Raw genomic sequence first — 57,671 nt, 5'->3', positions numbered from 1 at the left:
GGCGGCTTTGGAGGTGGAAGTTTTGGTGGTGGAGGTGCCTCTGGTGGATGGTAAAGCAGATTGTCCATTGGCCATTTCCAAAAAGCGGAAAGTAAAAACCAACAAATTTTAGACGCTAGTTAAAAAAGAAAAAGCCGTCGTCATTATTTTCACCTTTCTTACCTAAACTATTGAACTTATAGCTAAAGCTAAGCATAAAGTATTGCTGTAATACAGTACTTTCTCTATCTTCAATAAAATCTTGATTTGCGATTCGCCTGGCATTGGTATTCTGGTTTAATAGATCATACACCTTCAAGGTAATCAAACCTTTATCCTTAAAAACAGAATAAGCTAAAGTCGAATTCCAAAACCAAGCACTTTTTTGAAAACCATCGGCAACATTAGGATTATAGTTAAAACTAATATCATTGCGCCATTCTAGTTGTTTGGGCAGAAATGTGGCAGTTCTTAAGCCCGCCGTATGTGTCGTAAACTGAATATCCTCAAAAGCATCAATATCAAAAGCATTGTTCGTAAAAGTAGGTCTGTAATACGGTTTAAACTCTAACACTTTTTCCCATAAAAATTCCAGACCTAAGTTGGGCGAAAATGTAGATACTTTACTCGAATATTGCACGTCATTGTTAAAATTAATTCTATTGTTAAAGTTATATCGAGAACCAATCCTAAACTTAAAAGTACGCAAAGAATCTATTTTAAAATCCTTACTGTAATTAGCAGAAACACTATACGAGTAATTGCCATCAACATTATCATAAGTTGTGGTTCGTCTTAAAGTTTCAGGATCTACAGATGTTCTCGCAATAACTTGGTTATTGGTTATACTTCCATTAAAATTGGCATAAAATCCAGTACGCTTTTGCCAGTCAAAACCACTATAACCACCATAAAAATTATGCCTATTTGATGGCGCTAGGTTTGGATTACCCTCTACTATATTCAGCGGATTGGACACATCTGTAAAGGCTTGCAATTGACGAATTCCAGGAGGGCTATTTGTTAACCTATGCCCCATATAAATTGAAGATTTTGGACTAAATCGATAATTAAAATTATATATAGTCTGAAAATTTCTAAACGTGCGTGCTACGTTAAACTGCGGTCGGAGCAAGTCTGAATTCTCAAGTGTTCTTATATTATACCCTACTCTTAGTCCTACTGACCATTTTTCACCTCTGTAGGTGACTCCAACCTCAGGTATGGATTGGGTATCTCCATATTCAAAATCAGTACTTAATTCCGTATTAAAATCCGTAAAGTCTTGATCAGTCGCGTTAAAATCAAAAGTGCTCTGTCTATTTTTAGACTTGTTTAAATCGTAGCGATAACGAATATCTGTAAAGAATTTTTTGGCAATGATAGCATAGCGATATCTAAACTGGGCATTAACTCCATAGCTGTTGTTTTCACCATCAGTAAACTGATCTCTTACAATAGTTTCTGGATTATCACCAAAAATCTCTGTAACAGAATTTATAAAATCGTCACTATCTTGTTGGCTCACACTATTCTCTAATTGAATTCTAACAAAAGCACCTCGACTTCCAAATCGTTTAGTAGCAGTTATGTCGTTATTAAACTCTCTTGCAAAACTTTCAACATTAGAACTAACATCAGACTGATTTGTGAGTACTAAATCGTCATCGAATGTTTCATCTTGGCTATTAAAAGCCGTTCTATTTTGAGAATAACTGAATGAGGGCTCAATATTAATTTGAAATGTAGAATCTGTCTCAATCTCCAATTCTAGATTGTAATTATGACTATCGTTATCGTTTATACTTCTTGATGTAGAATTGCTAAAAAAACGTGAGTCGGATAAAATCGTTTCTCGCTCTGAAGATGATTCATTCTCAGAACTGCTCGAAGCATAAAAATAGTCACTAGAAATTTCGGTATTGTTCCCTATTTGATCTGCATAATTTACACCAACATTTTGCGATGTGGTAATACCTTGTCCACCACCAAAAGAGCGACCACCAACTGCAAAGGATCCATTGCTATTAAAACTGATGCCGCCGCCTCGACCAAACATTTTACTTATTTCACCAAAACTAAATCCTGGTGAGTTGGTATTGTTTCCACCTGCTAAAACACTAATCCGTCTTTCATTATCAAAAAAATTAATCATACCAGCAAATTCATAACGCTTATCTGTACCAGCTCCAGCAGCGACACGCCCAAAAACACCTCTATTGTTTTCCTCCTTAATGGTGAGATTGATGGTCTTATTTTCTTTATCACCTTCTTCTCCAGTAAAGGCTTCAGCATTAGTTTTAGTATCTACAACTTGAATTTTCTCAATAATATCCTTAGTCAGATTCTTTGTGGTTATCGTGGGGTCATTACCAAAAAAGGGTTTCCCATTCACCAATATCTTATTGACGCTCTTTCCATTAACCGTAATATTACCCTCATCATCAACCTCAACACCTGGTAGCACCTTTAGTAAGTCTTCAACCGTTGCATCTTTTTTGGTCTTAAATGATTTTACATTAAACTCTAAGGTATCTTTTTTAATGGTAATTGGAGCAGTTGATTTTACGAGAACCTCATCTAGTTTATTATCTACTTGCATCAAAACCGTTTTTAAGTAGATTTTTTCCCTGTCAATGTTTAGTTTCTTAAGATAAGTAGCATAACCGACAAAGGAAACATAGAAGTTTAAGCTATCGTCATAGGTAGTCCCTTTAAGCTGAAACTTTCCTTCTTTGTCTGAGATCGTATAAGAAACAACACTGCTATCTTTAGTCCGTTCAACATATACAGTTGCGGACTCCAAAGGGAGTTTGGTATCCTCTGCTTGGATGTTTCCAGTAATTTCAAATGATTTCTCTTGGGAATAAGAAAATAGTGTAAATAGAAACGTAAAAACTAAAGCTAGTTTTTTCATTAAGATTGATTGATGGTCGGTTGATTTTTAATTGTCATTTTCTAGAACGCAAGAAAAATAGAATTCCTATGAATTTTCTTAAAAGAATTATAAATTTCATTTATCGCTTTAAAGTGAAGTGCCCCCTAAATGTTCTGCCGTCAAGAAGTTTGGCTACAAACCAATAGTCATCTGTTGGCAACAATATTCCATTGTAAGTACCATTCCATTTTGGGTTATTTTCATTTAGGACAGTAATCATCTTACCATAACGATTAAATATCTCGATGCTACCAGTTGCAGGAAACTGCGATGAAACGCCTTTAATTTGCCAAGTATCATTTTCACCATCACCATTTGGTGTGAAAAATTTTGGAAACCCTAATACCGAAATGTCTTCGGAAACTATACCACAGTTAGCTTTAACATCCTTAACATAAACTGTATGAATGCCAGGAGGTACATTTTCAAAAACATTCGACTCTTGATATATTCCATTTTCATTATCCAAGGCATATAAATAATCACCCTCACCCGAAACCAATATAGTAATGGTATTGTTTTCCGAAAGATCGGTGATATCAACAGTTTCAATTATAGCTGCACTAGATGGCCTCACAACAATAGTTCTTCTGTTGGTGCATCCAGCAGGTTTGGTAACAAAAACTTCATAAGTCCCTACTTCATTAATATCTACACTGATCGTAGTCTCTCCTGTTGACCACTCATAGGCATAATTATTTGGAATATCATCTATGATACCTCCATCCAGAGCCATCGTTTGAGGATAGGTATTTAAACAATAATAAACTTCTTCGTATTGGGTTATATTAGGCAAGTCCTTTACAGTTAAGTTCACCTGATTTATGGCATAACATGTAGTATCGATATCAACTCTGGCATAAACTGTCTGAAAATAGGCAACCTCGTTAAAGTAATCTTCAGTGATTTCGTTAATTTTCAGCAAGGCTTCATTATAGGTCACATAATAACCAATATTGGCATTAACTGGAGCGTTTTCCAGTATTTGAGCGTCTGCTTCTGTTAGGTCGAAAAAAGCAAAGCCATCGACTATAAAATCGTCACAAACTTCAAGACTAGCCGTGGTATCATTAGAAGAATTCACCTGCAATGTTACTTCGGAACTACTATAACAACCAGAAAACTCATCAAATACTTTAGCATAAACTATCTGATAATTATTGGTGTTTATATAATCATCACCATCAATTTGATTGATTAAATTTTCGTCCTCGTAAAAAGTGATATCCCAAATAGGCACGACTTGTCCCTCCTCATTCCTAACAATATCGTCCGTATAATTGTTTAGGTTAAAACTAGAGACGCCATCTAACGTTTCATCGTCACATTGCACTATAGTGATGTCATTAGCTATCGGAGATGCATATACATTCACAGTAACTGGAATCCTATTGCCATCAGTACAACCATCAAACAAAGGTAAAATATAATATGTAGTTGTAGTATCAATGTAACTTTCATATGATAAGCCCGTGTTTATGACATCGACAGAGCTTGGCGCATCATACCACAACACCTGGTTCGTATTTGTTTCCAGATTAACTTGGGCGACGCCTTCATCACATAAGCTATTTGTGGATATGTCAGTTTTGGGCATAACAATAATTGTACTTGCTGAAACATTAATCGTAGGATCTCCATCCATCCCACCAAATTCTACGATGTAACCTTTTGGATGATATGGGCTAGCTGGATCCGTTGAACCTGTTACAGTTAAATCATTCCATGAACCTAAAACACCAATATTCGGGTCTGTAATATGTGCATAATCTTCATCTCCAAGATTGTTAGGTTCACCATTATTCCAAAATTCAAACATACCATCAGGTGCACTTCCACTAACAGTTCCATTCCAAAAAACTTGTCCTGCTTCTGGTCCTGATTCCCATCGCCAAACGCCCTCACTTAACTGATCTGAACCTCCTATCCAACCCGTACCTTGCGCCTGTTCTCCTGTTAACTGTACCTCTTCCGCCGTGGTAATTGTAGCCAAATAGCCTTGCAAACCAAAATAGGTCTGTTGTGAAGCTGCTTCCAAAGCCTCAGCCCAGCTAATACCAATGTCAGAAACATAAATATAATAATGACCTGTTGCAGGTAGAAAATTAGCTTGACCAAGATTAATGGAAAAAAACTTATCCTGAGTGAAATTACTTTCAGACGTTTGAAAACGCACATCTGCGATGGCATTTTCGAATTCTGCAAAAGTAGCTGGACCAGATAAAGTTAACAAACCTTCACCCGTAGACCAAGATGCCGAAATATTAGGGTGTGAACCCTCTAAGAACATTACATCGCTGCCCAAAGTGTATCCAGTAGCAATCTGTACAAAAATCTCGTCCAACATACTTTCCCCAGAAGTATCGGAAATAGATACTTGCGTCACAATAGGCATTGGATCATCTCCACAGAAAAATTGATTACCTGTAGCAGTTATATTTGGTGGATTTTGCGCCAACGCATATTGGCATAGCACCGCAAAGACCAGATAAAAGATATGAAGCCTTATTCTTAACATAGCATTGTAAAAATACTATTTTTTACGCATGTACACACTAACGGGAACACCAGTAAAATCAAAATGATCTCGCAACTGATTTTCCAAAAATCGTTTATAAGGCTCTTTTACATATTGTGGTAAATTACAGAAAAACGCAAATTGTGGTTGTGGCGTCGGCAATTGCATGATATATTTTATTTTAACATACTTGCCCTTATACGCAGGTGGGGGATTACTTTCAATAATTGGTAATAGCACATCATTGAGAACACTTGTTTTAATGCGCTTTGTTCTGTTTTTATAAACTTCTACAGCGGTTTCAATAGCCTTAAAAATTCGCTGCTTGTTGAGTACGGAAATGAATACAATGGGCACGTCTGTAAATGGAGCTATTTCCTTTCTAATATGTTGCTCAAATTCCTTAGCTGTTTTGGTTTCCTTTTCTACCAAATCCCATTTGTTCACAAGAATTACAATGCCTTTCCTATTGCGTTCTGCCAACCAAAAAATATTCTGTACCTGTCCATCGAATCCTCGAGTAGCGTCAACCACCAAAAGACAAACATCACTATGTTCGATAGCTCTTACACTTCGCATTACAGAGTAGAATTCCAAATCCTCCTTAACTTTTGATTTTCTGCGAATCCCGGCAGTATCCACCAAGTTAAACTCAAAACCAAAACGATTGTATTTAGTATCAATAGAATCTCTTGTTGTACCAGCAATATCTGTCACTATGTATCGCTCCTCACCTATTAATGCATTTATAAAAGATGACTTGCCAGCATTCGGTCTTCCTACTACCGCAAAACGAGGTAACTGTTCTTCTTCCAGCTCCTCTTTTTCTGGTAAAGCTTCAACAACAGCATCTAATAAATCTCCCGTGCCGCTTCCATTGATACTAGCGATGGTAAAATATTCCCCTAAACCAAGTGCATAAAATTCTACTGCATCTTCCGCTCTCTTATTGTTATCCACCTTATTTACGACCAAAAACACAGGCTTATCTACTTTTCTAAGCAAATTTGCTACATCTTCATCCATACCAGTTACGCCAGCTTCTACATCTACCATAAAAATGATAGCATCAGCTTCATCAATGGCCAATTCTACTTGCTTATCAATTTCTGCTTCAAACACATCATCACTGCCAACGACATATCCACCTGTATCAATTAAGGAAAACTCCTTTCCGTTCCAATCGGTTTTACCGTAATGACGATCTCTGGTCACACCACTAACCGCATCAACAATAGCCTCTCGTCTTTTAATCAAACGATTAAAAAATGTGGACTTTCCAACATTTGGACGACCTACTACGGCTACAATATTTCCCATCGAATTTTATTTAGGGCACAAAGATAGTATATACTTTATAGTTTTACTGGACTAAAGGCCACTTTTCAATGAAATTATTGGCTACATTTTTTTCAGAAGAAATTGATCTTTAAACTGTTAATATCATGTTGATAACAAGTATTGGTTTAAAATCTACAGCCCATATTTTTAGTAATTTTAACCTACATTAAACATAAGTAATTATTTACACAATTACACTTTAAGAAATAGGCATCTACAAGACAATAGCCCCTTGTTGAATAGGTGCATTTGCTTATATAAGTGTTTACGTATTTTTCTTGCTACGATAAATACCGATTGGTAAAAATAAATTTTAGAATAAGGATGGGGAGACTTTTTACGCTTATCATAATTTTCATTTTAAGCTCAAAATTTACTATAGCTCAAGAGAACATTATTGATCATCCCATAAAAAAAGGCGAAAGTGTTTATGTAATCTCCAAAAAATATGGCGTTAGTATGAATGCCATCTTCCAACTGAATCCTGGTTCTGAAGATGTGATTTATGCAGGTAGAACCCTAAAGATACCAATGCCCAATTCATCCAATAGTAATACTGTCACCTCAGAAAATAAAATCACCAACTACGAAGTAAAACGCGGTGAAACTAAATCTGGCCTCTCTAAACGATTTGGAGTTAGCATAGCGATGCTAGAGCAACAAAATCCTCACATTATTAGAATGTTACAGGCTGGACATATTATTAATGTCGATAAAACCATAAGGGAAGAAGAACGAGTTAATGAGGGCGAACATCGTGTTGTAAAAGGTGAAACACTCTGGGGAATTTCGAGGAGATATGGTGTTAGTGTTGAACAACTTACTGACGTCAATGCAAGTCAACTTTCAGAATTTTTACAGATAGGGCAAGTTTTGACTATTCCAGATAAAAACAACGTCTATCAAAATCCAGGTGAATACTTAGTAAAGCGAGGAGATACAAAATTTGAGTTGGCCAAACGATTCAATATGACCATTGACCAACTAGAGGAACAAAACCCTCACATTATAGATATGCTAATGGCTGGCCATTTAATAGATATCGAAAAGCCAATTAACAACAATGAGGATACTCTGGCGGAAGTTGAAGCCAACGAAAACAGTACAGACCAACCATTAACAGAAAATAATCGTGATGAAGACGGGTTAAATTCAGCAGATGTTGTGGCCGAAACTACCGATTCAAATACTACGAAAGTAGATTCAACGAATACACAATATGTGGACTATATCATAAAACCAAAAGAAACCCTCTTTAGTCTATCCAGAAAAGCCGACATGACGATAGATCAGTTAACAACATTAAATCCAAAATTATCAACAGCTGTAAATGCCGGTGACATTATAAAAATGCCACGTGAAGCTACAAGTGATTCAGTTGTTACTAATGATAATTCTGAGTCTACAAAAGAAGATGTAGTTGCGTCGACTAATACAGAAACTAACAAAAATGACGCACTATATTCTAGTTTAAATATCGACAAAGCTAATGGCCTCTACTTCTATACACCTTTCTCTAGCGAGGAACTTCGATCTTCTGAATTGAGAGAAGAAATGGTGAATAGCAATAGTGACTACCAAAGGTTTATAGACTTTTTCCAAGGTGCGCAAATTGCTATTGATTCTGCTAAAGCCTTAAATTTAAATTTTGAAATTACCTTAATTAAAAATAATAATCTAAAGCAAGGATTAAATATTGAAAGTGATTACGAAAAAAATGCTGTTCTAGTTCCTTTTTTAGAAAATGGCAACAACTATCCTGAAATAATTTCTAACCAGTCGCTTTCTATAATCGATATAGAATCAAATATTAATTCAGCTGGTAACAATACACTTCTTAAGGCGATGCCTCCTTATGATATTCAAAAGCGAAAAACACTTGATTATATTTCTAATCAAGATGCGCAAGTCATCGTTGTTAGTGACTTGGAAGAAGCTCAAAACAAAGGCTTAATTCAACAAGCTATTCCTAATGCGAAGTTCTTAAAAGTAGATAATGCCGGTTTTTTTGAAACTAACGCATTGCAAGATGCTCTAGATAGCAATAAACTTAACTATGTCATATTGGACAGTGAAAAAACCATAGTTTTCCTTAATACAACGACGGCTTTAATGAATCAGCTTGCCGATTATGACATTCAACTGGTCTTAATGGAAACTTCACTTCTGCCTAAACAAAATGAAGTTTCTAAAATGCGCTACCGTATTCTAAAGTTGATTTTCCCATCAATAATGTATCCAGAAATTAATAATGCTAAAACTGATTTTGAAATAACATATAGAGACATATATGATGTCGCTCCCACGCGATCAGCAGTATTAGGCTTTAACGTCACCTTAGATATACTGTTGAGAATATCTCAAAACACATCTTTTGAGAATACCTTTGAAACCATTACATCAGAGCATTCTCATCTTAAGTTTGAATACAAAAAAACCAATAAAAATATCTACTCAAATACTAGTTTATATCTAATGCAGTATGATTCAAATGAGGGTATAACGGTACTTAAAAATAGATAAAATACATGAAAAAGTAAGAAATTACATTCAAAATTAAAGTTTTATTTTGTTAAGTCAACGCTATTTATATATATTTGTTTCCCCTCTATTATGCGATTTAGCAAGAAAACATAATAATAATTGAACTTGCTGTTACTAATCCATAGCATCGATTTCAGCATAAAAAAATAGTTTAAATTTTCAATGAAAGTTAAACGATACAGTATAGAGTCAAATTCTACTTTTATAGTATTCCTTATCTCATTAATGACTTTAGGACTGACTTCAGTTTATGGCCAGTGCCCAACTGTAACTAATCCAAACCAGTCATTTTGTGATCTTGAGTCGTTACTAGTTAGTGATTTGCAGGCAATTGATAATGGCGGAGGTATAACATGGTACGACACTGCTACATCTACAACACCTTTGTCTCCATCAGATGGTCTTGTGGACGGCCAAGATTATTATGCAGATGACAACACAGGAACCTGTGGAGCAAGAGCGAGAGTTGATGTTATTATATATGGACCACCAGTTGGTCAAAATTTTCAAGGTGTTTGTTTTGATGATCCATCGCTTGCTACTGTTGCAGATTTAGTTGCGTTAGGTAATGATGTACAATGGTATTTAACCGCTTCTGGTGGAACTCCACTAAATGGTAGTGATATTTTAATAGACGATACTATTTATTACGCAGATCAAGCTAATCCTGATTCAGGTTGCAGAACATCACGACTTTCGGTTTTGGTAAATGTTGGGCTTACACCTATTCCAACGGGAGATGCCATACAGGAGTTTTGTTTTAATTCCCAAATAACACCAACAATAGCCGATTTAGTCGCAAGCGGCATGAATAACTGGTATATATCTTTGGCTTCGGCCTTACCTTTATCAGAAACAACACCATTGGTCAATGGCCAAACCTACTACGCCTCCACTCTAGATCCACCATGTGAAAGCTCAGGACGATTAGCAGTTACGGTAACCTTAACAGCTGGTCCGGACCCAGGAGCAAGTGGAACTTTAGATTTGTGCGACAACGACACTATGACTTTCGATTTGTTTGATAGTCTAGGAGGTATGCCAGAAACAGGCGGAACATGGTCTCCAACTCTTGACAGCGGCACTGGTGTGTTTGACCCAAGCATTGATCCACCAGGAACTTATACATATACAGTGAGTTCAGTAAATACTTGTCCTGACGCATCTTCTACTGTTATCGTGACCATTTCACCTCAACCAGACGCAGGTACCAGTAGCACACTTGATCTTTGCAGTGATAGTGGTCCTATAGATTTATTTGCCAGTTTAGGCGGCACTCCAGAAGCTGGAGGAACCTGGTCTCCGTTGCTTGCAAGTGGAACAGGTATTTTTGATCCATCCTTAGATTCAGAAGGCATTTACACCTATACCATCTTAGGAACACCACCTTGTACTGCGTCCTCAGCAACAGTAACGGTATCTGTAGAACTTTTTAAAGATGCAGGTGAAGATGGAGCTGTAGATATATGTAATGATGGTAGCACTATTGATTTATTTAATAGCCTAGGAGGAACGCCAGATACAGGTGGTATTTGGTCACCTACACTTGCTAGTGGTACTGGAATTTTTGATCCCTCAGTTGATGCCGAAGGTATTTACACCTATTCATTTTCTGGCAACGCTCCTTGTCCCGATGATTCAGCGACAGTGACAGTAACTGTAAATGAAATACCAAATGCTGGTACAAGCGCATCACTTGATTTGTGTAGTAATAACACATCAACTATAGATCTGTTTGATAGCTTGGGAGGTACACCAGAAACAGGTGGAACATGGTCGCCAACTTTAAGCAGTGGTACTGGAATTTTTGATCCTGCAGTTGATCCTGCAGGTATATATACATATACCGTTACAGGTGCTCCGCCTTGCACAGATGCCTCATCTACGGTTACAGTTTCTATCATCGCTGAACCCAATGCTGGTCTGGATGCGAACTTAGATTTATGTAGTAACGACTCCGCAATTGACCTTTTTAATATTCTAGGTGGCACTCCCGATGCTGGAGGCGTATGGACACCAACTCTTTCTAGTGGAACTGGGATTTTTGACCCATTAGTAGACTCAGAAGGCTCTTACACCTATACCGTTCTGGGAACTCCACCTTGTACGGATGTGTCAGCTATAGTCACAATTTCCATTATTCCATTTTTGAATGCCGGTACTAATGGCTCATTACAGTTATGCTCTGATGATGCTCCAGTAGATTTATTTGATAGTTTGGGAGGTACACCAGATACTGGAGGCACTTGGTCTCCTATGCTTGCTAGTGGTACTGGAATTTTTGACCCGACTATTGATACAGCAGGTGCTTACACATATATGACCACAGCAACAGGACCATGTGTGAGTGATTCTGCAACTGTTTCGGTTTCTATTGAAACAGCACCTGATGCTGGTACCGATGGCAATCTTGAAATTTGTAATACTTCGAACACAGTAGATTTGTTTAATAGTCTTGGAGGCACTCCAGATATTAGTGGAACTTGGACTCCTGCGCTTGCTAGCGGTACAGGAATTTTTGATCCTAATACAGATGCAGCAGGAATTTATACGTATACTGTGAGTTCTTTACTATGCGATGATAGTACATCGACGGTAACAGTTTTAATTGCAGATCCTATAAGTGCTGGAGAGAATGGATTTCTTGATATTTGTGACACAGATGCACCAGTAGATTTATTTAATAGTTTGGGAGGCTCTCCTGATACTGGAGGAACATGGTCACCTGCCCTTACAAGTGGAACTGGAATTTTTGATCCTAGTGTCGATCTTAGCGGAACTTACACTTATACTGTTACGAGTAATTTAGCATCTTGTCCTAGTGCCTCTGCAACGGTTACGGTATCCGTTTTGGAAGAACCAAATTCAGGTACTGACGGTACGTTGAACTTATGTGGTGCAACCAATAATACCGACCTATTTGATAGTTTAGGAGGAACTCCTGATTCAGGCGGTACATGGTCCCCTGTGCTATCAAGTGGCACCGGAATTTTTAATCCAAATACAGATCCCGAAGGCATTTACACATACACCGTTACAAACATATGCAGCACTAATTCTGCCACGGTTACAGTTTCATTTACAAATTTAAATGATGCTGGCGATAATGGTGCTTTAGATATTTGTATTAATAATGTATCTGTGGACTTGTTTGACAGTCTTGGAGGTACACCTCAACCAGGTGGTATATGGTCACCAACGTTGAATAGTGGCACTGGGATTTTTGACCCTAGTATTGATGAAGGAGGTATATATACGTACACCATCTCAAACAGTGCATCGGATTGCCCTGCTGATTCAGCAATAGTTACAGTAACTATAGTCGATGAGCCAGATGCTGGTGGTGATAGTACATTAAATTTATGTGGTTCGACAAATAACGTTGACCTCTTCGATAGCTTATCTGGAACTCCTGATTTAGGAGGCACGTGGTCTCCTGCTTTAGCAAGCGGAACGGGAATTTTCAATCCTAATGTAGATTCAGAAGGCATATACACATACACCATAACTAATATATGTGGCACTAGCTCTGCGACCGTCACAGTATCTTTTTCAGGTGTAAATGATGCAGGCACTGATGGCACATTGGACATTTGTAGCAACGATACACCTGTAGATCTTTTTGATAGTTTAGGCGGCACTCCCCAAGCAGGTGGTTCTTGGTCACCAGTATTAAATAGTGGAACAGGTATTTTTGATCCAAATATTGATTCAGGAGGTATATATACATATACGGTTTCAAACAGCGCATCAGATTGCCCTGCTGCATCGGCAAATGTAACAGTCACTGTTATTCCGCCACCAAATGCTGGAACTGATGCGACACTAGATATTTGTGTCGACGACACCACAATTATTGATCTTTTTGATAGTCTGGGAGGAACACCTGATTCAGGTGGAACATGGTCTCCCGCTTTGGCAAGTGGTACAGGAATTTTTGACCCTAATGTTGATACGGCAGGTATATATACTTATACGGTTAACTCCACAATATGCAATTTAACTGATGATGCCTCTGTAACGGTGGCTATTGGCAATGTTCCTAATGCTATTGGACTTAACATGTCAATAGATGGCATTACTTGTTTTGGAGAGGATATAACAGTTAATATCAACGGTGCAAATCAACTTGCAGACGGTGACTACGATATTGTTTACGAACTCAGTGGTGATAATGTAGACACAAATTCAATAACCATAACCATAACTGGCGGAAGTGCTTCGTTTACGATTCCAGCGAGTTCATTACAAAATACGGGATCAACTATTCTTCGAATAACAGAACTATATTTTGTTGGGGAGTTTTGTAGCGCAGATACTACTGTCATTAGTCCTATTGAAATATTTATTCTAGATATTGCAACACCACAAATTACAAGTGATGGTGGTGATTTTTGTGAGTTTGATGACCCAACAGTAGCAGATCTAACAGCAAATATTACTAGTTCCGGAGCTATTATTTGGTACGATTCACCAACTGGTGGCACTATATATTCAGAAACTGACGCTCTTGAAGATGGTGTTACATACTACGCATCGCTATCGTCTGAGTCTGGTTGTGAAAGCACAATTCGATTAGCAATTACCGTAACATTCATTGATTGCGTTTTAGAGTTGATAATACCCGATGGGTTCTCTCCAAATGGCGATACAATAAATGATGATTTTCATATCGTAAATCTGAATGAACTATACCCTAACTTTAAACTTACTATTTACAATCGCTATGGTAATGTATTATATGAAGGCGATATCTCATCAGAACGATGGAATGGTACTTCAAGAAAAAGCGATAAGGTAGTTCCCGTAGGCGTTTATTTCTATATTCTGGAGTTTAACGACGGGACACGAAAACCATTACAAGGACGGGTTTATTTAAACCGATAATTATGATATACAAACGATGTTAAGTAAGACTTTAAAATACAGCTTATCATTTTTAATCCTGATAATGGGTTTAAGCACGCATGCGCAACAAGATCCTCAGTACACACAATATATGTACAATATGAGTGTACTCAATCCAGCTTACGCAACTGATGATGGCTCTTTGATAAATGTAGGTCTTCTTTATCGCACACAATGGGCTGGTTCAGTTGGAGGTCCCACTACAGGGACGTTGTTTGCTCATTCCACATTAACCAATCGACTAGAAGGAGGCATTTCAATCATCCATGATGAGATTGGAGATGTAGTCAAACAAACTAATGCCTTTGTAGATATTGCCTATGTACTTCCCGTTGGAGAGATGTCCAAATTGTCATTCGGTATTAAAGCCGGTGCAACGTTTTTTAGTACAGATTTTAATGGTTTTGTATATTCAGACCCATTGCCAGATCCTGCTTTTGCTGAAAACTTAAGTAGAACATTTCCAAATATTGGAGCAGGTTTATTCTATTTCACCGAAAACTATTATTTAGGGCTCTCTGCACCAAATCTATTTGAATCAAAACATTTGGATGAGGACAGTGGTATTGTGACCCAAGGCTCTGAAAATATTCATTTATTCTTCACTGGAGGCTATGTATTTCAAATTAATGACAACTTAAAATTAAAGCCAGCTATTATGAGCAAATATGTTGGTGGTTCGCCCTTATCATTTGACTTTACTACAAACGTATTAATTAATGAAAAGATAGAAATTGGTGCTGCCTATCGATTTGATGATTCATTGAGTGGATTGGTAAATCTAGCTATTACGCCATCGATAAGAGTTGGTTATGCCTATGATTATACACTATCCAACTTAGGTAAGTTTAATTCTGGATCCCATGAAATTTTCCTACTATTCAATATCAGTAAATTTGGTAAAGGATATGATAAATCACCAAGGTTTTTCTAATAGATAATAGATGAAAGCAGTCAAACTAATCATATTACTAATAATTACTTTCTCAAGCTCTCTTAGCTTTGCCCAATCTTTGAGAAAGGCAGATGCTTTGTACAATAATAGAGCCTATTTAGAAGCCGCTGAAATTTACACTAAGCTGCCAAAAACCTCTGCTATTCTCGAAAAGCTTGGAGATTGTTATTATTTTAATTCAGAGTTTGAAAAAGCCTATGAAGTCTATTCTAAAATCTACAACCCAAATATAATTCCTCAAGTTTCAAAGACATTTTACTTTAAATACTTCGATGTATTAAGAGGTACAAAAAATTATGAATTAGCAGATGAGGTATCTACGAAATACCTGAGAGACACCCTAAATACTGAGGAATTCAAATCTAAACTACAGAAGATAGTTCCTTACACCTACGAACTCTATAATATTACAAGTGAAACTAGTGCATCAAATTTTGGCGTGGGCATTTTTGGAGAAAAGATTGTATTTGCTTCAAGCCAGAATCCGGACAATCCACAATACAGATGGAATAAAAAACCATATTTAGATCTCTATGAAGCTCAAGTATCAAAAAAAGATACCATATCACTAGACAACATCAAGCCCTTTACTGATATAATAAACACCAAAAAACAGCACGAAAGTAGTGCTATCTTCACTAAAGATGGTAAAACCATGTACTTTTCTAGAAATAGAAAGAAACGTGTGGATATTGATTCCACAAAAATTGCTGTTGTTAATATTTACAAAGCTGAACTTATAAATAATGAATGGACCAATGTTGAACCAGTATCATTTTCAAGTGAACTATATTCCACAATGCATCCTGCGCTAAGCTATGACGAAACCAAATTGTATTTCTCCAGTGATATGCCTGGTAGCATTGGATCTTTCGATATTTATTATGTAGATGTATTAGATGATGGTACTTTCGGAGAACCTGTTAATCTGGGAGTAGCAATAAACTCTATACGAAGAGAACAATTCCCATATATGTCAAAGGATAGCACACTGTATTTTGCGTCAAATGGAAGACACGGATTCGGTGGGCTCGACTTGTACTCAAGCAGTTTAAAAGATAATACATACTTGGATGCGCTTAATTTGGGCGAATCCATCAATACCTCGAATGATGATTTTGCTTTTGTAGTAGTAGATTCCCTAAACACAGGTTACATCTCTTCAAATAGAGAGGGTGGTGATAATATCTATACATTTAAACGTATACTCACCAATAGAACATATTATATAGAAGGGTTTGTTACAGACAAAGTTACGGGAGAACTTCTACCAAATACAACCGTAACACTATTTGATAAAGATGGTAATATAATAGGCGAAATGATCGTTGGCGAAGATGCTCGTTATAAATTAGAAACAGAGCCAAATCGTAGTTATTATATTGAAGGTTTCCAGCCAAAATATATTCCTGAAAATGTGTATTTCAATACTAATGATAGCGGCAATATTGAGTTTAATATAGAACTGGAAATTGAATCTTATAAAGATGCCGAAGAAATCGTCACCGATGACGATAAGGGTAATACATTTATTGAACTAGAAAACATTTATTTTGATTTTGCCAAATGGGATATAAAACCACAAGCAGCAAAAACATTGGATGTCTTAGTAGCACTATTGGAAAAATATCCACGTATGGAAATTCAACTTGGAGCACATACAGACTCTAGAGCTGGATATGATTTTAATATGGATCTCTCGATAAAACGCGCAAGAGCTACATTAGAATATCTTGTTGATAATGGCATAGAAAGATCTCGATTAACCTCCAAAGGTTACGGAGAAACACAACCATTAGTGCCATGTGGTGATAACTGTACCGAAACGGAGTTTTCTATCAATCGACGTTGTGAGTTTTTGATTCTAAAATAATCAATTCCTTTTACCATGGAACTGTCTAACGATATTGTTTTAAGACCTCGTTTTAAGTTCAATGTTAATGCCGAACGTGAAAACTTGCTTGTGCTGTTTGAGAATAAATCCAAATCTCAGTCCGATTTCATAGTATCACGAGTTGATGATCATATTTTTATCAAAATCCCAAAAGAAAAACAACACTTCTGGTCACCTCAGCTACATTTAGAGATTAATGATGATTACGATGAAAAAGATGTAAGCAAAATTTATGGTCTTTTTGGACCTAACCCAACGGTTTGGACCATGTTTATGTTTATGCATTTTGCGGTGGCAGGTCTATTTATTGGATTTTCCATTTGGGCCTATGTCAATTGGTCTTTAGGAAATGATTACGCCATACAACTATTCGTTACGTTACTCATGATTGTGATTTGGTTTGCACTGTATTTTAGTGGGCGCTTAGGCAAAAAAGCAGGTATGGAACAGATGCATCAGTTACACCATTTTATGCGTGATACTCTAAGAGATAAAGAGATCCAATCGATGTCTTAACTTATTTCTGATTATAGCCAAAACGCCTCAACTGGCTATGATTATTTCTCCAGTTCTTATTAACCTTTACATATAACTCTAAATGTACTTGTTTACCAAAGAATTTCTCCAAATCCTTACGCGCCTCTACTCCAACTCTTTTTAAAGCAGAACCTTTATGTCCAATGATAATACCTTTTTGAGTCTCGCGTTCTACCATTATAACAGATCGCATCCTGATAATATTATCTTCTTCAAAAAATTCTTCAGTATCTACCTCAACGGCATAAGGAATTTCCTTTTTGTAATGCATTAATATTTTTTCCCTTATGGCTTCATTAACAAAAAATCGCTCAGGCTTATCCGTTAATTGATCTTTTGGATAAAATGCAGGAGATTCTGGCAGCAATTCTATAATTCTGTCAAAGACATTCTGAACGTTAAATCCATTTAAAGCTGAAATGGGATAAAACTCCGCATTGGGTACTTTCTTCTGCCAAATTTCGGCTTGTTCTTCCAATAGTTCTTGATTGGATTTATCTATTTTATTCAATAATAATAAAACCGGAATCTTAGAATTGGTAATCTTTTTAAAAAAGGCTTCATCCTTTAATTCTTTCTCGCCTATTTCAACCATATACACCAAAACATCGGCATCCTCGAAGGCTGACTTTACAAAGTCCATCATGGATGCCTGTAGCTCATAAGCCGGTTTTATAATTCCCGGTGTATCACTTAATATTACCTGAAAATCATCACCATTAACAATACCTAGAATTCGGTGTCTTGTTGTCTGAGCTTTAGATGTGATTATTGATAATTTCTCGCCTATAAAGGCATTCATTAATGTAGACTTCCCAACATTAGGATTACCAATAATATTTACAAAACCTGCCTTGTGCATTCCTTAAAATTTATACAAAGGTAGTATTAAAATGATGACATTTTATAACTGCTTCGATATAAAGGAAACAAACCAATATAATTATGAAATCATTTAATTATCTAGAGCTCTTATTAGCGTTTCTAATAGTTTCAGCTTGTAGTTCAGATTCTAATAACAACAATAGAAACCAACTTGCTAATTTCACATCTCAACTTTGTGAAAACGTAACTGGACCTACAGCAGGTTATTGGGATAACGCCCATGGACTTCCATTACCATTAACGCAAATTCCTACAATAGCTAATCCAGGTCAACAGTTTATACATAGCCAATATCCACAACTTGGTTTCACTCTGCCAAATGGCTATTCTGGCTTTGAAAACCAACAAGGCATAGGAGTTAATGTTTTTAGAAATGATAATCAAGTGGTTTGGAGGTATGTACCAGGTCTCACTTCATTAAGTCAAGTTAATATCCTAGATATTGTTGCTACAGAAGTGAATCAACTTTTTGCTTTTTACGGACATACAGGGAACTTTTCTGTAGATTGTGAAACAAATGCAACACAGCCACAAGGAAGCTTTATTATAAGTAAAAGCTCTAGGCTAATAAGATTTGGAAATTTCACTGGTCTAGTTGATATCAATTCCTATTTTGACACCTCATTAGGTTCAACATTTGCTTCCGTTTCTGTAGCATCTGGACCTACTGCAGAATTCGATAATCTCGTGATGAATACTTTCCTACCTATTCATTGGCAACTCCTAATCATTGATAATAGTGTGAGAGATTCTGACTTAGATGGTACGCCAGATACTCAAGACAATTTTCCTTTCGATCCACAAAGACAATAATAAAATTTAAAATTAATTAATTATGAAGAAACTAATCATCCCATTAGCGCCTTGCGTCATAGGAATTACCTTAACTGCTTTCAGTTTCATTTCTGGTACTAAAAGTAGTGCTGACGATATTGCTATCGTCATTGAAAAATCTGCCTTTATAATGCCCGCAGCGCATCGTGTTTATGCAAATCCTGAAGCTCTAGATGGAAAATATCATCTATTTAAAGCAAAAATCACCAATAATTCTTCAGAAACTTTAGAAGATGTCACCGTAAAATATCGCATACCAAATTATATAGATTGGACCGAGTTAACGGTTTCTGGGGAGATGTTTCCAGGACAGACTTTAGTCGTACCATGTTACCCAAAATTTGATACAGATATTACTGAAAAAACTACAGAATCTGTTGAAAAAGCAGAAATAGAAATTTCTTGGGATGATGCTGAAGAGGATGATATCATTGAAGAGGATTTCACTTTTAAACTTACTAATAGAAATGAGTATGTATACACAGGCATAAAATCTGACGAAATTAGCTCTTGGGCAGACATGTATGACAACGATGCACTAATTGCCTGCTTTGTAACTCCAAATGATCCAGTAGTAAAGTATTATACGCAAAACCTTCAAGAAAAACTGCTCAAAGGAGAAGCCGCTTCTGTAACTCGTAAACCAGAAGATGCCGTACGCTTTTTAGGCGGAATATATGAAGCCACACGAAAGTCTCATATGGTATATAGTGGCACAAAAGGTATTCCAAAATCTACAGAGGATGTACAGAGTATCGTACAACAAGTAAGGCTTCCTAGAGAAGTTATCACAGGCAATACAGGACTTTGTATAGAGCTAAGTGTCTTATATGCCAGTGTTCTTTCTGCTGCCGGTATAGATCCAGTAATCTATATGGTACCAGGTCATGCCTATCCTGGTTTTAGAATGAATGGGCAATACTATGCCATTGAAGCTACTGGAATTGGTGGCGAAGGTTTAGGCAATATTATGAGCGCAGAAGATGCTTACAAACAAGGTCAAAAGCAACTAAACGAGTTTATTCAAAAATCGCAAGCAGGAGATCCTAGATATACTATAGTAGACATACACAATGTAAATGCACAAGGAGTAACATCTATGGATTTAAAGGACAACGATTTTATGCGTAAAAAAGTAGATGACATTGTGGCTTCATGGTCTGGTAGTCAACCAAATAGATCAAACGAAGGTCATAATAACATTAGAGTCCCAGATAATCGTATAAGAACTTCAGGTAATGCGCTTTCATTTTCAATTCCAAATGGATGGCAAACTATGATGCAACCAGTACCTCAAATGCCAATACTTACAGCCCAAGCAGTTGCACCAGACCAAATGACAACTGCATCTATCTACGACATACCTTCAAACACTAGTCAAGAAGCAATGAATACATTAACACAATATTTTACAAATTTTGGTTTGAGTCTTAATTATCAATCAAATGGTAATAGTATTTCTGGAGTAACATACTCTAGCAATGGAACTTTTAATTGGGTTGGTAAAATTCTTAAGCGCCAAGGAGGCTTCCGTTTAGTCGCTGTAGGAGCACCAGACTATATGTATAATCAAAATTCAGGAATAATTAACCAAGTCTACAATAGTATCAGATAAAAAATCAAAACAAATGAAAACACTAGTAAGAATATTTATTGTGTATGTACTGTTCTTTAGTTCAGATATTAAAGCACAATCTCAACAGAAAATTGAAATGCGCATTGATTCTATCGGTAATGCAAAACTGAATATCTCAATGACTATGAACGCTCAAGAATGGCAAACTTGGAATGCGAATTATGGTAATAATCCATCAGCTTTAAAGCGCGATATGGAGCGTGCTATGCCAGCCTATTTTTTAGATGATTTTAAATTAGAAAAGGATGATATGAATCGCTCCTTCAGTCTTAGATTAAATGCTTATGGAGCCTGTGAGATCAACAAGCGAGGGAAGTGGCTTGTAGATACTGATCAAAAAAATGCACAACTCACAGAACTAACTGAGAATAAATATATGTTGGTAAGCAGTCCACCAGAATTTGGAGGTAATCTTCAACAAACATTTATTATTGAACTGCCTGAAGATGCAAAAAATATTAAAACAGATAAAGATGCCTTTGGTAAATCTGTATTTGAATTTGATATGGACGCACCATCACCTAGATTCAATATAATGCGCTGGGGTGGCATATTACTAATTATTGTTGGTGGAAGCTGGGTAAGTAAAATAACATTCGCCAAATACTAATAAAGTCTTTTATCGTATAAAAAATCCTTTTACAGCATAGCATTTGTAGTAAAATGAATTAATTGTATCTTTCTGATGTTTAGCTATTAACATGAGGGAAGCATACGAAACCAACAATAAACTGCAGGTTGTTAATGCCATTAAGGATAATGATTCTAAAATTTTAAGGACTATATATGCTAACAATTATCCTAAAATTGAAGCATTGGTATTAAAAAACAATGGTACTAAAGACCATGCCAAAGATATTTACCAAGAAGCTTTTTTAGCGGTTTGGCAGAATGTTAAACAAGATAAATTCATACCTGTATCAGAATCGTCAGTAAATGGCTACCTCTATACCATTGCCAAAAACAAATGGATGGATGTATTGCGATCTCAAGGCTATAAAAAAACGATTGTAGCTTCGCAATTGCAGCATTTTGAAATAAAAGATGAAGAAAATAATGGTATTGATGATGACATTTTAAAAGATAAACGATTAGAAGATGTAATGCTAGCCTTTAAAAATCTAGGTGAAGCATGCAAAAGCCTACTGCGCAAGTTTTATTTTGAAAAGAAATCCATGAATCTTATTGCAGAAGAACTGTCCTTAGATTCTGCTTCAACTCGAAATAAAAAATACCGTTGTATGCAAAAGTTAAGACAAATAGTCCTGAAAAATTGATTAGCAGTGAATGATCTAAATGACATATCGCAAGAAGAATTTGAAAAGATTGAAGCCTATCTCCATGGAGAGTTGTCCGGTGATGAAGTCGTTTCTTTTGAAGACCTATTAAAAACCAATCCTGAATTTAAAACCAAATTCGAGGATATCAAAGCCGTCCTTACTGGCATTGAAACACAATCCATGAAAGAGCAGTTAGATGACTTCCATAATGACGTGCAGAGCTCAGAAAGTGAACTTATTGTAAATGAACCTAAAGTTAGATCGCTTCAGTGGAAAAAAATTGCTGTTGCGGCAGTATTAATTATTGGTCTTGGTAGCTTTTGGCTTTTTAACGGAAGTAGTAACGATAAGTTATATTCAGAATATTTTTTACCTGATCCAGGTTTACCAACAACAATGAGTAGTACCGATAATTACGAGTTCTATGAAGCTATGGTAGATTATAAACGAGGAAAATATGAAACTGCCATTTCTAAATGGGAAAGCTTGTCAAAAGCTAAACCAAATAACGACACACTTAATTACTTCATTGGTGTAGCACATTTAGCTAACAAAAATGAAAACCTTGCACTTTCCTATTTGGAGAGTGCTTCAAAAAATCTTGAGTTTCCTTTAATTGACGATACGTATTATTATTTAGGATTAGCTTATTTAAAGGATGGGAATGTTGAAAAATCCAAAGAAAGTTTAGAAAAATCTACCTTAGAAAATAGTAAGTCCCTTTTATCTAAATTAGAAAAGTAACCACTTTATAACTATTTAATTATGAAACAATTTTACAATTGTTGTAGGTTATCTATGATGTTTTTTATCCTCTTCAACTTTCACTATGGGATTAATTCTCAAAACAATATATCGTATTCAACTAAAATCATTCAGAATTTAATTGATGTAGACTCCTTGGATAAAGCAGAAAAAGAACTAAAAACTCAAGCAGAATATTATGTCAACACAAAACAGTACGACTCACTATCCAAACTCACTTATTATTTCGGAAGAATAGCAAAATTAAAAGGGGACGACAATTTTCTAGACAAAGCCAACAATGCGCTAGATAGATTAAAATCATTTACTAAAAGTAAAGAAGCCTTGTATAATGCATATTCTGATATGGCTTCTCTTACCTTAGAGAATGATATGAATAAAGCATCTTATGATTACAATAAATTAGCTTTTGAAGCTGCCAAAAAAACAAGTGAAGATAGATTGAACAAAATGTCTAGTAGAAGTTATGGCTTAGCTAGTACATCCTATTTTATGAGAAAACTTGATTTGGCGAAAAAACATGGTCTAGAAACCTTTAAAATAAATCAAAAAAACCCTAAGGCCTCTGCAACTAACGTATATAACGCATGCAATATCATAGGAGTAATGTTACAAAATGAAAGTAAATTAGACAGCGCATTATATTATTATGACATTGGTGTAAAAGCATTAAAAAAGACAAAAGGCAATCTTAGCGAACGCTATTATTATCCAGCCGTACTTTCTAGTAATATTGCAGTAATATATTTAAATCAAGGTAAATTCAATAAGTCATTAAAAAATCAACAAGAAGCTATACATAATTATAAAATTTTCATGGATTCTTCTTCTAATCATCCTCGACTAAGCAATATTAGATATAATTATCTTGCTACCATTAATGATATGGGCAGTAATTATATTAAAATAGGCCAAATAGAACGTTCACTCCAGCTATTCGAGCACAATTACATAAAAGCTAAAGAATATTTTCCTGAAAACAGTATTCAGCAAATTGTATTTACCAATCAATATGCACAAAGTAAATGGGTAGCACAAGAGAATGAAGAAGCCTTAGATCTTATTAACGAATCCTATGTAAAACTCAAGAAGTTACCAGAAAGCTATGCTGGTTATATGACTTATAGTTTAGGTACAAAAGCTAATATTTTAGAAAATTTCGGAAGAATTGAAGAAGCATATAAAGCTTATAATGAAAGTGATAGTTTATATGAAGTAGTTAGCCCAAATACATATAGCTTTGATAGATTAACAAAGCTACGAGAGGCGGCTACGTTTTATTCTAGGAATAACTTCGTAAAAGAAGCTAATATTACTGCAAACAGGGTATTGCAAGCAGTTCAAGAAGCTGAAACAACTGGGAATTTAGAAATCATAAAGACATATAATCTATTCGCAGAGATTAAACTTAATTTAGAGGAATATGACAAAAGTATTGATTGGGCCAATAAAAGCCTAGCTATAATAAAAGAAAATAGAGCCTCAATAAACATGGACTCTATTTTTTGGCACGAATTAAAAATACAACCCATTTTTTATAAAAGTAAAGCACAATATCATCTTACAGACACTACCAACACAGAAGATATAAGTCGTATATACAAAACTCTGCAAGAGGCCATTAAAGAAATTAATATCAATGCTTCAAAATACGATTCTTATCTAGATAAAAATGAATATCTGCACAAAGCTAATGGTCTTCAAGATTTTGTTATGCAAGTAGCTCTTAAACTATATAAACTAACCAATAATCAAACTTATTTGGATCAACTTATTTCCATGCATGAATCAAGAATTTATAATCAAATTCGATCAAAATTGGCAGTTAGAGACGACATACAATTTAAGAATATACCGGAATCCGTATTAGAAAGAGAAAAACAGTTGAAGAAAACTCTGTCTGAAATGCGATCGGAAACCAATTTTGACAAAGAGACAGCACAAAATTTTATCTTAAAAAATAAAGAATGGAATTCCTTTTTAGATAGTTTAAAATTATACTATCCTAAATACTATAAATTACGTCATGAAATTTTAAAGCAATCCTTGGGTAAATTACAAAGTAATATAATAGACCGAACCACTGTTGTTAGATACTTTTTTATAGATAGCGAACTATATGCTTTTGTACTTGATCCTAAAAATAGTTCTCTGCATAGATTAAATGCAGATAATTTATTGAATCAAATTAATTTACTCTCACAAGGACTCTCAAATTCGGAAAAAATTAAGACCACATTGTTTCGGTTATACAATCAATTATGGAAGCCACTTGAAAATAGAGTAAAGAATGAAAAGGTAATTATAATACCAGATCAAGAATTGTTTAATCTCAGTTTCGAAAGTCTAACATCCGTAAAACTTAATAACCTTGACGAATTAACTGAATCTAGCTTATTAGCCAAATATGTTATATCCTATAACTATAGCCTCTATCTATTGGATAAAAATATAAAGACTAAAACTTACAGTAAAGATTTTATAGCTTTTGCCCCTGGATTTAATAGGAAAATGAAAGAGAATTATAAAGTAGCTATAACTGATTCCATAAATATCGACAAAACATACTTAAAACTATTACCACAACCATTTACTACAGATTTAGCCGAGGAATACTCGCAGCTATTCAATGGCACCTCTTTTATAAATGAAAAAGCCTCTAAGCAGATATTCAAGAGCGAAGCAAGAGAACATAAGATTATACATATTGGTACTCATGCAGAATCAAATAATGTCTCTCCAGAATTATCCAGGCTTATTTTTGCAAAAGATGTTGTAAATGAAGAAGACAATTCTCTCTATACTTTCGAAATCTATAATGAAAATTTATCTTCTAATTTGGCGATCTTAACGGCCTGTGAAACTGGGAAGCCAACATTTCAATCAGGTGAAGGTATGATATCATTAGCTCACGCATTTAACTATGCAGGTAGCGAAAGTATTTTAACTAGTCTTTGGAAGATTGACGAACAATCTAGCACTAAAATCATTGATAATTTTTATGGTCATTTAAAAAATGGCTTACCAAAAGATCTAGCCTTACAAAAAGCAAAACTAGATTATCTATCTACGGCCGAGGGTAGAACATTATCTCCTCAATATTGGGCAGGACTAGTTTTAATTGGTGATACTTCTCCAATAGACTTGGATACATCCAAAAGTTGGGTATGGTGGTTAATTATGGGAATAGTTATTATGCTATTATTCTTGATTCTCATCAGAAATAGTAAAAAATTGAATTAAACATAAAAAGCGAACTTATATAAGTTCGCTTTTTATGTTAATCTTCTTCTGAGTACCCTTCTATTATTCTTCTTCTCTGTCCTGCAACATTAGGATCATCACCACCAAATATTACTTTTGGATTTTCAATTTTGAATTTTTCAAATTTTTCCAACATGATTATTAATTTAAAATTAATTTTAAATTTAGTAAAAAAAATTAACATAGTTACCCAATTATATTTATTAGTAAATTTTTAAGATAATTTGATTTTAACTTAGATGTGTTTCTTAAGTTCTCGGTTTATCAATACCTCTATCGTACATCACAATACTTCCGGCAACGGAAACATTAAGACTTAACTGCGAATTAAACTTTACCAAAAAATGACTCTTTTCAATGGCTTGTTTGGATAAGCCATGATCCTCTGCACCTAATAAATAGACACAGCGTCTAGGGTGGTGAAACGTTTCTAAATCAATAGCTTCATCTGTTAACTCTACGCCAACTAATCGTGCACCTTTAGGTAGATTATTAAAGAAATCTTCAAATGTTTTATAATGGAAATAAGGCATGGATTTTACCGCATTATGCGTATCGCAAGCCTGTTTGGCATAGCGATTACCAATGGTAAAAATAAAACTAGCTCCTAAGTTTTGTGCAGAACGCCACAATACTCCAAGATTTTCGGGAGTCTTTCCGTTTTGGATACCTATACCAAAAAATTCATTTGTAAAATTGTCATTCATACAAATACAAAATTAAAATATCTGATAAAATAAAACTGGACGACACATCGATAAATTTTAAGCCATATGTAAAAAACTAAAGCCAATTACAGTATGTCGTAATTGGCCTTTCACTAACCTAAAATTTGGGGCTAAAAAAGATTAATATCTTATATTTAAAGATGTTTTTTACAATCAATTTGTTAATTAACTGCCTCAGAGACCCCTATCTACTGAGGCAGTTTAAACTTCAACTTTCCTAATTATACTTTTTAGCCCGTGAAAATTGAGTTGTTAATAGCATTTCAAAACATCATGATTTTTCTAACCTCTCATTAAATAGTTTAATTTTTATATACTAAGATGTGATACAGTTTTATATTCAATCCTTATAGTATGGGTACCACAAAAAAATTGATTACATTAAATTCCTAATTTAGTCCTCTTCACTCAAAGAGAAACTACCATCGCCATTGAAATCTGTTAAGGTAATTATAACGGACCAAATTCCTGGAGTACCAGAGATAGTCTCACCAGAAAATGAGTCGAGCTCTTCAGCACCATTTAAGGATCTATCTAAAACAATCGTTCCATCTGCATCCTCAACGACCATATTAAATATACCATCAGCAGTTGCGGTAATATCAGCGTTGTAATCTGCTCTACTAAAAGAATTTTGCCAGTTGAAAGTTCTTGTTACACTGCCTCCATCTCCCGTGAAGTCACCATCAACATCTCCATTAAAATCATCTCCATTATCAAATATAACGTTGCCTATGGTTACTTCGGCATTTAGATTAGGGCCATCGTCATCACTACAGGCCAAAATCGAAGCAAATAAAAATATAAGCAGGCTAATTTTAAATAAATTTTTCATCATAATTGGGGTTAAATTATTATTTAAATTTTAATATTAATGTCGTAAATTATAGCTTTTGTAAGGTCAGTATATCCGTATTAGAATTATTTCCACCACTTACATTATGGATAGTCACTTCAGTATTCGATACAGTGATAACATCCCAACCGTTGTCATTAAACTCTTGGAAAGGCATTTCCGTCCCAAAATCCAACCTCATCTTACCGTCGTTGGCAAATACAGACCAAGTTCCATTATTGGTGTCAATCCCATTTGTAGCAAACACAGTGCCATCGTCACTGAAGTTGATCTCATAACCATCATAGTCAGAAGTTTCATCAATGCCATCATCGCTGTACGATGCTACTATCCATGCACCGTCTTCTAAAATATCTTCTAGATCGGCATCGGTACTGTCCGAGCAATAACTTCCAAAGCGTAAACGATCGGTCCCAATCTTTAGTTCGACCTGTTTTTCAACTGGCTGTAAATTGATTTTACATAAGTTCCATGTATCATTAAAGTCTGGCAAACCAACAACGTTTATGGTTACATCAACATCACCTGCTGCTCCTGTAGCTTCCCATGTACCATTAAACTCATTTGCATTTTCAGTCACCAGAAGCGTCCCATCAGCATTGAATGTAAATACATATGCTTCATATATATCCACAAGATTGTTATTATTTCTTTTAAGTTTATCAATTGTCCAGTCTCCACAAGCAAGCATACTATCTTCAAAATAGGTAGTAGTATAGGTATTGGCATTACAATCGTTAAAGTCATTGTTATCATCCTCATCACAAGTACCATCTACTGCCTCAATAATAGCTTCTAATTCTTGAATAGTATTAATGGTTTCTACAGAACCATCTGCTAATGCCACTGTTATTGGAAAATTAATACTTACCGCAGCAAGCTCATCAAGATCCTCAATGAAGCCATACATCTGGTTATCGTTATTTATAATTATAGTACTTACGGTATCACTAGTTTCATTAAAAAATGATGCCGTAATAGGATAATCAAAATCGATACATTCTATATCATTATCATTGTCATTATCCGTAAGTGCAGATAACTCTGAATCAGAATTAACCTCTATAGTTGAATAATCTGGAAATATAACTGTAATAGGGTAAGAAATAATGACCTCATCACTGTCGTCCTCCGAAATATCAAAAGCATCCAAGATGTCTTCATAATCATCACTATTGGTAACATTTATGACTACGCCATTTACTGTTACAGTAACAGGAAGTTGCACACTCAAATTACTTGCGCCATCTATGACATTATCCCTAGAGCCATCATTCGCAGCTACTCTTTTCATTAACAAGGCAATCGTAGAATTCGCTTCTATATTGGCATCAAGAGGTGGGTCTATACTTAAATCGTCCTCGGACCTACAAGAGGAGAGGATGATCGTAAACGCTAGACTCAATAGAAAGAGGCTTCTTTTAATTTGGGTTTTCATGATATTTGTTTTCAAAAAACTAGTTAATATGTTTTATGCAGACTCTGTTCTCAAGAGGTCTAAATCGTTATTTATCTGTACTATTTTTTGTTCTAATCGTGTTAGGTCTACAGTATCTTTTTGTAACCTACCATAACGCTCAAGAGCCAAATTATACCTTAATTCGTTTATGGAATTTGGGTTTTGCATCCAAGCTCTTTTTAAATCTAATAATTTATCTACAAAGCTATTGATTTCACGGTCTTTGGTGGATGCCAAAAAATATATTAAATCAGTAGCTTTTTTTATTTCTTTAGAAGTCGTCATATCCTAAGACTATATAGATTATGCCGAAAGTAACATTTCCAAACGTTTCATGGTCTGGTTTAACAATGCTTGACAAAGTATGTTACTAGGATCTTCTAGCACAGCCTCTGTAAGTGATACGACTTTAGAGCGCTGCATAGTTATTTCTTGTGCTTTAAATGAATCCGTGTTGCGGTTAAAATTAAAATTCATAATTAAGGGTTTTGTTTAGGGATTTAGGGTTTATTTATTCTTAAAACAACTCAGGAATTGAATGTCCCAAGAAAATTTTAATTTTTTTAGCAGTTAAGTCCTTTTGTTTGTAGTTCTGCTAACACGTCAGTAATACTTGGACGATAGATAGAGTTGTTTAACTTTAATTGGACTAGTGCTTCGTTTAGTGGCGTATACATAATTAAGGGTTTTGTTTAGGGATTAGGGGTTTATTTATTCTTAAAACAACTCAGGAATTGAATGTCCCAAGAAAATTTTATTTTTTTAGCAGTTAAGTCCTCTTGCTTGTAATTCTACTAACACGTCATTAATACTTGGACGATAGTTAGAGTTGTTTAACTTTAATTGGACTAGTGCTTCGTTTAGTGGCGTATACATAGTTAAGGGTTTTGTTTAGGGATTAGGGGTTTATTTATTCTTAAAACAACTTAGAAATAAAATGTCCCAAGAAAATTTATTTTTTTATCTTGTACTTCGTTAACCCTTAACAAAATTAATAGCACTTGCCTAAATCGCTACATCCTGACATATGCGATAAATTGCGCTTTTCAAAACTTTATGAAAAGTACGCACAAACATTAAGCAATATTCTTTTATATAAGTATGGAGACATACTAAATCCTAGCGATAAAGTGCAGGAAGCCTTTATTAAGCTTTGGGAAAATTGTACCAAGGTAAAACCCGAGGCCGTAAAGACTTATCTATATACCACTGCAAATAATATGATGTTAAACGAAGTGAAACATCAAAATGTAAAATTTAAATACCAGCAGATAAAGCCAAAGGACTATACCAACGAATCACCAGAGTTCGTCATGCGTAAAAAAGAATTCTCAAATCGTTTCGAGCAGGTATTATCTAAATTAAAGGAAGAAGAACGTGTGGCTTTTCTTATGAGTAAGGTAGATGGCAAGACCCATAAAGAAATTGCAGAAACTTTAGGCATCACTAAAAAAGTAGCTGAGCACAGAATATATGCGGCAATGAAGTACTTAAAAAATAATCTTGAAGAACTTAATAAAAAATAGTTTGGGACTTTTATAAAATGAGTTGTTTTAACTATAACAGCAAAATAATTAAAATAATTCAAAAAAACTTTGGGACATTTTCAAAGTGAGTTGTTTTAAGAATATAAGACCAGAATTATGGATAAAGAATATTTAGTAAAAAAGTGGTTAAGTGATGAATTATCCCAAGCTGAGGAGACAGCCTTTAAAGCTATGGATGATGCTTCACTATATGAAGACATTCTTCAAGAAGCACAACGCTACAGAGGCGAAGATTATGCTAAAGTTGTTTCTTTTGAAGAATTAGATAAGCACTTAACGACAGAAGTAAGTAATTCTGATACCAACTGGAGGACAGTTGCCATGAGAATTGCTGCTGTATTCGTTATAGGTTTAGCTTTATTTACTGTTTTTAATCAAAACAATATTCAATCTTTTGATACGGATTTAGCCCAAACCGAAAATATCATATTACCAGATAACTCTGTTGTAAGTCTAAATGAGTTATCTCATCTAGAATATAATGCCTCTAAATGGGACGAAAAAAGAACCTTAGAGCTTAAAGGTGAGGCCTTTTTTGATGTAGAAAAGGGCGAGCGTTTCGACGTTCATACAGAATTTGGAACAGTAAGTGTTTTAGGCACTGAATTTAATGTTATATCCAAAGACGGTACATTTAAAGTATCATGTTATGAAGGTTTAGTAAGCGTTAACTATGGCCAGGAAGAAGTAAAATTACCAGCTGGTACTGAATTTACCTTAACTTCAGGAGATGGTATAAAAACAAATATTAGTATTTCAGAACCGAATTGGCTTAAAAACATGAGTGTTTTTGATAATGCATCACTTGATGCTGTTCTTGCCGAATTGGAAAAGCAATATGATGTCAATATAAATTATGTATCTGATAATGATACAATTATAAATTTTACTGGTGCTTTTGAGCACAATAATCTTGAAAATGCTTTAAAATCAGTTACACAAGCCTTAAATTTGACTTATACGATTAATAGCCAAGAAGTCGAAATTAAGAATGCAGAAAACTAAATATTACTGTTTACTTTTCATATACTTATTTACGTTTTTGTCCCTTGCTGGACAAAATCAACAACAAAAAATACCAATTAAAGATGTGCTGTCAGAAATTAAAAAATCTGATGGCATTATTTTTAATTATAAAAGCGGTCTACTCATAGACGTTACAGTATTTCCTATTCCCAACAATCTCGACCTATCTGCAAAGATTGAAAATCTTGAAGCTCAAACAAAACTTGTATTTAATCGTGTAAGTGACCTTATCTATACCATATCCAAACCCGTTAAAATATGTGGGTACATTACAGACGGTTACTCTAAACAGCCTTTAGAAAACGCAACTGTAAACGGAGATTCTGGATACGCCGTTACCGATGAAAACGGCTATTTTGAAATAGAGTTAAAATCTTCGGATGAAGTATTGTTTATACGATTCATCGGTTTTAAAACTATAGAACGCCCAGCAGATACATTCAATCTTAGCCAATGCCAAACCTTAACCTTAGAAGAACAGGAGGAGCTTATGAGTACTATTCTTCTAAAAACGTATCTGGTAAAAGGTATAAATAAAAAACAAGACTGGACCACATCCATAAATTACGATGAGTTTAGTCTTCTGCCTGGACTTATAGAATCGGATGTACTTCAAACCGTACAGGCTTTGCCAAGTGTTTTGAGTGCCGATGAAACGGTTTCAAATATCAATATTAGAGGTGGTTCTAACGACCAAAATCTTATTCTTTGGGATGATATAAAAATGTATCAAACCGGTCATTTCTTTGGCCTTATATCGAGTTTTAATCCGCATATGACACAAACCGCTAGCGTGATTAATAACGGGACAGACGTTACTTATACTGATGGTGTTTCGGGCACGATTCATATGCAAACAGAAAGAAAGCTCAACTCTGAATTCGAAGGTATTTTTGGAATTAACTTTTTAAATGCCGAATTGTTCACGGACATTCCAATAGGTAAAAAATCTTCATTGCAAGTTTCTGCTAGAAAATCCTTGGACGACTTGGTAAGAACACCTACCTATAACGTCTATTTCGACAGAGTTACTCAGGAAACAGAGGCTCAAGACAACATTGCGGAAGTGTCCAACTCTGATCAAGAATTCGACTTCAATGATGTGTCTTTAAGATGGCTCTACAAGCCAACGGAAAAAGATTTTATTCGATTAAATTTCATTCTTATAGATAACGACCTAAGCTTTAACGAAACAGCCGTAGTCGAAGAGATTGAGAGAACGCGACAAAGCAATGTTACACAAAACAGCATTGCTTTTGGATTAAACTACAAAAGGCAATGGAATGAAAAATTCAGTACCATATTCAATGTCTTTAATACAGACTATGAATTACAAGCGCTTAACGCTGATGTTTTAGTAAACCAGCTCTTTCTGCAAGAAAATGTAGTTTCTGAAACTAACCTGAGACTGGAAAATCTGTACCAAAAAAACCAATGGCAGTTTAATTTGGGTTATAACTTCATAGAAACAGAAATCATCAATCTAAACGATATTGATTTACCAAGGTTTGTGAGACGTGATGAAGAAGTTTTAAGAACTCATGCTGCTTTTGGCCAAGCTTGGTACACCAACGAGGCTAACGATTTTTCTATTCGAGGAGGTATAAGGGCTAATTACCTACCTAAGTTTCAAAAATATATCATAGAACCACGGTTAAGCGTTAGGAAAGCCATAAATGATAATTTTGAAATAGAGGCGTTGGGCGAGTTTAAACACCAAACCACATCACAGATTGTTAACTTTCAAAATGACTTCCTAGGTATAGAAAAGCGACGTTGGCAACTTACAGATGATAATGAAATTCCCATCTTACAAAGTAAACAAGTCTCTGTTGGCGGCACCTTTTCGAAAAACGGATGGCTTTTAGATACCAAAGCGTATTACAAAAATGTAGATGGTATTACAACACAGAGTCAAAGTTTTACAACTAAATATGAATTTGCTCGTGAAACTGGCAGTTACGATGTTCTGGGTGTTGAATTTTTGTGTAGAAAGAGATTTCATAATATTAGTAGTTGGTTGAGTTATTCTTATGTCAACAACACCTATACGTTTGAAGCCTTAGAAGAAACCGAATTCCCAAGTAATTTTGACATCTCGCATGCCATTACATTAGGAAGCACCTATAGTAACGACTCTTGGGATATTTCCGCAGGAATTAATTACAGGATAGGTAAACCAACCTCAGTTCCAATATTTGGAGACGAAATTGAAGATGAGGCCATAAATTTTGATGCTGCTAACCAAGAGCGCCTGAGGGATTATCTAAGAATAGATGCATCTGCCATTTATAAATTTAAGATAAGCAAAGGGTTACGATCCGAAGTTGGCGCTTCTATCTGGAATATATCGGATAGAGAAAACACCATAAATAACTACTTTAGAATTAACGAGAACAACGCTGTTGATAGATTTTCTAGATTTTCTTTGGGTCTTACCACCAATGCCGTATTCAGGCTATACTTTTAGATAGAGGATTCATACTATTCGCTAAAGAGTATCCTATAAAAATATAAGCGCTATAAATCATTAAAGCCAGTACCTCTATAATAATCCAAAACTTTTAAGCGTAACAATTTAGAAGTTACAAGTCTAAAAAAGCTAAATCCTCTATGTTACAATTATTTTAAAATTGATATGATGTTTTGTTGATCATTCTCTTGTGCAATATCTAAAGGTGTTTTGCTTCTTTTATTTTTCAAATTTCTATCTGCACCTAATTCCAAAAGCAACTTGACAGCAGATTCATTATTCGTTTCTACCGCGTGATGTAAAGCAGTAAATCCTGTATTATTTTGATTATTAATATCAGCTTCATTAAGCACTAACCAATTAATGATGTCCAAATGACCATAATATGCTGCCCAGTTAAGTGGTCGTCGTCCTGATTTGCTTCCCCTTTGGTCCAAAGCGTTGATATCTGCTCCATTTTTAACGGCTATCATAACCGCTTCTATATCTCCCACTTTGCATGCATCCCATAATTGTTCTTGTACCTCAGAAATTGGTTCAGGATATTCAATCGCTGGTAATTTTAATCTTTTTGGAAAACTAACCCGTTCTCCTTTTATAAATTGTGCAATCATATCCGGAAATTCTTCGATTAGCCTGTAACATTCGTATAGCACATTATGAGTACCTTTCTCAACCTCAATGAGATGTCCATTTTTTAAGGTTGGCAAAATATTGTAGGCATTTTCAATAGGTGTTGATGTATCCCAATTTCCATGTACTAATAGTATTGGAACATCTGTTGTTATATTCTCTCTATACGCATTACCCAAGTCATTAACATTCCAAACCTCTGCCAGTATATTATAATCTAAATTTAGATCGCCTAAAATCATATTAGCTTTATCCGAAGTTATTTGAAGCTTTCTTTCTTCACTAATTCCAGAAGAAAAATCCATTGCATATTTCATAGCATTAGGAGCAGAAATTCTATGCATTCCAACTGAGGCTTTTGCTGGAATATCATAGTCGCCATTATACATATCTATTATTAGATGTGGCCATGCCAAAGGATCAGAGCGTTTTCCAGCTTTATAACTGGCTACTTTTTGAATAATCATTTTATTTACTAACGCATCTAAATTTTGATCACCTTTAGTTAAAGTAACCTTTTCAGAACTTGATTCAAACCTAGAAACAATCTCTTCTAATGCTAAAATAAGTCCCCCTTTAGGAATATCATTTTGAAGCGACGAATTGGTTTCTATATCTGTTGCTATTCGGTTTAAAGTGTTTAATAAATAGTTTGGTACATCCCAAGTATGATTAGGACCTTCAATCCCAAAAAAAATTGCCCTTTCAATTATTTGAGGATACTTCCTGATGGTATGTAACCCTAGATGAGATCCATAACTACCGCCAGAAAATATTATTTTATCATAACCCAAGGCTTTCCTTAAGTCGTTTATATCTGACGCATTCTCATCAGTATTATAAGCCGAAAGATTTACACCCTCACTTTCCCAAAATTTTATACAGTCATTTGAACTATTTACTAAAGTTTCTTTTAAATTAGCTTCATTTATCTCGTCCTCAAGAGGTATCCACGCTTTTCCTTCACATTTCAAATTCGGAATTGAATTTCCTGCACCTCTTTGATCGAATATTACAACATCAGAAAATTGACTTAAAAATGTTACTTCATTAAAATACTTTTCTTTATGTAAAAGATTCAAATAAGAGCTTCCTGGTCCACCAGCAAGAATAAAAATTGGAGTAGCAGGTATTTTAGATTTAGACTTGATTCGATAGTACGCAATTGAAATTGTTCGCCCTTTGTCTTTTTTTCTACTTTCAGGAATATTAAACATTCCTGACTCAACTTGAATTGTTTCACCTGCTTCAGAAGTAATTATTTTTTGCTCAGAAGAAATGTCGTAACGTTTTTTGTCATCCTGTGCTTCGAGAGAGTATATTCCAAATAAGCACACAAAAATAATTAAAAGTAATTTGATTGATTTCATTGTAATGTTTTTTGACTAATGTTTTTATTGAGACGATCATTAATCAAAATAGGTTACAATTGTTTCAGTCAATACTTAAAATATATTCCCTCTGTAGTAATCTAAAACCTTAACACGCAGAATATACTCATATTTGGCATTTACCAAATTCACCTTAGCGTTATCCAAATTATTTTTACTTGTCACATAGTTTAAGAAATTGGAAACACCATTATTAAAACGAATTTCGTTAATGCGATAGGACTCTTCATAAGCCTTAACTTGTTTCTGTAAACTTTGGTAGCGATTATAAACGGCTTCCATATCAAAATGGACTTGAGCAATGGTGTTTTTTATGTCTAAATAGGTACGCTCCAATTCTAAAATGGACTCCTCCACTCTAATCTTTTCTAAGGTCACATTATTCTTGGCCCTAAAGCCATTAAATAAGGGAACCCTGACCGAGACACCAACAACTGTATTTAAATTATTATCTAATTGATCCGTATAGCTTATACCATCAGAAGAAAATGACGTTTGTTCAGTTTGCACAGGTAAATCCTGTCCTCCAACCGTGACAAAGTCTCCTGTTTCTACAATACTCGTACCTGTTTCTGAGAAAAGTTCAGCTGCACTAGAGTAATTGGTATTTACACCTCCAAATACCGAAATCTCAGGAGTAAACTGCGATTTAGCGACACTTACGCCTTTCTTAGCAGCTTCAATGCGCATTTCATTGGCTTTGAACGTTGCTAAGTTTTGTAACGCTTCAGCATAGACCTCATCTGCCGATAGATTATACTTATCGAAGTCTATCATGATTGATTCAGCATCGATTTGAATATTTTCAGGTAAATTCAATAATCTTAAAAGACTAAGTCTTGCATTATTAAGGTTGGATTCTGAAACTAAAATACTTGTTTCGTCATTGGCCATTTGTCCTAAAATGTCTGCATAATCTGCTGGATTCCCAGACTCGTTTTCATAAAAATCTTCCTGAATCTTTAATTGTTGTTTGGTAGTTTCATATCGCACTTTGGTCAGATCCAGAACAGCTTTGCTATTTAAAACCTGGAGATAGGCTAAAGTGACATTTAGTACTAAATCTTGCTGAGCAGCTTCTTTTTCTAATTCTGAAGCTTTTCTGTTTAAACGATTCTGCTTTTCGGCATTCAACAATCTAAAGCCATTAAAAACGGTCATATCCAAGCTTAAGCCCATGTTGGAAAATGTTAATTCTTGATTGATAAAATCATTGGTAAATGGATCGATACTTCTACCATCATTTACACCTAAATTAAAATTACCATTAATGCTCGGCAGTAAATTAGCTTTAGATTGTTGGTGATTAACCTTGGCAGATCCAGCTCTCAATTCTGTTGATTTTAAATCGAGATTGTTCTCCAACGCAATTGATATACAATCGTCTAAGGAATAAGATTTCTCATTTAAATCTTGTGTGTATCCTACCAAACCCATCAAAAAAATTAGGGTAATTATTATGTGTTTATGTGTCATGATGTCTTTGTTATTCTTCGACTATTTTTCCATCCAAGAGGTTTACAATTCGTGAGCCGTAAGATGCATTCTTTTCAGAATGAGTAGCTTGAATAATGGTGACGCCCTCTTTATTTAGATCTGAAAACAACTCCATAATTTCGGTGCTTTGCTTAGAGTTAAGATTCCCTGTCGGTTCATCTGCCAAGATCAACTTTGGCTTTCCTATTAAGGCTCTTGCGATTCCTACTAATTGTTGTTGCCCACCACTTAATTGCATTGGAAATAAATCTTTCTTCCCAACAATATTAAAGCGATCTAACATATCTGCCACCAATCCTTTGCGTTCGGAAGATTTTACACTTTTGTATAACAATGGTGTTTCAATATTTTCCCAAACTGTTAACTCATCTATAAGGTGATACGCCTGAAATACAAATCCGATATACTCCTTATAGAGCTTGGATCTGTTTTTTTCTTTCATACTATGCACTGGCTCCCCTAAAAAGGTATATCCACCTCCAGTAAAACTATCTAGCATACCTATGCAATTGAGTAATGTCGATTTTCCAGAACCTGAGGGACCCATTAGCGAAATAAATTCACCTTCATTCACTTGGAGATTGATATTATCTAACAATGTTACTTTGTTACTTCCAGAATTAACTGTTCTTGTTGCTTCGTTGAGACTTAATAACTTATTTACCATTTTAACTGCTTTTTTTAGTCGATTTTATTGATTTGCGAATCACCGAAACTCAATCCTTGATTCACCTGTGCTGTTCCTTTGTAATACAACTCAGCTTCACCATAAGCTGTAAACTTAATATGCTGTGATACATTAACCTTAAACTCAGCTTCACCATAAGCCTTTAGCTTAGATGTTTTATTATCTACCTGGACCAGATTAATTTCTCCCTCTCCAAATGCCGTAATATGCTGATTTTCGGTGTTACCATTTTTAATAGTCAATTGACTCTCTCCGTAAATATCTACATCAAACTCTTTAAAATTGACGTCATTGAAAGTTACTTCAGATTCACCATAAATTTTAAGCTTAAATTTTTCAACATCAATTAGGCTTTCGCATACCGTTCTCTCCTCTCCTCTCAATGATAAATTATCTATATGCTTATAAGTTACTTTTATGGTAAGTACTTTCCCTTTATAAATAGGCACTTTCATCTTCATACCATTCTTAACCACTTTCTTTTGCTTCGTTGTTAATTTGGCATCATCTAGGTATACTCTAAGTGTTCCATTATTGACTTCGATATTTACTTTATCATCTGACAAGATATTGTCTAGTATGGTAACGGATTCCTCATCGCCTTGAACAAAGGTTGTTTCTATATGAGGACTTATAATGACTTTAGTAAAAGATGACACATCTGTTTTTGTCTGCGCCAACATGATTTGACTTGTGCAAATCAATGCTATGATTAGAATTTGTTTTAAACTTTTCATGATATATTGTTTTTTGATACTGAAACAAATTCAGCACATGTTAATGATTAAATTTTTATTGAGTTTTAAGACTTTCCGCTGGATTTGTAATTGCTGCTTTAATAGCTTGAAAACTTACGGTCAACAACGCAATTAAAATGGCAGCGATACCTGCAATAGCAAAAACCCACCAGTTGATTTCTATACGATAGGCATAATCTTGAAGCCAATCTTGCATAAAATACCAAGCTAAAGGAATGGCTACTACAATCGAAATACCTACAAGTTTTAGAAAGTCTTTTGATAGTAATTTTACGATACCCGAAACACTAGCACCCAAAACTTTTCGAATTCCAATTTCCTTTCTGCGCTGCTCTGCCGTATAAGTAGCCAAACCGAAAAGTCCAAGACAAGAAATCAGTATGGCCAGTATAGCAAAGATTTGCGATAGCTCACCTATTAATTGTTCATTTTTAAACTTAGCATCAAAAGCATCGTCTACAAATGTATATTCAAACGGAAATGCTGGATTATGAGTTTTCATAACGGCTTCAATATCAGAAAGTGCTTCATTAATAGGAACACCTGCTTTTGTTTTAATGAACATGTACCTTGCATAAGCAGGATAATGCATAAATAATACTGGGTCACTAGCATCGAACATGTCACCATATACATAGTCTTTCACAACACCAACAACCTCCATAGCATCCTCTTCTCTGCTAATAATATTTCCTATTGGACTTTCATCACCCATCATTTTGGCAAGAGACTCAGAAATTAAAACCGATATACTATCTGCCTCAACATTATTGCTAAATCCACGACCTTCAATGATTTCCATACCTGTGGTCTCAAAAAAGCTTTGTGTTACATTTCTAAAAGAGATTAAAACATCTTCAGTATCTGTTCCACCTTTCCATTTAAAGCCAGAGCCATTATTTCCTCCATTTAAAAGTTCAGAATTGCATAACGTTGCATTGTCTACAGAACCTGTTCTAATCAACTCTTGTTGTACTACATTAAATTTTGGAATAAAATCACGATTGATTCGCATTGACAATAGTTGATCCTTATCATAACCTAACTCTCTATTTTTTGCATGCTGAATTTGCTGATATACTAAAATCGTGACAATAATAAATACGATTGATATTGTAAACTGACCAATTACTAATCCCTTTCTAATTAGTGTTGCAGAACCTTCAGTTACTTTCAAGCCTTTTAAAACTTCAACAGGTTTAAATGACGATAAATAAAATGCTGGATACAAGCCTGCCAAAAGTCCACAAACAACTGCCACGCCAACTAGGCTTAGTATATGCAAAGGGTTTGACAGTCCTAATGTTAAGTTTTTGTCTATGATGAGATTAAACTGAGGCAATATCATTGCGAGCAAAACAATACTTAAAATCGTGGCAATAAACGATAGTATCAGAGCTTCAGAAATAAATTGAGTGATTAATCGTCCTCGTCCAGATCCCATCGCTTTTCGTACACCAACCTCATTGGCACGTTTTTCGCTCCTAGCTGTGCTTAGGTTCATAAAATTGATACAAGCAATTAATAGAATTACAAATGCTATAATAGTGAACAAACGCACATAGGTTATACGACCACCTACTATTTCACCACCTTCAAACTTAGATCTTAAGTGCCAATCTTTGATGGAATGCAAAAACGCATAAGTATCGCTACCTTCATCCTTTTGTTGAACAATCTGGCGTACTTTATTATCTACAGTATTAAAATTAGCTTCTGGTGCCAATTGAACAAAAGTATCCGAAAAATTACTTCCATATTCGGTCATCCACTGTGCACCATCGCTATAGCGTTCAAAAGGCGCCACCCAACTAAAAGGAAATGACACATTATTTGGTAAATCTTCAATAACACCTGTGACTAAATAATTGTCTTTATTACTAACTCTAACGACTTTACCGAGCGCTTTTTCACCTTTACCAAAAAGTTGTTCTGCTGTTTCCTGAGTTAATACAATAGCTTCAGGATTTCTAAATGCATTCTCTCTATTGCCTTCAATAAATTTTAAACTAAAAATGTCTAAAAAATCTGCATCAGCATAACGACCTCTTCTCGTTATAGAATTGTCTCCAACAGCAAACAAACGCTCCTCGAGACTAGAGCGTGTAGCTCTAACGATACCAGGAATTTCGTCCAACATGTCTTGAGCCAACGGACCAGGTGTAGAATAGAACGTACGCCATTCCCCTTCATAATTCTGATTGGTTGGCACATAATACACTTGGTCTTGCTTATCGAAATTTGTATTGAAACTCAATTCATCCTCAACCCAAAGAAAAATGAGACTAGCACAAGTAATCCCAATAGCCAATCCAAAAATGTTTAGGAAACTATAACCTTTATTCTTCAATAAGGTTCTAAACGCAATTTTGATATAATTTAAAATCATAATGATTTATTTTTAATGTTGATTGATGACATTTTGTATTACTATTTATATAGTGAAGATGATGCCAAAAACATAAATATCTAAAAATCAATATTTTATAATTATTTGAATACAAAAAAGTGTCCGATTTCGATACAGTTCTTGTTCGTAATCGGACACTTTAAAAACATGCGTTAATTGACAATCGATTATTCAGTTTTTAAACTTTCAACGGGATTAGCTATTGCGGCTTTAATAGCCTGAAAACTCAATGTAATTAGGGCTACTACTAATGCAACACATCCAGTGACTGCAAAAATCATCCAATTAAGATCTATTCTATACGCAAATTCTTGGAGCCACTCGTGCATAAACCACCAAGCAATCGGTGTTGCAATTACAAAAGCTACAATAACCAACTTCACAAAATCCTTAGATAGCATTCTTATAATATTAGTTACAGATGCACCCAATACTTTACGTATTCCGATTTCTTTTGTACGCTGTTCTGCTATATATGTTGCCAATCCAAATAAGCCCAAACAAGCAATAATTATAGCAAGTATTGCAAAAGCCATGGCAACTGTACCAACACGTCTTTCTTGTCGATACATATTATCAAAAGCTTCATCTAAAAACTGATAATTAAATGGCATGCCCGGCGCTGCAGCTTTATATTTATTTTCGATTGTAGACAACAAACCACTAACATCGCTTGTATTGAATCTATAAGCAGTTTCCCAACTGTTATTTCCTAATTGGAAACATAAACCTCCAACATTTTCACGTAGAGATGCAAAATTGAAGTTTTTAACCACGCCAATAACGGTATGGGCCTGTGGATTACCATTGTTATCTGATGTATATAGTTTTTTTCCAATTGGATTTTTAAAGCCAGCTAACTTAACTGCTGTTTCGTTCAAGATTATACCTAAAGAATCCGAACCAAAATCTCGAGAAAAATTTCGGCCAGATTCCATTTCCATACCTAAAGTTTCCAAATAATCGTAATCTACATTCCAATACTGCATATTGAATCCATTGGATTCTGTCATAACTGATTCTGTAGAAAATGTTGTATCCGAACGTGATGAGCCGCCTACTGGCAAATAACCTGCAAACGAAGCGGATTTTACTTCTGTTAATTGTTCAATTTCGTTTTTTAGAGATTGCCTCGTTTCATGTGATAATCCAAAATTATTGACTACCATTACCTGGTCTTTATCAAATCCTAAATTAGAATTTTGAATATGATTGAGTTGTTTGTAAATTACTATAGTACCTACAATTAGTATGATGGATGTGGCAAATTGAAATACAACCAAAAAATTTCTCAAAGTATTTTTCTTATTACCAAATGATAACTTCCCTTTTAAGACTTTAATAGGTTGAAATGAAGACAAAAAGAAGGCTGGGTATACACCAGCTAATCCGCCTACTATAAAAGGTAAAACCAAAATGAAAACTAAAAATTTTGGACTCAATAAGGACGTCATTAGCATTTCTTTCCCTGAAACACCATTAAACCAACTCAAAGACAACCATACAAAAGTTAAGCCTACGAAAAGGGCTAAAATTGCTATTAAAGTAGACTCTGTTAAGAACTGCCCAATTAGTGCTTTCTTTTCAGAACCTAGAACTTTACGAATGCCAACTTCTTTGGCTCTGCCTGAAGATCTAGCCGTTGTAAGATTAATAAAATTGATACAAGCAATCAATAATATAAAAAGCGCAGCAGCAGAAAAAATATAGACATATTGAATGTTACCATTTGCGCTTAATTCAATACCCCTAGAAGAATGCAGATGTATATCTGTAATGGGCATTAAAGAATATTCCAATTTATTCCCGCTTGCTTCAAAATCATCCATACTAGAAATTTCCATGAACTGGGCTGCTTGAGGAAGTAAGTATTTATTAATAACCTCTTTAAAATTCTTATTGAAAGTCTTGTAATCAGTACCCTCTTTTAATAGCACATAAGTGTGAAAATTATGACTTAAAAAATTTCCGAAATCATAATCTACATTAGCCATAGAAAAAAAGAAGTCGAACTTAAAATGCGAATTTCTTGGCATATCCTCAATAACTGAAGTCACTTTATATAGCGTCTTATCGTTATCGTCCGTTTCTAAGAATTGTCCTATTGCTAATTGAGGGCTGCCAAAATAGCGATTAGCAGCTGTTTCTGTAATAACTACTGTATTTGGATCTCTAAGTGCTGTTCTTGTATTTCCTATTATCGCTGGTAATGTAAAGACTTTAAATAAAGTAGAATCGGCGTGAACCACTCCACTTTGGTTAATATACTGGTTTCCTTTTTTTATTAACTTAGACCTTTGTGAAGCATATAGTCTGACAAAATTTTCAACTTCTGGGTAATCGCTCTTTAAGACTTCTCCCATTGGATCCGCACTCACCGCCATACTCATTTCAGTTCCTCCAAAAATGATATCAGAATTTATACGGTAAATACGATCTGCTTTCTCATGGTATCGATCGTAACTTATCTCATCTATCACAAACATAGAAATCATAATAAAGCAACCAACACCTAATGATAAACCAATAATATTAATTACTGTAAAAGCTTTCTTCTTTAAAAGATTTCTCCATGCTATTTTAATATAATTCTTTATCATAATTTATGGCTTTATTCAGTTTTTAAACTTTCAACGGGATTAGCTATTGCGGCTTTAATAGCCTGAAAACTTACCGTTAGAATTGAAACAGCAATTGCTGCAAATGCGGTAAACACAAATGGATGCCAACTAATAGCAACTCTATATGCAAAATCCTGTAACCAATCATTCATCACAAAATAGGCTAATGGAAAAGCTATAAGTAAAGCTACTAGGACTAACTTTATAAAATCAACAGAAAGTAGTTTTACTATTCCCGAAACCGAAGCGCCTAATACTTTACGAATACTAATTTCTTTATCTCTTTGTTCTGCTGTAAAAGCAGCTAAACCAAATAATCCTAAACACGCTACAAAAACTGCCAAAATTGAAAATAACATACCTATAGTAGCTGTTTGTTTTTCCTCTAGGTAAAGCTTTTCTATATTGTTATCCAGAAAACTATAATCAAAGGGCACATTTGGAACGATGGATTTAAAATTGCTTTCTACTTGATTTATTTCAGTACCTAAATCTGTCACTCGTAATTTTACAATTAAATATTCTTTACGTTCAGTAGCAAGATTATGAAATGCGTAACCACCGATTGGTTCACGTAAAGAAGCATAGTTAAAATCGTCTACAACACCCACAATATATTCATTATCGCCAGGTAACATTTGTATTTTTTTGCCAATAGCTTCTTCTGGGGTTAGACCTAAATACTCAACAATTTTTTTGTTAACAACCACCTCAATTAACGAATCACCTTCAGACTTAACTAATGGTAAATTTTTACCAGCAATAAATCGCATTCCCATAGTTTCAATAGCTTTAGCGTCAGACCTATTGGTTTGTACAGCCATACCGCCATCATCCAATATTGGATTCTGAATCATTCGACCGCTAACTGTTTTGCCAGGAAATCCTTGTGCAGTTCCAACACTCTCAACTGTTGTTAATGTGCTTAGTTTTTGTCTTAGTAAATCTACATTATTATCGCTACTTATACCATTAATTGAAATAGCCATAAGTTGCTCTTTATCAAAACCTAAATCTTTTTCCTGTATAAATTTTAGCTGATTATAAATCACATAAACTCCAACTATTAACATTGTTGAAGCTGTAAATTGTAAAACGACTAAACTTTTTCTCAAATTCACAGACCATCGAGACCCTATTTTCCCACCATTAAGTATTTTTTTTGCTGATAGATTTGATAAATATATTGCTGGATATGAACCCGCTAGTAGCGTCGACACCATCCAAACACCTAATAAAGAAGAAATGAAAGGCAAAGACCATAACATAGAATTTGGTATATTTTTGCCAGCAATATTATTAAATACAGGTAAAAACACTAAAGCTAAAAGCACACCCAAAACAATTGAAATTGCCGTTATTAAACCTGTCTCGGCGTAAAAGCGAGTAATTAAATTTTGTGTTGATGCACCAAGCGTTTTACTCACTCCAACTTCTTTAGAGCGTTTTTGTGATCTCGCCGTAGTTAAATTCATATAATTGATACATGCAATAACCAATATTAGTAGCGCCAACCAAGACAAACTTTTCACCTGTTCTATAGATCCTTTTTTGCTACTATAGGCATTACTTAAGTGTGTTGAATAAAGATGTACTTTATTTAAAGGTTGGACGTCTAAAGAATACCACCTTCCGTCTTCTTGTACATTCTTTTCTAACATTTCACCAAGCTTAGCTTTAAGCATTGATTGTTTTGTGTTTTCGGCAGTTAAAAAATAAGTCTCTAAACTTACATTAGACCAAGTTGGACGTTTGGAGAAGAAACTAGTTGCAAAAGATATATATACATTAGCGTCTAAAGTAATATTTGTTGGTAAATCTGAAAAAACACCAGTAATTTCAACCGTTATTTCATCATCTATTTTAAAGGTTTTCCCCAGCACATTATCAGTTCCAAAATAGCGTTCTGCTGTACTTTTTGAAATTATTGCCGTATTAGGTTTAACAAGTGCTTCATTAACTAACCCTTGTTGAAGCTCTAAATCAAAAATCTTGAATAGACTAGGGTCAGCGTAGTATAAAGACGACTCAATAAATTCTGAAAACTCTGTATTTATATAAGCAGGTTCTCCAAAACCGTGTTTTAAAAATCGTACAGCGTCAGTTACTTCAGGTATTTCTTCAATTGCTGTTGGAGCAACCATAGCAGCTGCAGAAGCATATATTTTATCATTATAATCCTTAGCTTCCGTTAAAACTCTATAAATATTATCCTTATTTGAAAGCGATTGATTGAAACTATTTTCATGATGAATAAATAGGAATAGTAACGTAGCTATTGCTAAACTTAATGTAAGTCCCAATACATTTATGGATGAAAACAAAGGACTTGCTTCTATGTTTCTCCATGCAATTTTTATAAAACTCTTTATCATAATGCTCTTACTTTACTCTGTTTTTAAACTCTCCGCAGGATTTGCAATCGCCGCTTTAATAGCCTGAAAACTTACTGTTAACATAGCTATTGTTATTGCACTAAAGCCCGCTACTGCAAAAACCCACCAGTTGATTTCTATACGGTAAGCATAATCCTGAAGCCAATTGCTCATAAAATACCATGCAATTGGTATGGCAATGACTATTGCAATTACAACTAACTTTAAAAAGTCTTTAGACAATAGTTTTACAACGCCCGAGACACTTGCTCCTAAAACTTTACGAACGCCTATTTCTTTTCGTCTTTGCTCAGCTGTGTATGCTGCTAAACCAAATAAACCAAGACACGAAATAAGTATGGCGAGTATCCCAAAAATCTGAGACAATTCAGCAATAAGCTGTTCATTTTTAAACTTGGCATCAAAGGCTTCGTCCACAAATTGGTAATCAAACGGATATGCTGGTAAGTGCTTTTTCAAGACCATTTCAATATCTACCAAAGCCTCACTTACCGGAATACCGTCTTTAGTCTTTATGTACATATAATTTCCACCATCTGGATAATTAAAAAACAATACTGGATCGCTAGAACCAAACATGTCACCATAGAGATAATCTTCAACAACGCCAACAACCTCAACATTAACATTATTGCCTCGTGTAATTCTCTTTCCTATTGCACTATCATTACCCATCATTTTTGCGAGTGATTTGGAAATCAATGTAGAACTACTATCAGCATCAATGTTATTACTAAAACCACGACCCTCAATAATTTCTAAACCTGTGGTGTCGAAAAAGCTTTGCGTTACATACCTATAAGAAATTAAAACATCTTCGGTATTTGTGCCACCTTCCCACTGCCAACCTGAACCATTAAATCCACCAGATAGTATTTCAGAATTACTTAAAGTAGCATTAGACACAGCACCTGAACTAATTAAATCTTGCTGAATAACATTAAATTTACCAATAGCTTCTTCATTGATGCGCATCGATAATAATTGGTCTTTATCGTAACCCAATTCTCTGTTTTTAGCAAATTGAATTTGTTGATAGACTATGATCGTTGCTATTATAAATACTATTGAAATGGTAAACTGCCCAACAACTAACCCTTTTCTTATTAACGAAACCGAACCTTCGGTAACTTTTAATCCTTTTAAAACGGCAACAGGTTTAAAAGACGATAAATAAAATGCTGGATATAAACCTGCTAGCAAACCACAAACGATAGCAATACTTGATAAAATAAATAAATGTGTTGGTTTTGTTAAGCCTAAACCCAAATCCTTATTTATTATTAAATTAAACTGAGGTAATAATACAACCAAAAGCAAAATACTCACTACCGTTGCAATAAACGATAACATCAAAGCCTCTGATATAAATTGTATAATCAGTCTCCCACGACTTGAGCCCATGGCTTTGCGCACGCCGACTTCGTTAGCACGTTTTTCGCTACGTGCTGTAGATAAATTCATGAAATTAATGCACGCTATAAAAAGAATGACAAACGCAATGATGGTAAATAAAGTCACTTGTTTTATTCGACCACCGACTTTTACACCATTCTCAAAATTCGACCTTAAATGCCAATCTTTCATGGCATGCAAAATGGCGTAATCGCTGGTTTCTTCTTCCTTTGAAGCTATTAAACCCCTTACTTTTTTATCAACAGTTTCAAAATTAGATTCTGGCGATAATTCTACAAAAGTGTCTGAAAAATTATTTCCATAAAAGGTCATCCATTCTTGACCGTCTGCGTAGCGCTCAAAAGGTGCTACCCAATTGAAAGGAAATGACGTATTCTTTGGTAAATTTTCAATAATACCTGTGACCAAATAATTATCTTTATTACTCATTTTTACAACCTTTCCCACTACCTTTTCGCCAATACCAAAAAGTTTTTGGGCAGTTCGTTGTGTTAATACAATGGCTTCAGGATTAGTAAACGCATCTTTACGGTTACCTTCAATAAATTTTAAACTAAAAATATCTAAGAAGTCCTCGTCAACAAAACGTCCACGGCTGTTTATAGCATTATCACCAACTGTAAATAAACGTTCTTGACTACTAGAGCGAGTTGATCTTAAAACCTCAGGAATATCATTTTTCATATCCTGAGCTAATGGTCCTGGTGATGCGTAGATTGTGTACCACTTACCTTCGTATTCTTGGTTGGTTGGTACGTAGTATACATTTTCTGAACGGTCAAAAGATTGGTTAAAACTCAACTCATCTTCTACCCAAAGAAAAATTAAACTTGCACAAGTGATTCCAATAGCTAACCCGAAAATATTTAAGAAGCTGTAACCCTTATTTTTCTGTAAACTTCTGAATGCTATTTTAATGTAGTTAAGAATCATAAATGTTCGTTTTTTGATTGATGATTGTCTTACACTAATTATATAGTAAAGATGATGCCAAACACATAAATACCTAACAAACAGGTTATTGCGTTTATTTGTAAAAACAAAAGTGTACGATTTCGATACACTTATTGTTCGTAACCGAACGGTCTCGTGCAAACGAAGTAGTGGCGAATAGCCGCTACTGCCGTTTTACACTTTGTTCGCTTTAGTTTTCTTTTTTCAGAATTTCTATCCCTTTATTGATTAAATGATTCTCGTCTATTACTTTTTTAACTTCTATCTGAGGTGCAATGCCATAGCCAACAAATTCTTTCCCATTAGACAGGTAATCTCTTTTTGAGCAAATTTGAAAGGCTCCTTTTCCTGGCAATTGGAAGCCAATTGGATTTCCTGTAGTCCCAGCTGTAGGTCTTCCTATCACGACTCCTCTTTCTGTATTCAAAAATGCCGAAATAAAATCTTCTGCTGCCGAATAGGTTTTTTCGCTAATTAAAACCACGACTGGTTTTGTATATCTTTTTGACGCTTCTTTGGGCTGAACAATATTACCTTCATTGTCTTGCCATTGCGTATTAAATCCATTTGAGACCCAAGCGGGCATATACATCAGTGTTTTCCAACGGGATGTCATAAACGGCTTATCAACAAAATGACTCAATACATAATTTGAATAACCGTTACTTCCTCCTTGATTTTCTGATACATCAATTATTAATTTTGGCATGCTTTGGATATTTTGGAAGATACTATCAAATTTAGCTTTCAAATTATCTCCCCAAAATCTACTGATTTTTAGATAGCCAATTTCTTCATTGAGCTTTCTAAATTCAAAAGTAGGAGTATCAGATTCCGGTTTAATCAATTTTCGACTGACCGGATATACTTTACCATTCTTGGTTTTCAACTTTATCTTTTCTTCTATATTTCCTTTGAGTAGATTATATTCATACACTTGAACATTCATGTCTTGTTCTGTGGAATAAGAAACATAAGGCTTTACTTTATTAGATGCATATTCGTGGATTGGAACTCCATCAATTTCGATAATTTCCATGCCTTTTTTAAGTCCTTGATTTTTGATGGTATCATTTAGGATTTCTGTAATGATTACTTGGTTACCAATTAACTCAGTCTTTATCGGAGTCGCAACTTCTTTAACCTCTCTCAACTGCCAAGGCACATATACTTTAGTATGACCGTCATTCAGTAAAGCGCAAAATTCTTGAAGTTTTTTGTAGTAATCGTATGTTGATTTAGTTTCTAATACTTTTGGAATATACTCTTGATACGTCTTATCCCAATCCAATGACGGTACTTGGTCAAAGAAAACAAAGTTCTTATCTGCTTCTTTCCATACTTTAGACAATCCGTAGATTTTTGCTTCATCCGTTAGATTTTCTGGCACTTGAGAGTAAGCATTTCCAATAATTGCTACTAATCCGAATAGTAAGATGATTTTTTTCATTTTTGATTGATTTTAGTTAGTGTACTATTTATTACCAATTATATAGTGAAGATGATGCCAAACACATAACTTATTATTTATCAATGTTTTAATTATATTTTTAAAACTAAAAATGTCCGATTTCAGTACACTTCTTGTACGAAATCGGACACTTTAAAAGTTTGAATAATTGAATATTTTATTCTGAACGTAAAGAATTTACAGGATTCGCATTTGCTGCCTGCAATGTCTTGGCACTAATTACAATGAGTGCAAATAAGATCATTGCACAACCGCTTATTAAAAATATCCAGAAACTAACGGTAGTGCGATAAGCAAAATCTTGTAACCAATTTGTAATACCGTAATAAGCAATGGGTACAGCTATAACAAAAGCTATTGCCACAAGGATTAAAAATTCCTTACATAACAATGTATTAATCTGCAAAAGTGTTGCGCCTAAAACTTTACGCACACCAATTTCTTTAACACGACGATTAGTAGTATAAATAACAAGCCCTAATAATCCCAAAACACTAATTAAAATAGATAAGCCAGTTGACCAATTTAAAAGTTTGGACACTTTACGTTCGCGTTTATAAAAATTAGCAACCGTTTCATCCATAAACTCCAATCTGTAATCTTCAGTTTCGGTGTAAACAGAATTATAAGCATTCTGTATTTTTTCTAAAGTCTGTTTTAATTGCTCTGGCGCAGTATTATTAAAAGCAATATGCACCGCTTGGTATTGGGAAAAATAGTTACGGTACCAATCACCTTTCAGTGCCATGGGTTTTATTTTTGATTTTAATGAACGTTGATGAAAATCAGCCATAACACCAACAATTGGCACATCTCTATCATGCAGTGACACTAAGTTACCTATAGCATCTTCGGGATTAGTAAAGCCTAAAATTTTACTGTAGGTTTCATTAATAACAAACTCATTTATGGTATCATTTTTTAAATTTCGTCCTGCTAAAAGTTCGATTGAAAAAAGGTCCAAGTATTCAGTATCACCAAAAACAAATTGTAACTCGGATTTGATTTGTTTTTCGCCGTTTGTAAAAGTGGTATTGGTTGAGTTAATTGAATTTGAAGCTGGTGCGTACCCACCAAGACTTACTTTTTTTATTTGTGGAATAGCTTTTAACTTTTCGGCAAAAATATTCTTTTTTGAAAGTTCAAGTTCTGATCTTGGGCTAAAAACTGAAACAATAGCATCGGTATTAAAGCCCATATCTTTACTTAACAAAAAATTAATTTGCTTGCCAACCAATAAGGTACCAATTATAAATATTTGAGCTATAGTAAACTGAAATACAGTCAAAAATTTACGTAACCCAACCTTTTGATTGCCAATAGAAATTTGATTTTTTAATACCGAAACCGTATTAACTTTTGATAATAATAACGCAGGATAAAAGCCTGATAAAATCGTTACTATAATTAACAGAATAAGAATAGAAACAATAATTATTGGCGATTTAAATAACGAAAAAGTTAAATCTGCTGCTACAAAATCCGAAAATACGTTTAGCAATCCTTTTGAGAGTATTAGTGACAGTACTGCCGAAAACAATACTAATAAAAACGTTTCACCCATGAATTGTCCAATAAGTTGCTTTCGTGAGCTACCTAAGGTCTTTCTGACTCCAATTTCTTTAGCACGTTGTGTGGCTTGTGCTGTGTTTAAGTTTATGAAATTTATACATCCCAAAAGCAAAAGAAATATAGCTACTAATGCTAAATTTTGTAAAAGCGGTTTACTGGCTTGTGTTTTCTCCCAATCGTAAATTCCGTAATCCTCGTTAAAATGAATATCGCTTAAAGGCTGAAGCTTAAAATACCTTCTTTCATTAAACTTACGGTCGTCATCATCGGTTTTATCGTAAGCAATTTTGTCTAATAGTTTTTGAACGCCTGCGACATCAGCATTTTCTTTAAACTTTACATACAATTGGGAGTTAGAGTTTGTATTGATCCAATAACGCTTTGCAATTTCTGTTTTTCTGCTGGTTTGTAGTAAAGTTGCGTGCGAAACAAATTCCTTAAAAACAATATCTGTTCGTTTTTTAAAATTTTCAACAACACCAGTAACCATAACGTTTATAGAGTCGTTATAGACTAATGTTTTACCAACAATTTCTGTCGGTGTAAGTTTCGGAAAATACTCGGCAGCTCTAGTTTCGGTTAATACAACTTGGTTTGGATTTTTTAAAGCTTCAGTTTTATTGCCTGCTAAAAATTTATACTCGAAAATATCTAAATAATTTTGATCCGCAAAAATCACAAACTCTGGCCATTTTAAAGTTCTGCCATTTAATCTATTTTCAACTTTTGCGGGTCTTTCAATATAAAATTCACTTATTGTTTCAAAGTTTGAGTTATCCTCAATCGCACCCTTTAATGCTAATGTTATGCCTGCATTGTAATATTTTCCGTCAGGATCTGTAAATTCTGAAACTATACGATATGTGCGATCTCCATCTTCATGAAAGTCATCAAATGTATAATCGTAATAGATCATCAAGCCTATCACAAAAGCTGCGCTAAACCCAATGGTTAAACCAATGATATTTATAAACGAAAACACCTTATTTCTCATAATGTTTCGCCATGCTATTTTAAAATAATTCCTAATCATGATTTTGATATTTTTGATTGATTATTACTGAATAACTTACTCTGTTCTCAATGATTTTACAGGGTTTGCAATTGCAGCTCTAATGGTCCGTTGACTAATTGTAATAACGGCAATGATTAATGCCAAGGCTCCCGCAGCGATAAAAATCCATAGATTTAACTCCATACGATATGGGTAGCTTTGCAACCATTCTGAAGTTGCCCACCATGCAATTGGAGTAGCTATTATAAAGGCAATCCCTATAAGTTTTAAAAAATCTTTAGTTAATAAGACGGTTATAGCTGAAACACTAGCTCCTACTACTTTTCTTATCCCAATTTCCTTAGTTCTCTGGATTGTAATAAACATTGACATAGCAAATAATCCGATACAACTTAAAATAATAGCTACGACTGAACCACTAGTAATTAAGGCCGCCATATTTTTTTCTCTTCTGAATGTTCTGTCTACGTTCTCATCTAAAAAAGAACCCAAAAAGGCCGCATTAGGTTCGATATTTTTGTAAGCTTGCTCTATCAAATGAACCGAATTGACCATATCCGAGGCGGCTACTTTAACAAAAGCATATTTTAATCCCTCTTCTCTATTGAGAAAAAGTGATAAAGGTTCTATTGTTTTCGAAATATCTTTAAAATGATAGTCTTTAACCACTCCGACAACTGAATAATTAAGACTATCTGTCACTGGAATTAATACGGATAATGGATTTTCTTCACTAAGCTCTCTTGCCATACTCTCATTTATGATAATAGCTTGGGCATCACTCTCCCTTGAAGCGTCAAAACTCCTGCCTTTTAGTAGTTGTAGCCCTAAAGTTTTTATGTAATCATAATCTACTGTTAGCGTATTTGTGCGGACACTTCTACCCTTATAGTCAAATCCCCAAACACTTGTATATTGACTACCATCTTTACCTCTGCCAAGATTATTATCAGAACCTGAAACACCCAATATATTTGTTTGATTTAATAAATCTTCTCGTAATAATTTGACGACGTCATAACTATTTTTCTTTCCATTTAAAGGGAATGAAAATACTTGCTGTTTATTATAGCCTAGGTCCTTATTACGCATATAATCAAGCTGACCTTTTAGAACAAAGGTGCCGCTGATTAGTAAGATAGCAATACCAAACTGAACGACAATCAGAGTATTTCGCAACCTATTATTACCAGTAGAATCCAATTTACCTTTTAAAGACTGAACAGTTGTCAATCGATTTAGCAAAACCGCAGGATATCCACCAACTATAAGCGATATTATCAAGACCAATAACAAAGCTGTAATAAGAATCGTAGGGGTAAATAAAACATTTAAAGTTGCACTGGTTCTAAATATAGTTTGGAAGCTATTCTTTAATAAAAAACTCAAAAGAATACCAAGACCAGTGGAGAATAGAAAAACAACCAAGCTTTCCAACCAAAACTGTAGAAAGACCTGTCTTTTTTCAGCTCCTAGCGCTTTACGCATGCCAATCTCTCGAAGTCGCTTTGAACTTTTAGCAATACCCATATTAATAAAATTAACGCATGCAATGAATAAAATAAGAAGCGCAATACCAGAAACGATATTCACTTTTGACCTGCTAATTTCCACATAGCCTTTGTCATAATTGACAAAACGTAAGTCTTTTACAGGTAATAAACCTAGCTGAAGAAAATCCCCATTCGCATTGGGCTGAGCACCGTCGCGTTTTAATTTTTCAATGGCACTTTTATACTGAAGGTTAGTGAAGTTACGACTGTTTTCTTCAAAAGCTTTGGTAGATACTTGATTATCCAATTCAATATAAACCTCATGGTATTGGGCGTTCCAGCGCTCCTTCGTTTCCTCAAAAGCTGGGTTTTTACTAAAGGGTATAGCTATATCATAAGTAATGGAACTAGCATCGGGCATATCTGCAGAAACAGCGCTAACAGTGAAAGGCTCTTTAGCTCCATTGATTAAAATAGATATAGTTTTACCTATAGGATTTTCTTCCTTAAATAATTTTCGTGCTGTTTCCTTTGTAATGACTACTGATTTTGAATCTTTTAAAAGGTTACTTGTTTGTCCTTGTATCATCGAAAAACTAAACATTTCAAAGAAATCAGCATCAACAAAAAGGGCATCTAATCCAAGTTCCTTATCCTTATAAATCGTTAACGCCTCATCTTCAAAATGTCTTGTTATTCTTTTTACTCCAGGCACTTCTGATTTCAGTGCTTCAGCGAATGGGGTTGGTTGACTGGTTCCAACTTCAGTACCTTTAGGGATTTGCCAGGTCATATGGACCTGATAGAGATTATCTCCGTTGGCATGAAACTTATCAAATGATAGTTGAAAGGTCGCGTACATGGCCAGTAATATTGCAACGCCAAATGCAACTGTCAATCCAAGCACATTTAAAGATGTAAAAACACGTTCCTTCCAAAGGTTTCTTATTGCTATTTTGAAATAATTCTTAAACATGATGAGTAGATTTTTGAATGATGATTTTATTTATTCATATCTTGAAATTTTATAAGATTGGCTAATTTGTTAAAAGAAAATCAAGTAAATTTTGATGAAACTTATTTCTGTTTTCTGAATTGGTAAAAAATACATAACCAACTTTTTTTTCTTTATTAAAGTAATACAAAGATGTATGACTTAAGTTATCGCCTCCATGAGAATAATTAATACCGTATTCGGATGCTTCTATAATCACTCCTAACCCATATCTCATTTCTGTTGACTTTTTTGTTGCCTTTTTTATTGATTGTATTTTTGTAAGCTCCTCATGAGATTCTTTTGATAATATTTTATTATTTATTAGTGCTTTTAAAAAGTATGAATATTCTTTAGCATTAGTCTGTAAGCTTGACGATGCTTTAAAATCTGGATATTTTTTACTTGTACCATATCCATCGTTTACTTTACCTCTAAAATGACCATCTACTCTATTCTTTTCCAAATAATCGTTCCATACAAAACTAGATTTTTCCATGGCTAGAGGTTCAAAAACAGCCGTTTTAATCAAACTTTGTAGTTCATTCTTTTCAACTCCCTTGAGATGTGCAATTACCTTAGCCAAATATTCATAACCTTCCCCTGAATATTGATACTTAGTTCCGGGTTGAAATTCTATGGTTAGTTTTCTATTTGGATCATAATTCCCGTCTTCATCTATATACCTCAAATTAGGAAACCCACTTCTGTGTGATAATACAATTCTAGCAGTTATTAATTTATAGCGTTCATCATAAGCTATATCAGGATACTCTATATATTTATACAGAGGCGTATCTAAATCTAGAAGCCCTTGTTCTACAACTTTCATAGCATAAAAGCTAAACACTGTTTTAGATAAAGAAGCTGCGTCAAAAATTGAAGAATTATCTACTCTTTCTTGGGTCTCAATATTTTTAAACCCTAACGCATTGTGATATACCATTTCGTCATCATTAACAAATGCTATAGAAAGTCCTGACATATTTAACGAATCCATTTGATACCTAATAAAAGCATCCATTTTTGATTTAGAGATAAGGTTACCATTAAAAGATCGAATAGAATCTTGGCTTTTGGTCTTGTAACTTTCAGCACGATTCATTGCTACAACATCTATTTCTTTATACCCTCTTTCTATGGTAATAATAGAACCAGTCGCATAGGATTGCATAGAAATTAATAATGTAAACAACGAAGTACATAAAAGATCTCTTAATTTTGATTTTTGGTGATGAAACATTTTTTCTTTTTTTGATTGATAATATTTATATAGTGAAGATGATGCCAAAGTTATAAGCAACTTAAAATCAATTATTTAACATTGATTTAAAAAATAAAAGTGTCCGATTTCGATACAGTATTTGTTCGTAATCGGACACTATAAAAAGCTTAATAAACACGTATTTACTCTGACCGCAAAGAATTTACAGGATTAGATGTAGCTGCGCTAATAGTTTTCCCTGCTATAGTTACTATGGCTATTACTAATGCAATTCCACCAGCCATAAGAAATATTAAAACATTAAGATCTATACGATATGCATAATTTTGTAACCACTTACTCATTGCCCACCAGGCAATTGGTGTTGCTACTAAAAAAGCAATACCTACCAATTTTAAAAAATCTTTAGTTAATAGTATTGTGATTGCAGATACACTTGCGCCTACAATTTTGCGTACACCTATTTCTTTACGTCGTTGTGCTACAATAAGTAATGACATTGCAAATAAACCAATGCAGCTCAAAGTAATAGCCAAAATAGAGCCACTACCTATCATTGTTATCATATTTCGTTCACTACGTAAAGTTCTGTCTATATTTTCATCTAAAAATGATCCCTGAAATTCTGCATTTGGCTCTACAGATGCCCATGCCGCTTTTACATCCGCATAAGACTTCTCTAAGTTTTTAGACTCAACTTTTACATATACATTTCTTAAATTCCAATTAGGTAATGCAAAAAGCGACATTGGAGCAATATGTCTATCCAG

37 protein-coding genes (2 of these 37 running past the window's edge) are annotated in these 57,671 nt (G+C 34.5%); 15 read left to right on the top strand and 22 right to left on the bottom strand.

The genetic code is table 11. The features are described 5' to 3' along the window. Nucleotides 1–54: the final stretch of a TPM domain-containing protein gene (locus H7F21_RS06610; RefSeq protein WP_185788405.1), read on the top strand. The gene continues 777 nt to the left of window position 1, outside the view; the window shows 54 of its 831 coding nt (coding positions 778–831); its start codon lies off the left edge, out of view; the stop codon is at nucleotides 52–54. Between the two features lie 61 nt (nucleotides 55–115). Here the strand turns inward: H7F21_RS06610 and H7F21_RS06605 are convergent, their stop codons facing one another. From H7F21_RS06605 to der, 3 genes are all read right to left on the bottom strand, one after another. After that, the gene (locus H7F21_RS06605; protein ID WP_185788404.1) at nucleotides 116–2,896 is read right to left on the bottom strand and encodes an outer membrane beta-barrel protein; all 2,781 of its coding nucleotides are present in this window, start codon (nucleotides 2,894–2,896) and stop codon (nucleotides 116–118) included. Between the two features lie 100 nt (nucleotides 2,897–2,996). Beyond that, the gene (locus H7F21_RS06600) at nucleotides 2,997–5,435 is read right to left on the bottom strand and encodes a T9SS type B sorting domain-containing protein (protein ID WP_185788403.1); all 2,439 of its coding nucleotides are present in this window, start codon (nucleotides 5,433–5,435) and stop codon (nucleotides 2,997–2,999) included. A gap of 15 nt (nucleotides 5,436–5,450) precedes the next feature. Further along, nucleotides 5,451–6,755 (bottom strand): ribosome biogenesis GTPase Der, encoded by a 1,305-nt coding sequence (gene der / locus H7F21_RS06595; protein WP_185788402.1) that lies wholly within the window; start codon nucleotides 6,753–6,755, stop codon nucleotides 5,451–5,453. Nucleotides 6,756–7,100: 345 nt separating this feature from the next. Between der and H7F21_RS06590 the strand changes: the two genes are divergently transcribed. From H7F21_RS06590 to H7F21_RS06570, 5 genes are all read left to right on the top strand, one after another. Next, nucleotides 7,101–9,299 (top strand): muramidase family protein, encoded by a 2,199-nt coding sequence (locus H7F21_RS06590; protein ID WP_185788401.1) that lies wholly within the window; start codon nucleotides 7,101–7,103, stop codon nucleotides 9,297–9,299. A gap of 183 nt (nucleotides 9,300–9,482) precedes the next feature. Next, the gene (locus H7F21_RS06585) at nucleotides 9,483–14,207 is read left to right on the top strand and encodes a T9SS type B sorting domain-containing protein (protein ID WP_185788400.1); all 4,725 of its coding nucleotides are present in this window, start codon (nucleotides 9,483–9,485) and stop codon (nucleotides 14,205–14,207) included. A 16-nt stretch (nucleotides 14,208–14,223) separates the two neighbouring features. Further along, the gene (locus H7F21_RS06580; protein WP_185788399.1) at nucleotides 14,224–15,162 is read left to right on the top strand and encodes a PorP/SprF family type IX secretion system membrane protein; all 939 of its coding nucleotides are present in this window, start codon (nucleotides 14,224–14,226) and stop codon (nucleotides 15,160–15,162) included. 10 nt (nucleotides 15,163–15,172) lie between these two features. Then, complete coding sequence (locus H7F21_RS06575) at nucleotides 15,173–17,056, top strand: OmpA family protein (protein WP_185788398.1); 1,884 nt, start codon at nucleotides 15,173–15,175, stop codon at nucleotides 17,054–17,056. Between the two features lie 15 nt (nucleotides 17,057–17,071). After that, nucleotides 17,072–17,593, top strand: a complete 522-nt coding sequence (locus H7F21_RS06570; RefSeq protein ID WP_185788397.1) for a GTP-binding protein — start codon at nucleotides 17,072–17,074, stop codon at nucleotides 17,591–17,593. A 1-nt stretch (nucleotide 17,594) separates the two neighbouring features. On the opposite strand, the gene era is transcribed toward H7F21_RS06570, so the two are convergent. Continuing rightward, nucleotides 17,595–18,476, bottom strand: a complete 882-nt coding sequence (gene era / locus H7F21_RS06565; RefSeq protein WP_185788396.1) for a GTPase Era — start codon at nucleotides 18,474–18,476, stop codon at nucleotides 17,595–17,597. A gap of 83 nt (nucleotides 18,477–18,559) precedes the next feature. On the opposite strand from era, the gene H7F21_RS06560 reads away from it, so the two are divergent. From H7F21_RS06560 to H7F21_RS06535, 6 genes are all read left to right on the top strand, one after another. After that, the gene (locus H7F21_RS06560; RefSeq protein ID WP_185788395.1) at nucleotides 18,560–19,312 is read left to right on the top strand and encodes a hypothetical protein; all 753 of its coding nucleotides are present in this window, start codon (nucleotides 18,560–18,562) and stop codon (nucleotides 19,310–19,312) included. A gap of 22 nt (nucleotides 19,313–19,334) precedes the next feature. Next, the gene (locus tag H7F21_RS06555) at nucleotides 19,335–20,948 is read left to right on the top strand and encodes a hypothetical protein (RefSeq protein WP_185788394.1); all 1,614 of its coding nucleotides are present in this window, start codon (nucleotides 19,335–19,337) and stop codon (nucleotides 20,946–20,948) included. A 13-nt stretch (nucleotides 20,949–20,961) separates the two neighbouring features. Next, entirely contained in the window at nucleotides 20,962–21,579 is a 618-nt protein-coding gene (locus tag H7F21_RS06550; protein WP_185788393.1) for a hypothetical protein, read from the top strand. 91 nt (nucleotides 21,580–21,670) lie between these two features. After that, on the top strand, nucleotides 21,671–22,246 hold the full coding sequence (locus H7F21_RS06545) for an RNA polymerase sigma factor (protein WP_185788392.1): 576 nt from the start codon (nucleotides 21,671–21,673) through the stop codon (nucleotides 22,244–22,246). 6 nt (nucleotides 22,247–22,252) lie between these two features. Further along, entirely contained in the window at nucleotides 22,253–22,993 is a 741-nt protein-coding gene (locus tag H7F21_RS06540) for a tetratricopeptide repeat protein (protein ID WP_185788391.1), read from the top strand. A 21-nt stretch (nucleotides 22,994–23,014) separates the two neighbouring features. Next, nucleotides 23,015–26,257: a CHAT domain-containing protein gene (locus tag H7F21_RS06535; RefSeq protein ID WP_185788390.1), complete on the top strand. Its 3,243-nt coding sequence runs from the start codon at nucleotides 23,015–23,017 to the stop codon at nucleotides 26,255–26,257. A 269-nt stretch (nucleotides 26,258–26,526) separates the two neighbouring features. Here the strand turns inward: H7F21_RS06535 and H7F21_RS06530 are convergent, their stop codons facing one another. The 5 genes from H7F21_RS06530 to H7F21_RS06510 form a co-directional block, all read right to left on the bottom strand. Further along, nucleotides 26,527–26,985, bottom strand: a complete 459-nt coding sequence (locus H7F21_RS06530; RefSeq protein ID WP_185788389.1) for an RNA methyltransferase — start codon at nucleotides 26,983–26,985, stop codon at nucleotides 26,527–26,529. Nucleotides 26,986–27,400: 415 nt separating this feature from the next. After that, on the bottom strand, nucleotides 27,401–27,844 hold the full coding sequence (locus H7F21_RS06525) for a hypothetical protein (RefSeq protein ID WP_343067517.1): 444 nt from the start codon (nucleotides 27,842–27,844) through the stop codon (nucleotides 27,401–27,403). Nucleotides 27,845–27,890: 46 nt separating this feature from the next. Then, nucleotides 27,891–29,300, bottom strand: coding sequence for a hypothetical protein (locus H7F21_RS06520; RefSeq protein ID WP_185788388.1), 1,410 nt, complete (start codon nucleotides 29,298–29,300; stop codon nucleotides 27,891–27,893). A 33-nt stretch (nucleotides 29,301–29,333) separates the two neighbouring features. Continuing rightward, nucleotides 29,334–29,606: a hypothetical protein gene (locus tag H7F21_RS06515; RefSeq protein ID WP_185788387.1), complete on the bottom strand. Its 273-nt coding sequence runs from the start codon at nucleotides 29,604–29,606 to the stop codon at nucleotides 29,334–29,336. A gap of 18 nt (nucleotides 29,607–29,624) precedes the next feature. Continuing rightward, on the bottom strand, nucleotides 29,625–29,798 hold the full coding sequence (locus H7F21_RS06510) for a hypothetical protein (RefSeq protein ID WP_185788386.1): 174 nt from the start codon (nucleotides 29,796–29,798) through the stop codon (nucleotides 29,625–29,627). A gap of 524 nt (nucleotides 29,799–30,322) precedes the next feature. Here H7F21_RS06510 and H7F21_RS06505 point away from each other — a divergent pair. The 3 genes from H7F21_RS06505 (at nucleotide 30,323) to H7F21_RS06495 (ending at nucleotide 34,364) form a co-directional block, all read left to right on the top strand. After that, complete coding sequence (locus H7F21_RS06505) at nucleotides 30,323–30,847, top strand: RNA polymerase sigma factor (RefSeq protein ID WP_185788385.1); 525 nt, start codon at nucleotides 30,323–30,325, stop codon at nucleotides 30,845–30,847. Nucleotides 30,848–30,964: 117 nt separating this feature from the next. Further along, a complete protein-coding gene (locus H7F21_RS06500; protein ID WP_185788384.1) occupies nucleotides 30,965–31,873 on the top strand; it encodes a FecR family protein in 909 nt (302 codons plus the stop codon). Beyond that, nucleotides 31,860–34,364 carry a TonB-dependent receptor gene (locus H7F21_RS06495; RefSeq protein WP_185788383.1) on the top strand — a complete coding sequence of 835 codons (2,505 nt, stop codon included), beginning with the start codon at nucleotides 31,860–31,862 and terminating at the stop codon, nucleotides 34,362–34,364. Before H7F21_RS06500 ends, H7F21_RS06495 begins: the two co-directional genes overlap by 14 nt. 152 nt (nucleotides 34,365–34,516) lie before the next feature. On the opposite strand, the gene H7F21_RS06490 is transcribed toward H7F21_RS06495, so the two are convergent. The 13 genes from H7F21_RS06490 to H7F21_RS06430 form a co-directional block, all read right to left on the bottom strand. Further along, nucleotides 34,517–36,370, bottom strand: coding sequence for an alpha/beta fold hydrolase (locus H7F21_RS06490; RefSeq protein ID WP_185788382.1), 1,854 nt, complete (start codon nucleotides 36,368–36,370; stop codon nucleotides 34,517–34,519). Nucleotides 36,371–36,445: 75 nt separating this feature from the next. Further along, on the bottom strand, nucleotides 36,446–37,867 hold the full coding sequence (locus H7F21_RS06485) for a TolC family protein (protein WP_246431427.1): 1,422 nt from the start codon (nucleotides 37,865–37,867) through the stop codon (nucleotides 36,446–36,448). Between the two features lie 10 nt (nucleotides 37,868–37,877). Beyond that, the gene (locus H7F21_RS06480) at nucleotides 37,878–38,555 is read right to left on the bottom strand and encodes an ABC transporter ATP-binding protein (protein ID WP_185788381.1); all 678 of its coding nucleotides are present in this window, start codon (nucleotides 38,553–38,555) and stop codon (nucleotides 37,878–37,880) included. A gap of 14 nt (nucleotides 38,556–38,569) precedes the next feature. Further along, the gene (locus tag H7F21_RS06475) at nucleotides 38,570–39,313 is read right to left on the bottom strand and encodes a head GIN domain-containing protein (RefSeq protein WP_185788380.1); all 744 of its coding nucleotides are present in this window, start codon (nucleotides 39,311–39,313) and stop codon (nucleotides 38,570–38,572) included. 55 nt (nucleotides 39,314–39,368) lie between these two features. Further along, nucleotides 39,369–41,723 carry an ABC transporter permease gene (locus tag H7F21_RS06470; RefSeq protein WP_185788379.1) on the bottom strand — a complete coding sequence of 785 codons (2,355 nt, stop codon included), beginning with the start codon at nucleotides 41,721–41,723 and terminating at the stop codon, nucleotides 39,369–39,371. Nucleotides 41,724–41,911: 188 nt separating this feature from the next. Continuing rightward, the gene (locus H7F21_RS06465) at nucleotides 41,912–44,344 is read right to left on the bottom strand and encodes an ABC transporter permease (RefSeq protein ID WP_185788378.1); all 2,433 of its coding nucleotides are present in this window, start codon (nucleotides 44,342–44,344) and stop codon (nucleotides 41,912–41,914) included. An 11-nt stretch (nucleotides 44,345–44,355) separates the two neighbouring features. Next, nucleotides 44,356–46,740 carry an ABC transporter permease gene (locus H7F21_RS06460; RefSeq protein ID WP_185788377.1) on the bottom strand — a complete coding sequence of 795 codons (2,385 nt, stop codon included), beginning with the start codon at nucleotides 46,738–46,740 and terminating at the stop codon, nucleotides 44,356–44,358. A 12-nt stretch (nucleotides 46,741–46,752) separates the two neighbouring features. Beyond that, nucleotides 46,753–49,110 (bottom strand): ABC transporter permease, encoded by a 2,358-nt coding sequence (locus tag H7F21_RS06455; RefSeq protein ID WP_185788376.1) that lies wholly within the window; start codon nucleotides 49,108–49,110, stop codon nucleotides 46,753–46,755. 211 nt (nucleotides 49,111–49,321) lie between these two features. Beyond that, nucleotides 49,322–50,581 carry a S41 family peptidase gene (locus H7F21_RS06450; RefSeq protein WP_185788375.1) on the bottom strand — a complete coding sequence of 420 codons (1,260 nt, stop codon included), beginning with the start codon at nucleotides 50,579–50,581 and terminating at the stop codon, nucleotides 49,322–49,324. 178 nt (nucleotides 50,582–50,759) lie between these two features. Further along, the gene (locus H7F21_RS06445; protein ID WP_185788374.1) at nucleotides 50,760–53,207 is read right to left on the bottom strand and encodes an ABC transporter permease; all 2,448 of its coding nucleotides are present in this window, start codon (nucleotides 53,205–53,207) and stop codon (nucleotides 50,760–50,762) included. Between the two features lie 36 nt (nucleotides 53,208–53,243). Further along, the gene (locus H7F21_RS06440; protein ID WP_185788373.1) at nucleotides 53,244–55,658 is read right to left on the bottom strand and encodes an ABC transporter permease; all 2,415 of its coding nucleotides are present in this window, start codon (nucleotides 55,656–55,658) and stop codon (nucleotides 53,244–53,246) included. Nucleotides 55,659–55,719: 61 nt separating this feature from the next. Next, nucleotides 55,720–56,919: a serine hydrolase domain-containing protein gene (locus H7F21_RS06435; protein WP_185788372.1), complete on the bottom strand. Its 1,200-nt coding sequence runs from the start codon at nucleotides 56,917–56,919 to the stop codon at nucleotides 55,720–55,722. Between the two features lie 164 nt (nucleotides 56,920–57,083). Then, nucleotides 57,084–57,671, bottom strand: the end of a protein-coding gene (locus H7F21_RS06430; RefSeq protein ID WP_246431426.1) for an ABC transporter permease. Its footprint extends 1,878 nt past the window's final position; only the last 588 of its 2,466 coding nucleotides appear in the window; the start codon falls outside the window, past its right edge; it ends in the stop codon at nucleotides 57,084–57,086.

Origin of the sequence: Winogradskyella flava (assembly GCF_014243395.1) — a bacterium.
Taxonomy (GTDB): Bacteria; Bacteroidota; Bacteroidia; order Flavobacteriales; family Flavobacteriaceae; genus Winogradskyella; species Winogradskyella flava.
Note: the sequence above shows the minus strand (reverse complement) of the source record. Positions and strands in the feature narration are given on the sequence as shown.

Excerpts from the sequence above, each read along its gene's own strand:
- H7F21_RS06445 (WP_185788374.1), bottom strand. The coding sequence starts at position 53,207 with ATGATTAGGAATTATTTTAAAATAGCATGGCGAAACATTATGAGAAAT.
- H7F21_RS06500 (WP_185788384.1), top strand. The coding sequence starts at position 30,965 with ATGGATAAAGAATATTTAGTAAAAAAGTGGTTAAGTGATGAATTATCC.
- H7F21_RS06475 (WP_185788380.1), bottom strand. The coding sequence starts at position 39,313 with ATGAAAAGTTTAAAACAAATTCTAATCATAGCATTGATTTGCACAAGT.
- H7F21_RS06575 (WP_185788398.1), top strand. The coding sequence starts at position 15,173 with ATGAAAGCAGTCAAACTAATCATATTACTAATAATTACTTTCTCAAGC.
- H7F21_RS06480 (WP_185788381.1), bottom strand. The coding sequence starts at position 38,555 with ATGGTAAATAAGTTATTAAGTCTCAACGAAGCAACAAGAACAGTTAAT.
- H7F21_RS06590 (WP_185788401.1), top strand. The coding sequence starts at position 7,101 with ATGGGGAGACTTTTTACGCTTATCATAATTTTCATTTTAAGCTCAAAA.
- H7F21_RS06465 (WP_185788378.1), bottom strand. The coding sequence starts at position 44,344 with ATGATAAAGAATTATATTAAAATAGCATGGAGAAATCTTTTAAAGAAG.
- H7F21_RS06470 (WP_185788379.1), bottom strand. The coding sequence starts at position 41,723 with ATGATTTTAAATTATATCAAAATTGCGTTTAGAACCTTATTGAAGAAT.
- H7F21_RS06455 (WP_185788376.1), bottom strand. The coding sequence starts at position 49,110 with ATGATTCTTAACTACATTAAAATAGCATTCAGAAGTTTACAGAAAAAT.
- era (WP_185788396.1), bottom strand. The coding sequence starts at position 18,476 with ATGCACAAGGCAGGTTTTGTAAATATTATTGGTAATCCTAATGTTGGG.
- H7F21_RS06545 (WP_185788392.1), top strand. The coding sequence starts at position 21,671 with ATGAGGGAAGCATACGAAACCAACAATAAACTGCAGGTTGTTAATGCC.
- der (WP_185788402.1), bottom strand. The coding sequence starts at position 6,755 with ATGGGAAATATTGTAGCCGTAGTAGGTCGTCCAAATGTTGGAAAGTCC.
- H7F21_RS06515 (WP_185788387.1), bottom strand. The coding sequence starts at position 29,606 with ATGACGACTTCTAAAGAAATAAAAAAAGCTACTGATTTAATATATTTT.
- H7F21_RS06495 (WP_185788383.1), top strand. The coding sequence starts at position 31,860 with ATGCAGAAAACTAAATATTACTGTTTACTTTTCATATACTTATTTACG.
- H7F21_RS06530 (WP_185788389.1), bottom strand. The coding sequence starts at position 26,985 with ATGAATGACAATTTTACAAATGAATTTTTTGGTATAGGTATCCAAAAC.
- H7F21_RS06435 (WP_185788372.1), bottom strand. The coding sequence starts at position 56,919 with ATGTTTCATCACCAAAAATCAAAATTAAGAGATCTTTTATGTACTTCG.
- H7F21_RS06560 (WP_185788395.1), top strand. The coding sequence starts at position 18,560 with ATGAAATCATTTAATTATCTAGAGCTCTTATTAGCGTTTCTAATAGTT.
- H7F21_RS06485 (WP_246431427.1), bottom strand. The coding sequence starts at position 37,867 with ATGACACATAAACACATAATAATTACCCTAATTTTTTTGATGGGTTTG.
- H7F21_RS06490 (WP_185788382.1), bottom strand. The coding sequence starts at position 36,370 with ATGAAATCAATCAAATTACTTTTAATTATTTTTGTGTGCTTATTTGGA.
- H7F21_RS06550 (WP_185788393.1), top strand. The coding sequence starts at position 20,962 with ATGAAAACACTAGTAAGAATATTTATTGTGTATGTACTGTTCTTTAGT.
- H7F21_RS06520 (WP_185788388.1), bottom strand. The coding sequence starts at position 29,300 with ATGAAAACCCAAATTAAAAGAAGCCTCTTTCTATTGAGTCTAGCGTTT.
- H7F21_RS06555 (WP_185788394.1), top strand. The coding sequence starts at position 19,335 with ATGAAGAAACTAATCATCCCATTAGCGCCTTGCGTCATAGGAATTACC.
- H7F21_RS06510 (WP_185788386.1), bottom strand. The coding sequence starts at position 29,798 with ATGAATTTTAATTTTAACCGCAACACGGATTCATTTAAAGCACAAGAA.
- H7F21_RS06440 (WP_185788373.1), bottom strand. The coding sequence starts at position 55,658 with ATGTTTAAGAATTATTTCAAAATAGCAATAAGAAACCTTTGGAAGGAA.
- H7F21_RS06605 (WP_185788404.1), bottom strand. The coding sequence starts at position 2,896 with ATGAAAAAACTAGCTTTAGTTTTTACGTTTCTATTTACACTATTTTCT.
- H7F21_RS06580 (WP_185788399.1), top strand. The coding sequence starts at position 14,224 with ATGTTAAGTAAGACTTTAAAATACAGCTTATCATTTTTAATCCTGATA.
- H7F21_RS06535 (WP_185788390.1), top strand. The coding sequence starts at position 23,015 with ATGAAACAATTTTACAATTGTTGTAGGTTATCTATGATGTTTTTTATC.
- H7F21_RS06570 (WP_185788397.1), top strand. The coding sequence starts at position 17,072 with ATGGAACTGTCTAACGATATTGTTTTAAGACCTCGTTTTAAGTTCAAT.
- H7F21_RS06460 (WP_185788377.1), bottom strand. The coding sequence starts at position 46,740 with ATGATAAAGAGTTTTATAAAAATTGCATGGAGAAACATAGAAGCAAGT.
- H7F21_RS06600 (WP_185788403.1), bottom strand. The coding sequence starts at position 5,435 with ATGTTAAGAATAAGGCTTCATATCTTTTATCTGGTCTTTGCGGTGCTA.
- H7F21_RS06450 (WP_185788375.1), bottom strand. The coding sequence starts at position 50,581 with ATGAAAAAAATCATCTTACTATTCGGATTAGTAGCAATTATTGGAAAT.
- H7F21_RS06585 (WP_185788400.1), top strand. The coding sequence starts at position 9,483 with ATGAAAGTTAAACGATACAGTATAGAGTCAAATTCTACTTTTATAGTA.
- H7F21_RS06525 (WP_343067517.1), bottom strand. The coding sequence starts at position 27,844 with ATGATGAAAAATTTATTTAAAATTAGCCTGCTTATATTTTTATTTGCT.